At 74.1% G+C, this 56595-nt stretch carries 54 protein-coding genes and 1 riboswitch (1 of these 55 only partly in view); of the genes, 7 read left to right on the forward strand and 47 right to left on the reverse strand.

The window, feature by feature from the left end; translation table 11 throughout:
• Positions 1–69: 69 nt before the first annotated feature.
• The 7 genes from ribH to rpe form a co-directional block, all read right to left on the reverse strand.
• The gene (ribH, locus tag ACLQ2W_RS15130) at positions 70–567 is read right to left on the reverse strand and encodes a 6,7-dimethyl-8-ribityllumazine synthase (RefSeq protein ID WP_425786978.1); all 498 of its coding nucleotides are present in this window, start codon (positions 565–567) and stop codon (positions 70–72) included.
• Between the two features lie 5 nt (positions 568–572).
• Complete coding sequence (locus tag ACLQ2W_RS15135; RefSeq protein ID WP_405093632.1) at positions 573–1838, reverse strand: bifunctional 3,4-dihydroxy-2-butanone-4-phosphate synthase/GTP cyclohydrolase II; 1266 nt, start codon at positions 1836–1838, stop codon at positions 573–575.
• Entirely contained in the window at positions 1835–2527 is a 693-nt protein-coding gene (gene pnuC, locus ACLQ2W_RS15140) for a nicotinamide riboside transporter PnuC (RefSeq protein ID WP_425786979.1), read from the reverse strand. The genes ACLQ2W_RS15135 and pnuC overlap by 4 nt, the downstream gene beginning before the upstream one ends.
• The gene (locus tag ACLQ2W_RS15145; protein WP_396771146.1) at positions 2524–3120 is read right to left on the reverse strand and encodes a riboflavin synthase; all 597 of its coding nucleotides are present in this window, start codon (positions 3118–3120) and stop codon (positions 2524–2526) included. Before ACLQ2W_RS15145 ends, pnuC begins: the two co-directional genes overlap by 4 nt.
• A gap of 1 nt (position 3121) precedes the next feature.
• Complete coding sequence (ribD, locus tag ACLQ2W_RS15150; RefSeq protein ID WP_281939762.1) at positions 3122–4183, reverse strand: bifunctional diaminohydroxyphosphoribosylaminopyrimidine deaminase/5-amino-6-(5-phosphoribosylamino)uracil reductase RibD; 1062 nt, start codon at positions 4181–4183, stop codon at positions 3122–3124.
• 171 nt (positions 4184–4354) lie between these two features.
• Positions 4355–4528: riboswitch (FMN riboswitch) on the reverse strand.
• 79 nt (positions 4529–4607) lie between these two features.
• Complete coding sequence (locus ACLQ2W_RS15155; RefSeq protein WP_425786980.1) at positions 4608–5564, reverse strand: GGDEF domain-containing response regulator; 957 nt, start codon at positions 5562–5564, stop codon at positions 4608–4610.
• A gap of 1 nt (position 5565) precedes the next feature.
• Positions 5566–6246: a ribulose-phosphate 3-epimerase gene (gene rpe, locus ACLQ2W_RS15160; RefSeq protein ID WP_107160083.1), complete on the reverse strand. Its 681-nt coding sequence runs from the start codon at positions 6244–6246 to the stop codon at positions 5566–5568.
• Between the two features lie 261 nt (positions 6247–6507).
• Between rpe and ACLQ2W_RS15165 the strand changes: the two genes are divergently transcribed.
• Together ACLQ2W_RS15165 and ACLQ2W_RS15170 are read left to right on the forward strand one after the other, a co-directional pair.
• Positions 6508–7395, forward strand: a complete 888-nt coding sequence (locus ACLQ2W_RS15165) for a septum formation family protein (RefSeq protein ID WP_425786982.1) — start codon at positions 6508–6510, stop codon at positions 7393–7395.
• A gap of 121 nt (positions 7396–7516) precedes the next feature.
• The gene (locus ACLQ2W_RS15170) at positions 7517–8407 is read left to right on the forward strand and encodes a septum formation family protein (RefSeq protein ID WP_425786983.1); all 891 of its coding nucleotides are present in this window, start codon (positions 7517–7519) and stop codon (positions 8405–8407) included.
• 42 nt (positions 8408–8449) lie between these two features.
• Here the strand turns inward: ACLQ2W_RS15170 and ACLQ2W_RS15175 are convergent, their stop codons facing one another.
• The 20 genes from ACLQ2W_RS15175 to pyrR all read right to left on the reverse strand — a co-directional run bounded on the left by ACLQ2W_RS15175 (position 8450) and on the right by pyrR (position 33056).
• Positions 8450–10201, reverse strand: a complete 1752-nt coding sequence (locus tag ACLQ2W_RS15175; RefSeq protein ID WP_425786984.1) for a M28 family metallopeptidase — start codon at positions 10199–10201, stop codon at positions 8450–8452.
• 274 nt (positions 10202–10475) lie between these two features.
• On the reverse strand, positions 10476–11990 hold the full coding sequence (locus ACLQ2W_RS15180; protein WP_405093624.1) for an RsmB/NOP family class I SAM-dependent RNA methyltransferase: 1515 nt from the start codon (positions 11988–11990) through the stop codon (positions 10476–10478).
• 120 nt (positions 11991–12110) lie between these two features.
• Positions 12111–13037, reverse strand: a complete 927-nt coding sequence (gene fmt / locus ACLQ2W_RS15185) for a methionyl-tRNA formyltransferase (protein WP_425786985.1) — start codon at positions 13035–13037, stop codon at positions 12111–12113.
• Between the two features lie 5 nt (positions 13038–13042).
• On the reverse strand, positions 13043–13603 hold the full coding sequence (gene def / locus ACLQ2W_RS15190; RefSeq protein WP_425786986.1) for a peptide deformylase: 561 nt from the start codon (positions 13601–13603) through the stop codon (positions 13043–13045).
• Positions 13604–13645: 42 nt separating this feature from the next.
• Positions 13646–14890, reverse strand: coding sequence for a cytochrome P450 (locus tag ACLQ2W_RS15195; protein WP_425787421.1), 1245 nt, complete (start codon positions 14888–14890; stop codon positions 13646–13648).
• Between the two features lie 98 nt (positions 14891–14988).
• A complete protein-coding gene (locus ACLQ2W_RS15200; RefSeq protein ID WP_405093621.1) occupies positions 14989–15954 on the reverse strand; it encodes an AAA family ATPase in 966 nt (321 codons plus the stop codon).
• Positions 15955–16183: 229 nt separating this feature from the next.
• A complete protein-coding gene (locus ACLQ2W_RS15205; RefSeq protein WP_425786987.1) occupies positions 16184–18262 on the reverse strand; it encodes a primosomal protein N' in 2079 nt (692 codons plus the stop codon).
• A 59-nt stretch (positions 18263–18321) separates the two neighbouring features.
• Positions 18322–19512 (reverse strand): methionine adenosyltransferase, encoded by a 1191-nt coding sequence (gene metK, locus ACLQ2W_RS15210; protein WP_425786988.1) that lies wholly within the window; start codon positions 19510–19512, stop codon positions 18322–18324.
• Positions 19513–19607: 95 nt separating this feature from the next.
• A complete protein-coding gene (coaBC, locus tag ACLQ2W_RS15215) occupies positions 19608–20816 on the reverse strand; it encodes a bifunctional phosphopantothenoylcysteine decarboxylase/phosphopantothenate--cysteine ligase CoaBC (RefSeq protein WP_425786989.1) in 1209 nt (402 codons plus the stop codon).
• A 14-nt stretch (positions 20817–20830) separates the two neighbouring features.
• On the reverse strand, positions 20831–21097 hold the full coding sequence (rpoZ, locus tag ACLQ2W_RS15220; RefSeq protein WP_025617742.1) for a DNA-directed RNA polymerase subunit omega: 267 nt from the start codon (positions 21095–21097) through the stop codon (positions 20831–20833).
• A gap of 39 nt (positions 21098–21136) precedes the next feature.
• Positions 21137–21670 carry a guanylate kinase gene (locus tag ACLQ2W_RS15225; RefSeq protein WP_405093616.1) on the reverse strand — a complete coding sequence of 178 codons (534 nt, stop codon included), beginning with the start codon at positions 21668–21670 and terminating at the stop codon, positions 21137–21139.
• 25 nt (positions 21671–21695) lie between these two features.
• Complete coding sequence (gene mihF, locus ACLQ2W_RS15230; protein WP_018785079.1) at positions 21696–22013, reverse strand: integration host factor, actinobacterial type; 318 nt, start codon at positions 22011–22013, stop codon at positions 21696–21698.
• Between the two features lie 147 nt (positions 22014–22160).
• Positions 22161–23027: an orotidine-5'-phosphate decarboxylase gene (gene pyrF / locus ACLQ2W_RS15235; protein ID WP_425786990.1), complete on the reverse strand. Its 867-nt coding sequence runs from the start codon at positions 23025–23027 to the stop codon at positions 22161–22163.
• A 153-nt stretch (positions 23028–23180) separates the two neighbouring features.
• Complete coding sequence (locus ACLQ2W_RS15240) at positions 23181–24455, reverse strand: adenosylmethionine--8-amino-7-oxononanoate transaminase (protein ID WP_425786991.1); 1275 nt, start codon at positions 24453–24455, stop codon at positions 23181–23183.
• Between the two features lie 149 nt (positions 24456–24604).
• Positions 24605–25618 (reverse strand): quinone-dependent dihydroorotate dehydrogenase, encoded by a 1014-nt coding sequence (locus ACLQ2W_RS15245; protein WP_425786992.1) that lies wholly within the window; start codon positions 25616–25618, stop codon positions 24605–24607.
• Between the two features lie 94 nt (positions 25619–25712).
• Positions 25713–29060: a carbamoyl-phosphate synthase large subunit gene (carB, locus tag ACLQ2W_RS15250; RefSeq protein WP_425786993.1), complete on the reverse strand. Its 3348-nt coding sequence runs from the start codon at positions 29058–29060 to the stop codon at positions 25713–25715.
• The gene (gene carA, locus ACLQ2W_RS15255; protein WP_425786994.1) at positions 29053–30219 is read right to left on the reverse strand and encodes a glutamine-hydrolyzing carbamoyl-phosphate synthase small subunit; all 1167 of its coding nucleotides are present in this window, start codon (positions 30217–30219) and stop codon (positions 29053–29055) included. The genes carB and carA overlap by 8 nt, the downstream gene beginning before the upstream one ends.
• Before the next feature lie 55 nt (positions 30220–30274).
• Complete coding sequence (locus tag ACLQ2W_RS15260; protein ID WP_425786995.1) at positions 30275–31552, reverse strand: dihydroorotase; 1278 nt, start codon at positions 31550–31552, stop codon at positions 30275–30277.
• A complete protein-coding gene (locus ACLQ2W_RS15265) occupies positions 31549–32475 on the reverse strand; it encodes an aspartate carbamoyltransferase catalytic subunit (RefSeq protein WP_107160042.1) in 927 nt (308 codons plus the stop codon). The genes ACLQ2W_RS15260 and ACLQ2W_RS15265 overlap by 4 nt, the downstream gene beginning before the upstream one ends.
• Positions 32472–33056 carry a bifunctional pyr operon transcriptional regulator/uracil phosphoribosyltransferase PyrR gene (gene pyrR, locus ACLQ2W_RS15270; RefSeq protein WP_405093609.1) on the reverse strand — a complete coding sequence of 195 codons (585 nt, stop codon included), beginning with the start codon at positions 33054–33056 and terminating at the stop codon, positions 32472–32474. The genes ACLQ2W_RS15265 and pyrR overlap by 4 nt, the downstream gene beginning before the upstream one ends.
• A 286-nt stretch (positions 33057–33342) precedes the next feature.
• Here pyrR and ACLQ2W_RS15275 point away from each other — a divergent pair, with 286 nt between their 5' ends.
• A complete protein-coding gene (locus ACLQ2W_RS15275) occupies positions 33343–33831 on the forward strand; it encodes a transcriptional regulator BldD (protein WP_013285505.1) in 489 nt (162 codons plus the stop codon).
• A 65-nt stretch (positions 33832–33896) separates the two neighbouring features.
• Here ACLQ2W_RS15275 and nusB read toward each other — a convergent pair whose 3' ends face one another.
• From nusB to aroB, 4 genes are read right to left on the reverse strand one after another with little or no spacing between them, the layout of a single operon-like run.
• The gene (gene nusB, locus ACLQ2W_RS15280) at positions 33897–34307 is read right to left on the reverse strand and encodes a transcription antitermination factor NusB (RefSeq protein WP_405094207.1); all 411 of its coding nucleotides are present in this window, start codon (positions 34305–34307) and stop codon (positions 33897–33899) included.
• A gap of 23 nt (positions 34308–34330) precedes the next feature.
• The gene (efp, locus tag ACLQ2W_RS15285) at positions 34331–34888 is read right to left on the reverse strand and encodes an elongation factor P (RefSeq protein ID WP_107160036.1); all 558 of its coding nucleotides are present in this window, start codon (positions 34886–34888) and stop codon (positions 34331–34333) included.
• Between the two features lie 41 nt (positions 34889–34929).
• On the reverse strand, positions 34930–35379 hold the full coding sequence (aroQ, locus tag ACLQ2W_RS15290; protein ID WP_425786996.1) for a type II 3-dehydroquinate dehydratase: 450 nt from the start codon (positions 35377–35379) through the stop codon (positions 34930–34932).
• Entirely contained in the window at positions 35376–36452 is a 1077-nt protein-coding gene (gene aroB / locus ACLQ2W_RS15295; protein WP_425786997.1) for a 3-dehydroquinate synthase, read from the reverse strand. Before aroB ends, aroQ begins: the two co-directional genes overlap by 4 nt.
• A gap of 92 nt (positions 36453–36544) precedes the next feature.
• Between aroB and ACLQ2W_RS15300 the strand changes: the two genes are divergently transcribed.
• Both ACLQ2W_RS15300 and ACLQ2W_RS15305 read left to right on the forward strand, forming a co-directional pair.
• On the forward strand, positions 36545–37045 hold the full coding sequence (locus ACLQ2W_RS15300; RefSeq protein ID WP_425786998.1) for a DUF2243 domain-containing protein: 501 nt from the start codon (positions 36545–36547) through the stop codon (positions 37043–37045).
• Positions 37024–37827: a cytochrome c oxidase assembly protein gene (locus ACLQ2W_RS15305; protein ID WP_425786999.1), complete on the forward strand. Its 804-nt coding sequence runs from the start codon at positions 37024–37026 to the stop codon at positions 37825–37827. Before ACLQ2W_RS15300 ends, ACLQ2W_RS15305 begins: the two co-directional genes overlap by 22 nt.
• Here the strand turns inward: ACLQ2W_RS15305 and ACLQ2W_RS15310 are convergent.
• The 3 genes from ACLQ2W_RS15310 to ACLQ2W_RS15320 form a co-directional block, all read right to left on the reverse strand.
• The gene (locus tag ACLQ2W_RS15310; RefSeq protein ID WP_405093604.1) at positions 37817–38326 is read right to left on the reverse strand and encodes a shikimate kinase; all 510 of its coding nucleotides are present in this window, start codon (positions 38324–38326) and stop codon (positions 37817–37819) included. The genes ACLQ2W_RS15305 and ACLQ2W_RS15310 overlap by 11 nt on opposite strands.
• Positions 38323–39501: a chorismate synthase gene (gene aroC, locus ACLQ2W_RS15315; RefSeq protein ID WP_425787000.1), complete on the reverse strand. Its 1179-nt coding sequence runs from the start codon at positions 39499–39501 to the stop codon at positions 38323–38325. The genes ACLQ2W_RS15310 and aroC overlap by 4 nt, the downstream gene beginning before the upstream one ends.
• Before the next feature lie 132 nt (positions 39502–39633).
• Positions 39634–40509, reverse strand: coding sequence for a shikimate dehydrogenase (locus tag ACLQ2W_RS15320; protein ID WP_425787002.1), 876 nt, complete (start codon positions 40507–40509; stop codon positions 39634–39636).
• Positions 40510–40656: 147 nt separating this feature from the next.
• Between ACLQ2W_RS15320 and ACLQ2W_RS15325 the strand changes: the two genes are divergently transcribed.
• Complete coding sequence (locus ACLQ2W_RS15325) at positions 40657–41199, forward strand: RICIN domain-containing protein (protein ID WP_425787003.1); 543 nt, start codon at positions 40657–40659, stop codon at positions 41197–41199.
• Positions 41200–41275: 76 nt separating this feature from the next.
• Here the strand turns inward: ACLQ2W_RS15325 and mltG are convergent, their stop codons facing one another.
• From mltG to ACLQ2W_RS15370, 9 genes are all read right to left on the reverse strand, one after another.
• Positions 41276–42475, reverse strand: coding sequence for an endolytic transglycosylase MltG (gene mltG / locus ACLQ2W_RS15330; protein ID WP_425787004.1), 1200 nt, complete (start codon positions 42473–42475; stop codon positions 41276–41278).
• A complete protein-coding gene (gene ruvX / locus ACLQ2W_RS15335) occupies positions 42459–42932 on the reverse strand; it encodes a Holliday junction resolvase RuvX (RefSeq protein ID WP_425787005.1) in 474 nt (157 codons plus the stop codon). Before ruvX ends, mltG begins: the two co-directional genes overlap by 17 nt.
• A gap of 133 nt (positions 42933–43065) precedes the next feature.
• Positions 43066–45747, reverse strand: coding sequence for an alanine--tRNA ligase (gene alaS / locus ACLQ2W_RS15340; RefSeq protein ID WP_425787006.1), 2682 nt, complete (start codon positions 45745–45747; stop codon positions 43066–43068).
• The gene (locus tag ACLQ2W_RS15345) at positions 45744–46049 is read right to left on the reverse strand and encodes a hypothetical protein (protein WP_107160014.1); all 306 of its coding nucleotides are present in this window, start codon (positions 46047–46049) and stop codon (positions 45744–45746) included. The genes alaS and ACLQ2W_RS15345 overlap by 4 nt, the downstream gene beginning before the upstream one ends.
• A 31-nt stretch (positions 46050–46080) precedes the next feature.
• On the reverse strand, positions 46081–46542 hold the full coding sequence (locus tag ACLQ2W_RS15350) for a DUF948 domain-containing protein (protein ID WP_107160180.1): 462 nt from the start codon (positions 46540–46542) through the stop codon (positions 46081–46083).
• Between the two features lie 158 nt (positions 46543–46700).
• A complete protein-coding gene (locus ACLQ2W_RS15355; protein WP_425787007.1) occupies positions 46701–49040 on the reverse strand; it encodes a hypothetical protein in 2340 nt (779 codons plus the stop codon).
• Positions 49041–50095: 1055 nt separating this feature from the next.
• Positions 50096–51598 carry a replication-associated recombination protein A gene (locus tag ACLQ2W_RS15360; RefSeq protein ID WP_425787008.1) on the reverse strand — a complete coding sequence of 501 codons (1503 nt, stop codon included), beginning with the start codon at positions 51596–51598 and terminating at the stop codon, positions 50096–50098.
• A 74-nt stretch (positions 51599–51672) separates the two neighbouring features.
• Positions 51673–51885, reverse strand: a complete 213-nt coding sequence (locus tag ACLQ2W_RS15365) for a hypothetical protein (protein WP_018785054.1) — start codon at positions 51883–51885, stop codon at positions 51673–51675.
• Positions 51886–51948: 63 nt separating this feature from the next.
• Positions 51949–52518, reverse strand: a complete 570-nt coding sequence (locus ACLQ2W_RS15370) for a GNAT family N-acetyltransferase (protein WP_425787009.1) — start codon at positions 52516–52518, stop codon at positions 51949–51951.
• A gap of 26 nt (positions 52519–52544) precedes the next feature.
• Between ACLQ2W_RS15370 and ACLQ2W_RS15375 the strand changes: the two genes are divergently transcribed.
• The gene (locus ACLQ2W_RS15375; RefSeq protein ID WP_425787011.1) at positions 52545–53285 is read left to right on the forward strand and encodes a GNAT family N-acetyltransferase; all 741 of its coding nucleotides are present in this window, start codon (positions 52545–52547) and stop codon (positions 53283–53285) included.
• On the opposite strand, the gene ACLQ2W_RS15380 is transcribed toward ACLQ2W_RS15375, so the two are convergent.
• The 4 genes from ACLQ2W_RS15380 to aspS form a co-directional block, all read right to left on the reverse strand.
• The gene (locus ACLQ2W_RS15380; protein ID WP_425787012.1) at positions 53282–54655 is read right to left on the reverse strand and encodes an MFS transporter; all 1374 of its coding nucleotides are present in this window, start codon (positions 54653–54655) and stop codon (positions 53282–53284) included. The genes ACLQ2W_RS15375 and ACLQ2W_RS15380 overlap by 4 nt on opposite strands.
• On the reverse strand, positions 54652–55263 hold the full coding sequence (locus ACLQ2W_RS15385; RefSeq protein WP_425787013.1) for an ArsR/SmtB family transcription factor: 612 nt from the start codon (positions 55261–55263) through the stop codon (positions 54652–54654). Before ACLQ2W_RS15385 ends, ACLQ2W_RS15380 begins: the two co-directional genes overlap by 4 nt.
• Positions 55264–55336: 73 nt before the next feature.
• Complete coding sequence (locus ACLQ2W_RS15390) at positions 55337–56164, reverse strand: SDR family oxidoreductase (protein ID WP_425787015.1); 828 nt, start codon at positions 56162–56164, stop codon at positions 55337–55339.
• A 96-nt stretch (positions 56165–56260) separates the two neighbouring features.
• Positions 56261–56595, reverse strand: partial view of an aspartate--tRNA ligase gene (gene aspS / locus ACLQ2W_RS15395; RefSeq protein ID WP_425787016.1) — the end only. 1471 nt of this gene lie beyond the right edge of the window; the window shows 335 of its 1806 coding nt (coding positions 1472–1806); the start codon falls outside the window, past its right edge; the stop codon is at positions 56261–56263.

Here is a 56595-nt window from a genome sequence, read left to right on the forward strand (position 1 = left end):
CGAAGAGTCACACCCACTGCTGCCAGCTATCAGCTCACCACCGCTGAACCGACCCCGCCATGCTCACAGTCAGGCGAAGCCCACGCGGTGGGCGTTGGCGGTGTCCAGGGCGCGGATGGCCAGTGCGGCGTCCAGCGCGGCCACCGTGGCGGCCCAGCCCTTGTCCTCGGCCGAGCCGGGCAGCCCGGCCCGGTCCCGGGCCTGGTTGATGGTGTCCACCGTGAGCACCCCGTGTGCCACCGGCTTGCCCTCGTCCAGGGCCACCCGGGTCAGGCCCTCGGTGACGGACTGGCAGACGTAGTCGAAGTGGGCGGTCGCGCCGCGTACCACCACGCCGAGCGCGACCACCACGTCGTGGCGGCGGGCCATCGCCTGCGCCACCACCGGCAGCTCCACCGAACCGGCCACCCGGGCCACCACGGCCCGCGCGCCGCACGCCTGCGCGGCGGCCACCGCGCGCTCCACCATGTGATCGGTCAGCTCGCCGTGCCAGCGCGCGGCCACCACGCCGACGGTCAGCCCGGCGGCGTCCACCGCGGTGACACCCGGCTCCCCGAAACCCGCCATCGTCCCTACGCTCCGATCTCGTCACCGGCGACCGGGCGGCCCATCGGCGCCTCGGTCACCTCGTCCAGCCCGTCCAGCAGGTGGCCCATCCGGTCCCGCTTGGTGCGCAGGTAGCGCACGTTCTCCGGGTTCGACGACACGGGCAGCCCCTCCCGGCCGGTCACCGTCAGGCCGTACCCCTCCAGGCCGGCCCGCTTGGCCGGGTTGTTGGTCAGCAGCCGCATCGAGCGGACGCCGAGGTCGTACAGGATCTGCGCGCCGGTGCCGTAGTCCCGCGCGTCGGCCGGCAGCCCCAGGTCGAGGTTCGCGTCCACGGTGTCGCGCCCCTGGTCCTGCAACTGGTACGCCTGGAGTTTGTGCAGCAGGCCGATGCCGCGCCCCTCATGCCCGCGCACGTAGAGCACCACGCCACGGCCCTCCCGGGCGACCCGGGCCAGCGCGGCCTGCAACTGCGGGCCGCAGTCGCAGCGCAGCGAGCCGAACACGTCCCCGGTGAGGCACTCGGAGTGCACCCGGACCAGCACGTCCCGGCCGTCGCCGAGGTCGCCGAACACCAGCGCGACGTGCTCGGCCGGGTCGTGCTCGGCCCGGTAGCCGAGCGCCGTGAAGACCCCGTACGGCGTGGGCATCCGCGCCTCGGCGGCCAGCTCCACCTGCTTCTCGGTCCGCCGCCGGTACGCGATCAGGTCGGCGATGGTGATCAGCGTCAGCCCGTGCTCGGCGCAGAACTTCTCCAGGTCCGGCACGCGCATCATGGTGCCGTCGTCGTTGACCAGCTCGCAGAGCACCCCGGCCGGACGCAACCCGGCCAGCCGGGTCAGGTCCACCGCCGCCTCGGTGTGTCCGGGCCGGCGCAGCACCCCGCCGGCGCGGGCGCGCAGCGGCACCACGTGGCCGGGGCGGGCCAGGTCGGTCGGGTCGGTGCCGGCGTCGGCGAGCAGCCGGATGGTGTGCGACCGGTCGGCGGCCGAGATGCCGGTGCTGACGCCCTCGCGGGCGTCCACCGTCACCGTGTACGCGGTGCCGCGCCGGTCCTGGTTGGTGTGGTGCATCGGCGGCAGGTCCAGCCGGTCGCACTCGGCCTCGGTCAACGGCACGCAGATGTAGCCCGAGGTGTGGCGGACCATGAACGCGACCAGCTCCGGGGTGGCCAGCTCGGCCGCGAAGATCAGGTCACCCTCGTTCTCCCGGCCCTCGTCGTCGACCACGACCACCGGCCGGCCGGCGGCGACGTCCGCCACCGCCTGCTCGATCGAACCGAAGCTGCTCATGCCACGACCTCCGAGTACGTCGCCGGGATCCGGGTCCGCGTGACGGTCCGCGACGTGCGCCACCAGGCGTAGAAGCCGGCCGCGCAGAACGCGCCGTAGACCAGGTACATGGCGGCCGACGGGTAGAAGCCGCCGCCCAGCAGCAGCGGCACGCCGACCGCGTCGACGGCGATCCAGATCAGCCAGAACTCCACCCAGCCACGGGCCATGCCGTACGTGGCGAGCAGGCTGCCGACCAGGATCCAGGCGTCCGGCAGCGGCCCCCACGAGCCGAGCGCGGCCAGCACCGGATAGGCGGCGGCGGTGCCCACGGCGGCGGCGACGAGCAGGGCCAGCCGTTCCCGGCCGGTCGCCCAGCGCGGCACCACGGCCGGCTCCGCGCCGTCGCCGGACCGGCGGTTGCGCGACCAGCGCCACCAGCCGTAGACGCTCACCGCGAAGAAGAAGACCTGCCGGCCGGCCTGGCCGTAGAGGTCGTGCGCCTGCGGGGTGGCGAAGACGCCGCCGAGGAACACGGTGAACAGCAGCCCGTTGCCGATCATGCCGACCGGCCAGGCCCAGACCACCCGGCGCAGCCCGAGCAGCGCCGAGACGAGCCCGAAGACGTTGCCGACGATCTCCCGGACCAGCACCGGCGAGCCGACGACGTGCACCTGGGCGTCGAGCAGCCAGCCGAGCGGGCCGGTCACCGGGCACCGCCCAGCAGTCGCTCGACGTACTTGGCCAGCACGTCCACCTCCAGGTTGACCGGGTCGCCGACCTGTCTGCCGCCGAGCACGGTGAGTTTGAGCGTGGTGGGGATCAGGCCGACCGAGAACCAGTCGTCGCCCACCTCCGCGACGGTCAGCGACACGCCGTCGACGGTGATCGAGCCCTTCTCCACCACGTAGCGGGCCAGCTCGGCGGGCAGCCGGAACCGGACCGTCTCCCACTGCGCGGCCGGCTCCCGGCCGATGACCTCGCCGACGCCGTCGACGTGGCCCTGCACCAGGTGCCCGCCGAGCCGGCTGTTCAGCGCCGCGGCCCGTTCCAGGTTGACCGCGTCGCCGGGGCGCAGCGCCCCGAGCGCGGTGCGGCGCAGCGTCTCACCCATCACGTCGGCGGTGAAGACGCCGCCGTCGACGTCGACCACGGTCAGGCAGACCCCGTTGACCGCGATGGAGTCGCCGTGCCGGGCGTCCGAGGTGACGAGCGGGCCGCGGATGGCGACCAGCGCCGAGTCGTCGCCGGTCTCGGTGCTCCGGACGATCTCGCCCAGCTCCTCGACGATGCCGGTGAACATGTCAGGCCTCCCTCTTCCGGGGCAGCGCGGTGATCCGCAGGTCGGGACCGACCTGCGTGACGTCGGTGATCTCCAGGTCGACGGCGTCGGCGATGGACGTCACGCCGGCGTGGCCCAGCGCGGTCGGGCCGGCGCCGAGCAGCTTCGGCGCGACGTAGCCGACGATCTTGTCGATCAGGCCGGCGGCGAGGAACGCGCCGGCCAGCGTGGGACCGCCCTCCAGCAGCGCGGCCCGCACGCCGCGGTGGTGCAGCTCGGCCAGGAGCGCCGCCAGGTCGACCCGGCCGTCCGGGCCGGCCCCGACCTCCGCGGCGGTGGCCACCCAGGTCCGGGCCGCGCCGTCGCGGACCCGGGCGTCGACCGGGGTACGCCCCGAGCTGTCCACCACCACCCGCAGCGGCTGCCGGATGGCGAGCGTGCCGTCGCGCAGGTTGCGGGCGGTGAGCCGGGGGTCGTCGGTGAGCACGGTGCCCACCCCGGCGAGCACCGCGTCGACGGTGCCGCGCAGCGCGTGCACGTCGGTGCGGGCCGCCTCCGAGGTGATCCACATGCTGGTGCCGTCAGCGGCGGCGGAGCGCCCGTCGAGCGTGGCCGCGTACTTCCAGATCAGGTACGGCCAGCCGCGGCGCATCGAGGTGAGCCAGGCGACGTTGCCGGCCTCGGCCTCCTCGGCGCGTACCCCGAACGCGACCTGGACCCCGGCGGCCCGCAGCGTGGCCGCGCCGCCGGAGGCCACCGGGTTCGGGTCGGGCACGGCGATCACCACGCGGGTGACGCCGGCGGCGATGAGCGCGTGGCTACAGGGGCCGGTGCGACCGGTGTGGTCACACGGTTCCAGCGTGACCACCGCGGTGCCGCCACGGGCCCGGGTGCCGGCCTGCGCCAGCGCGACGATCTCGGCGTGCGGTCCGCCGGCGTACGCGTGGAAGCCCTCGCCGACGACCTCGCCGTCGGGATCGAGCAGCACGCAGCCGACGACCGGGTTGGGGCTGGTGGCGCCGAGGCCGCGGGCGGCCAGCGCGACGGCGCGACGCATCGCCTCGTCGACGGAGACGCTCGCCATGGCCCGCCCTGCCCTTCCGCTCGCCGGTCACGCGCGGGCGGGGTGGGGAGCGACGGCACGAGGGCCGCGGACACGCGGCGGCGGAGAGCCCGGGGACGGCGTCGGCCGACCCCGGGGAGCCCACGGGCGCGGCTGAGGGTGCTCAGCGGCCGGCAGGGCCTCCCCCGTTCCGCGCGCTGTCTCCCATCCGGACTTTCTGGGGAGCGGACGAGCCGCACCCCAACCGTCGGCCCCGGATTCTCACCAGGTCCACCGTCCGGCCGAAGCCGTCCGGGTCGCGGGCTTACCACGGTCGGACCGTGGATCACCGCCGGTTCGGAATTTCACCGAGCCCCGCCAGCGCGTGGTGGGTACTCCGGAAGTCTTACACGTTCCACGGCGGCGCGCGCCATCCAGGCGAGCTACCTCACAACAGACCGCACGATCACGTAACTCCGCGGCGGCGGTCGACCGCGACGTACGACCCGGGTTGGCTCTTGGCCACCGTCTTCATCTCCGAGGCCACGGCGATGGCCTCCAGCGGATCGGTGAACCGCTTGCCGCTGTCGGACAGCGACACCCCGATGGAGAGCGTGACCAGCGCGGCCCGGCGGATGTTGCCCCGCCGGTCCTTCAGCTCGACGAAGCCGCGTTCCCGGTCGGTGGGGTCGTAGAGCGTGTCGGCGGCGGTCTCGAAGTCGACCACCGCCCGGCTGGTCAGCGGCCGGACCTGGGTCGGGGCGCAGACGATGACGAAGTCGTCGCCGCCGACGTGGCCGAGGAAGGCCGGCGGCAGCCCGATCGACACCACCGCGCGGTGCAGGCTGCGGGCCAGCGCGGAGATGAACTCGTCGCCCCGGACGAAGCCGTACCGGTCGTTGACGCTCTTGAACCGGTCGATGTCGACGTAGCCGACGGCGTAGTCCACGCCGCTGCGCACCCGGTCGCTGATCTCCCGCCGGATGCGGCTGTTGCCGGGCAGGCCGGTCAGCGGGGAGACCTCCCGGAACTCCTTGTTGCGACGCAACGTGGAGCTGACCCGGGCGACCAGCTCGGCGGTGTCGAACGGCTTGACCAGGTAGTCGTCCGCGCCGGCGCTGAGGCCGTTGACCTTGTCGGAGGTCATCCCCTTGGCGGTCAGCATGATCACCGGCAGCGCCGAGGTCATCGGGTCGGCGCGCAGCCGGCGGGTCAGTTCCAGCCCGTCCACGCGGGGCATCATGAGGTCGACCACGGCCAGGTCCGGCCGTTGCCGCTCGATCACCTCCAGCGCCTCCTGGCCGTCGGCGGCGTGCAGCACCTCGAAGCCGTGCAGGCGCAGGTTGAACTCGACGAAGCGGGCGATGTCCTCGTCGTCGTCGACGACCAGGATGACGTCGGGTCGGTCGCCGGCCGGGTCCATCTCAGGCCCCGGTCATCGCACGTTCCGCCAGGCCCCGCAGGCGGCGTACCGCCTCGGCCGGGTCGTCGGCGCCGTAGACCGCGGTGCCGGCGACGAACGCGTCGGCGCCGGCGGCGGCAGCCTGCTCGATGGTGTCCGCGGCGATGCCGCCGTCGACCTCGATGCGTAGCTCCAGGTGGCCGCTGTCGACGTGGCGGCGGGCGGCGCGCACCTTGTCCAGCAGCGCCGGCAGGAACCGCTGGCCGCCGAAGCCGGCCTTGATCGTCATGATCAGCAGCGTGTCGAAGCTGGGCAGCAGGTCCAGGTACGGCTCGATCGGGGTGTCCCGGTCGATCGCCAGCCCCGCCTTGGCCCCGGCCGAGCGCAGGTCCTTGGCCAACGCCACCGGGTCGTCGCACGCCTCGGCGTGGAACGTCACGTTGTACGCGCCGGCGTCGGCGTACCCGGGGGCCCAGCGGCGCGGATCCTCGATCATGAGGTGCACGTCGAACGGGATCTCGGTGACGGCGCGCAGGCTCTGCACCACCGGCAGGCCGATGGTCAGGTTGGGCACGAAGTGGTTGTCCATGACGTCCACGTGCAGCCAGTCGGCGGCGGACTCCACGGCGCGGACCTCGTCGGCGAGGCGGGCGAAATCGGCGGCCAGGATGCTGGGCGCGACGACGGGCGGCGGTACGGTCACGGGGCCAGTGTACGAACGCGGTCATCCCCCGGCTGCGGCGCGGCACCACGAAGGACCTACGGTGACCCTCCCGTCACCTTCGGTGCAGAATTCCGCCGTCCGGGGCGGAAATCGACACTAATAGTCGCCGGCGACTGGCCGATCGATTGAAAGATGACGAAACTCCTACAGGGACGGTCACATATGCTGCACGCCCGGGCGCGGGGGACGCCGCACGGGCCGCGGCGACCGGTTGCCATCTCTCCGGCGAAGGAGCGGACGATGCGACGGTGGCTCCACGCCCTCACGCTGGCCGGCGCCGTGACGGCGGTGCTCGCCGGCTGCGCCCCGACGCACCGGGCCGACGGGGACCTCGTCGACGACTGGGCGGCGCTGCCGGCGCCCCAACTGTTCGTCCCGGCCACCGACGCCTGTCTGCCGCGGCTCACCGCCGTGGTGCAGGCGGCCACGTACGAGACGGTGGACTGCGCCGGCAGCCACCTGGCCGAGGCGGTGCACGTCGGCACGTTCACCGACTCGGCCGCCGAGGGCGCCCGCCCCGAACCCGGCTCGCCGGAGCTGCGCGGCGCCCGGGCCGAGTGCGACCAGCGGGCCCGGGAGATGATCGGCGGGGACTGGCACGCCGCCCGGCTCACCCTGAACATCGCGCTGCCACCGGCGACCGCCTGGATGGCCGGCGCGCGCTGGTTCCGCTGCGACCTGGCCGAGACCGACAGCATCGACAACACCCGGCCGGTCAACCGGGTGGGCAGCCTGCGCGGCGCGCTGGTCGGCGACACCCCGCTGGTGCACCGCTGCTTCGACCCGAAGCTGATCGGCGCGAACCTCAACTACATGGCCCCGGTGCTGTGCACCGAGCCGCACCGGGCCGAGTTCGTCGGCGTCTACTCCGAACGCGACATGAGCTGGGCGGAGTTCGCCCGGCGCGCGCCGGCCGCGCACCGGCGCTGCATGACGCTGATCGCCGCGTTCGCCAACGTGCCGGACAATGCCGAGCTGCCGTACCGGGCCGGGTCCATCTTCTACCCGCCGTCGCAGCGGGAGTGGGAGGAGGGCGACCGGGGGGTGCGCTGTTTCCTGTGGAGCGACGACCGCAAACTGACCCGTTCGATGCGGGGCGCCGGCCCGGAGGGACTGCCGGTCATCTGACCGCCGTTCCGCCGGGAGCCGGCCGCCTCGTGCGACCGGCCGCCGGCCCGGTTGCCGTATGCTGCGTCGCCGAGGCGTACCGGTCGGCCGGGCGGCTCCGGACGGCGGGAGGTCGGGCGCGATGCGGCGATGGTGGGCGGCGGTCGCCGCGGGCGCGGTGGCGGTGCTGGCGGTCGGCGGGTGCAGCGCGCCGGCCGGGGTGGACCGCGACCTCACCGACGAGTGGCCGGCCTTCGCCGCCCCGGTCGGCTTCGTGCCCGCGGCCGACGTCTGCCACCCGACCGTCGCCGACGTCGGCTACCTCAGCGGCTACCAGCCGGTCGACTGCGCCGCCTCGCACCGCGCCGAGACGCTGCACGTGGGCACGCTGGGCGGCCCGGACGCCGGTCGCTCCGCGCCGCCGCGCGCCGGCTCGGCCGGCATCCGCTCCGCGCACGCCGAGTGCGCCCGGCAGGTCACCCGGGCCGTCGGCGCGGACTGGCGGTCCGGGCGGTTGCAGCTCTCCGTGGTCTTCCCGTCCGCGCTGGCCTGGTCCGGCGGCGCCCGCTGGTACCGCTGCGACGTCGCCGAGGTGACCGACCTGGACGAGGGCAACGTGGCCGCCCGCACCGGCAGCCTGCGCGGCGCGCTCAAGCCCGGCTCACCGCTGGCGCTGGGCTGCTTCAACCCCAAGCTGAGCAAGGACGAGGTGCAGGCCATGCGGCCGGTGGCCTGCACCGCGAAGCACCACGCCGAGTTCGTCGGGATCTACCAGGCGCCCGACATCAGCTACGCCGAGTTCCAGCGCACCTCGCTGCGGGCGCACAAGGCGTGCCGGGGGCTGATCGCGAAGTACGCCAAGGTGCCGAACGACGGGAAGATGCAGTACCGGGCCGGCACCATCGTCTACCACCCGTACGAGCAGCAGTGGCGTGACGGCGACCGGGGTGTGCAGTGCTTCCTCTGGGTCTCCGACCGGACGCTGACCCGTTCGGTGCGGGGCGCCGGCGGTTCGGCGCTGCCGATCACCTGAGCCGCGGGCGGGGCGGGCGTCGGCCCACCCCGCCCCACGCGCTCAGCCGACCTGGAGCGTCACGTCGTCGACGACGAAGCTGGTCTGGAGCGAGGCGTCCTCGACGCCGGTCCACTTGAGCGTCACCGTCTGGCCGGCGTACCCGGCGAGGTTGAAGCTGCGCTGGGTGTAGCCGGTGGCCTTGTTCAGGTTCGAGTAGGTCGCCAGCGTGGTGGAGCCGACCTGCACGGTCAGCTTGTCGTACGCGGTCGAGGTGGTGGTCTCGGCCGAGTCGATGTGCAGCCAGAACGCCAGCGTGTAGCTGGTGCAGCCGGTCGGCAGCGTCACCGACTGGGAGAGCGTGTCGGTGCGCGAGGAGCCGTACCCGTTCAGCCACGCCTTGTACGACCCGGTCCGGGCCGCCTGGCCGGAGTCGTTGGTGATCACGCCGGAACTGGTCGTCCACGGCGTGGTGCCGGACTCGAAGCTGCTGTTGCCGATGAGCTGCCCGGCGGTGCAGCCGCCGCTGCCGCCGGTCACCGTGATCGTGTAGCTGGCGGTGCGGGTGGCCGAGCCGGTGCCGGTGACGGTGAGCGTGAACGTGCCGGTGGTCGCCGTGGACGAGGCGCTGACCGTCATGGTGGCGGAGCCGCCGGAGGTGACCGACGACGGGCTGAAGCCGACCGTGACGCCGCTCGGGGCGCCGCTGGCCGACAACGTCACCGTCTGGGCGCTGCCGCTGGTGGTGGCGGTGCTGACGGTGGCGGTGGTGGAGCCGCCCCGGGCGACGCTGCCGGAGGTGGGGCTGACCGCGACGGAGAAGTCGTTGGCCGGGGTGCCGCCGCCGACCGCGAGGGCCCAGATCGCGTACGCCACGCCGTCGGCGCTGCGGTTGAGCACCGTCGTGTTGATGTTGCTGGTGGTGTCGCAGGAGCGGTGGTAGCAGCCGTCGTACGCCGCGCCGGAGGTGCCGCCCCACTTGGCGGCCTGGGCGGCGGTCTTGGTGTAGCTGGCGCCGGCCGCGTAGCCGGAGGTCTGGATGCCGGCGTTGGCGAACGAGTAGTCGTCCGAGCGGCCCTGCCCCTCGGTGTTCTCCTCCGGCTGGATGCCGAACGAGTCCCAGTACGCCTTCAGCGGCGCCGCGGTGGCCGAGGTGATCCGGTTGATGAAGTAGCCGCCGTTGGGCGAGCCCACCATGTCGAAGTTGTAGTAGCCCTTGATGTAGCCCCGCTGGGTGGTGCTGAGCTGGTTGACGTAGTGCTTCGAGCCCTGGAGGCCCTGCTCCTCGCCGTTCCACCAGGCGAACCGGACCCGCTTGGTCATGGTCGGGTTCTGCGCGGCCAGCACCAGCGCGTTCTCCAGCAGCGTGGCCGAGCCGGAGCCGTTGTCGTTGATGCCCGGGCCGGCGGAGACGCTGTCCAGGTGCGCGCCGAACATGACGACCTGGTCGGTCGGGCCCTGCGGCCACTCGGCGATCAGGTTGCTGCCCGGGTACGTGCAGGTGGTGCAGTTCTGCTCGGTGACCGTGTAGCCGGCGGCCTGGAGCTTGCCCTTGACGTAGCTGACCGAGGCGGCGTAGCCGGCCGAGCCGGCCCGGCGGTTGCCGCCGTTGCTGCTGGCGATGGAGTTGAGCTGGGTGAGGTGGGCCTGGACGTTGGTCAGCGAGACGTCCGGTGCGGCGAGCGCGGCGACGGCCGGGGCGGGGGCGGCCGGAGCGGGCGCGGCGGAGGCGGAGGCGGTGCCGGCCAGGCTCGCTGTCGTCAGGGTGGCGACGAGGGCGAGCGCGAGGCTCGTGGTCGGCGTACTGCGTCTCATGGAGACTCCTCGTGGGGGTCGTGCGGGCGGGGGTGACGGCCGAGGACCGGTGATCGGAACAGTTACATGCATCGATCACTTAGTCAACGGCCCGTCACATCCCACCACCCCCCTCCCCCGCCCGAGATGCACCCGACGCGGGGTCTCCCCACCCTCACCCCCCACCATCTCCCCCCGCTGATTCACGGAAAGAGTGGGCATGGCGCGCGAAATGCCACCACTTTCCGTGAATCAGCACCGGGAAACGGGGTGAGGGGTGGGGGTGGGCGCGGGGTCAGCCGCGGCGGAGCACCGCCAGGAACATGGCGTCGGTGCCGTGCCGGTGCGGCCAGAGCTGCACCGTCGGGCCGTCACCCAGGCCGGGCATGCCGGCCGGCAGCAGCGGGCGGGCGTCCACGAAGTCGACCGGGAAACCGCACCGCCGGGACGCCTCGGTCACCGTCACGTGCGTCTCCACCACGTGCGGCGAACAGGTCACGTACGCCACCACGCCACCCGGACGGACCGCGCGCAGCGCGGCGGTGAGCAGCTCGCGCTGCAACCGGGTCAGCGGCGGCAGGTCCGCCGGCTGCCTGCGCCAGCGGGACTCCGGCCGGCGACGCAACGCCCCCAGGCCGGTGCACGGCGCATCCACCAGCACCCGGTCGAAGTGCCCCTCCGGCAGCTTCGGGTCACCGCCGACGTCCCGCCCGTCGAGGTGCAGCACCGTGACCGGCAGGCCCCGGGTCGCCTGCTCGACCAGCCGGGCCCGGTGCTCCGCCACCTCGACCGCGGTCAGCCGCGCCCCACGCTGCGCGGCCAGCGCGCCGAGCAGGCCGGACTTGCCGCCCGGACCGGCGCACAGGTCCAGCCAGCGGCCGTCCGGGCCGTCCACCGGCGCGTTCGCCAGGGCGTCCGCCACCAGTTGGGAGCCCTCGTCCTGCACGTGGGCCCGCCCGTCGACCACCGCCGCCAGGTCACCCGGCGCGCCGCCGGGCAGGTAGACCGCGTACGGCGAGAACGCGCCGGGCGCGCCGCCGACCTCGTCGGCCAGCGCCACCGCGTCGGCCCGCCCCGGCCGGGCGCACAGGTGCACCGGCGGGCGCTCGTTGTCCTCGATCAGCAGCCGGGTGGTCTCCCCCAGATCACCGCCGAGCGCCTCGGCGAACGACCGCACGATCCACTGCGGATGGCTGTACGCCAGCGCGAGATGGCCGATCGGATCGACGCCCTCGGCCGGGGCGAGCTTCGCCACCCAGGCGTCGGCGTCCCGGCCGGCGATCTCCCGCAGCACCGCGTTGGCGAACCCGGTCGCGCCCGGCCCCACCATGCGGACCAGGTCCACCGTGGACGACACCGCGGCGTGCGCCGGCACCCGGGTGTGCAGCAACTGGTACGCCCCGAGCCGCAGCGCGTCCCGCACCGGCGGGTCGATCCGCTGCACGTCCCGGCCGGCCGCGTCGGTGACGATCGCGTCCAACGTGCCGATGTGCCGCAGCGTGCCGTAGGTCAGCTCGGTGGCGAACGCGGCGTCCCGCCCGCTCAGCCCCGCCTCGCGCAGCATCGCCGGGAGCACCAGGTTGGCGTACGCGTCGTCGCGGTGCACGGCCGCCAGCGCCTCGTACGCGACGTGCCGGGGCAGGTCCACGGTCGGCCGGACCGGACGCTGCCCGCCCCGCCGGTCGGCGCCGCCCCGGTACGGCCGGTCACCGCCGCGACCCGGGCCACGCGGCCGGTCGCCGGCGCCGCGGTCGTACCCCCGCGGGCGCTCACCCTCGACGGGCCGCTCCGGGCCCGAGGGCCCCGTCACGCTGAGCCACCCTTCGTTCGCGACTGCGGGGCTCGCAACACCGGCTCACTCCTCGCGCTCACGCGGAGCCACCCTTCGTTCGCGACTGCGGGGCTCGCAACACCGGCTCACTCCTCGCGCTCACGCGAACACCTCACCCGTGGGGACCCGGGCGCCGCGCGCCCAGTCGCCGGCCGACATGGCCTTCTTGCCGGCCGCGCGCACCTCGCCGAGCCGCACCGGCCCGGTCGCGGTGCCCACCAGCACCTGGGACTTCTCCACCAGCAGCTCGCCCGGCTTCAGCTCGGGGCCGTTCGCCAGCGGGGTGACCGGACCGAGCTTGACCCGGTCGTCGCGGAACGTGGTCCACGGGCCGGGCGCCGGCGTGCAGGCGCGCACCCGCCGATCCACCGCGAACGCCGGGTCGGTCCAGCGGACCCGGGCGTCCTCCACGGTCAGCTTCGGTGCCAGCGAGACGCCGTCGGCCGGCTGCGGCTCGGCCCGGGCGGTGCCGGCGCCGATCGCGTCCAGCACCGCGACCAGCAGCCCCGCGCCGGACCGGGCCAGCCGCTCCAGCAGGTCGCCGGACGTGTCGACGGGCCGGATCTCGTCGGTGACCGTGCCGAAGACCGGCCCGGTGTCCAGCCCCGCCTCCAGTTGGAACACGCTGGCCCCGGTCAGCTCGTCGCCGTGCAGCACGGCGTGCTGCACCGGAGCCGCGCCCCGCCAGGCGGGCAGCAGCGAGAAGTGCAGGTTGATCCAGCCGTGCCGGGGGATCTCCAGGGCCACCGGCGGCACCAACGCGCCGTAGGCGACCACGGGCACGCAGTCCGGCGCGAGCGCGCGCAGCCGGTCGAGGAACTCCGGCTCGCGCGGCCGGGCCGGGGTGAGCACCTCCACGCCGTGCGCGTCGGCCCACGCGCCGACCGGCGAGCGGTGCAGCCCCCGACCCCGGCCGGCCGGGGCGTCGGGGCGGGTGACCACGGCGAGCAACTCGTGGCCGGAGGCGGCGATCGCGTCCAGGGCCGGTACGGCGACCGCCGGCGTGCCGGCGAAGACCAGGCGCATCCCGGTCACCGTCCCAGGCCGAACGGGTTGCTGACGGGGTGCGGGCTGAGCTTGACCGTGGGCGGGGCGCCCTGGTCGTACCAGTCGGCCTGACGGATCGCCTTCATGGCCTCCTTGCGGCCGGCCGCGTCGAGCCGGTCGACGAAGAGCACCCCGTCGAGGTGGTCGGTCTCGTGCTGCACGCAGCGGGCCATCAGGCCGGTGCCGACGATCTGCATCGGGTCGCCGTGGGCGCTGAAGCCCTTGGCGATCACGTTCTGCCGGCGCTTCGTGTCGAAGTAGAGCCCGGGGATGGAGAGGCAGCCCTCCGGGCCGTCCTGCTCCTCCTCGTCGGGGAACTCCAGCGCCGGATTGACCAGGTGGCCGAGCATGTCGTCGACGTCGAAGGTGAACACCCGCAGGCTCACTCCGAGCTGCGGCGCGGCCAGGCCGGCGCCGTTCTGCTCACGCATCGTGTCGGTCAGGTCGGCGACCAGCTTGCGCAGCTCGGCGTCGAAGTCGACCACCGGGTCGGCCGGCGTGCGCAGCACCGGATCGCCGAACAGACGGATGGGCTGAACGGTCACGCGGCGGGGCTCCTTGTCTGGGACGGGTGGTGCGCCCCCAGTCTACGGAGTCGGCCCGGCCGCCCCCGGCGGCGGACCGGCAACGGTGACCGGCGCCGCCTCCCGCCCCGGCGCGACCGGCAGCGTGGCGAAGCCACGCAGGGTGAGCCGGACCCGCCGTTCGGGCCGGCCGGCCAGGGCCAGCTCGGGCAGCCGGCGCAGCAGCAGCGGGAACGCCACCTGCGCCTCCAGCCGGGCCAGCGCCGCGCCGAGGCAGTAGTGCGGCCCGGCGCCGAAGGACAGCGGATGGACCTGCGGGCGCCAGGGGTCGAAGCGGGCCGGCTCGGGGAACCGGCCGGGGTCCCGGTTCGCCGCGCCGAGCATCACGATGATCCAGCTCTCCGGCGGCAGGTCGACGCCGCCGTGCCGGGACGGCGCGGTGCTCATCCGGGAGGTGAGCTGCACCGGCGAGTCGTAGCGCAGCAGCTCGTCGACGTAACCGGGGGCGAACTCCGGGTGCTCGCGCAGCGCCGCCGCCGCGGCCGGGTGGCCCAGCAGCGCCACCAGGCCGTTGCCGAGCAGGTTGGTGGTGGTCTCGAAGCCGGCCACCAGCAGCACGATCAGGTTGGCCAGCAGCTCGTCGCCCGACAGCCGCTCGCCGTCGGCGTCGTGCGCCTGCACCAGCGCGGTGGTCAGGTCGTCGGCGGGGACCCGGCGGCGGGCCGCGACCAGCTCGGAGAAGTAGGCGCGCAGCTCCGCCGCGCCCCGGTCGGCGACGGCCAGCTCGTCCGGGGTGATCTCCGGCTCCAGCACGCCGGTCAGGTCGGTGGCCCAGCGCCGGAACAGCGGCCGGTCCGCCGCCGGCACGCCGAGCAGCGCGCAGATCACCCCCACCGGCAACGGGTACGCGAACGCGGCCATGAAGTCGACGGGCGCCCCGCCCCGCCCGGCGGCCAGCATGGCGTCGATCAGCGCGTCGGCCTGCGCCTCGACCACACCGCGCATGGCGGCGATCCGGCGCGGGGTGAACGCGCCGGCGGCCAGCCGCCGCATCCGGCTGTGGTCGGGCGGGTTGGTGCGCAGCATCGACCGGGAGATCGACAGCACCGCCGGGCTCTCCCGCCAGCCGGGCATGAACTGGTCCCGGAGGGCGTCGTCCATCACCCCGAACCGGGCGTCCCGCAGGATCGCGTCGGCCTCCGCGTACCCGGTCACCACGTAGAAGACCGGGCCGGCCTGGACCACCGGGCCGTGCGCCCGCAGCCGTTCGTACGTCGGGTAGGGATCGACCCGGCCCGCGGGGGACATCAGCAGCGCGAGGGCGTCGGCAGGATCCACGGGCGGCCTCCCAGGCATCGAAGGACCCCATCATCCCCCGGTTCGCCCGGTTCGGGCGACCCCGCCGGTCAGGCGCCGGCGCCCGGCTCCCCGGCCAGCACCGGGCCGCCGCCCAGCAGCGCGTGCTCGGGCAGCGGAAGCGCGATGCCGTGCGCGTCCTCCCAGTCGTGGATCAGGGCCGGCCGGGCCTGGGCGGCGAAGAAGTCGACGGCGCTCAGCCCGCCGACCACCGGCTCGTCGACCTCGGCGACCAGCCGGGCCGGGACCATCGGGAGGCCGCCGCGCACCGCGGCGCTGAGCCGCCGGTGCCCGTCGACCACGAAGAAGTACTCACCGGTGTAGCCGATGCTCAGCGGTTCCACCGCCTCGTCGCCGGCCGGCTCCGCGTCCCAGAGACCGCGCAGCGTGGCGACGTCCTCGGTCGGGTAGACCCGGGTCGGGTCGAGCAGCAGCAGCGGCTGGCCGGCGCGCAGCACGTCGGCGCCGAGCCGGCCCTCGTACACGTCGACGACGTGCGCGATCACCTGCTCCGGCGTGGCCCGGGTGGTGTCGCAGACCAGGTCGTAGTTGCGCAGCCGGGCCTTGTCGACGCCGTACCGGACGATGAAGCGGTTGCGCTCGCTCTCGCTGCGTTCCCGCAGCTTGGCCCGGGCCTCCTCCAGCGAGGTGTAGCTCTCCGCCGGGCCGGACGGGCGGGCCAGCACCCGCCGGGCCGCCTCGGTCGGCTCGGTGATCATGTGCACCTTGAGCGCGTCGGTGAAGAAGTGCCAGGCCAGGCGGGAGTCCATGACCAGCGACTCGCCGGAGGCGGCGATGTCCCGCTGGAGCTGGTCGACGTAGCCGTCGACCGCCTGGTCCAGCTCGGCGTGCAGGTTGAGCTGGAGCGCGGTCATCTGCCGCTCCTGCGCCATCTGCCGGTAGAGGTCGCCGACGCTGACCCGGCGCAGCCCCAGCCGCTTGGCGATCTCGACGGAAACGGTGCTCTTGCCGCTGCCGAGATCACCGTTGAAGACGATCGACTGACGAACGGTCACGACTGGTCCACCCCTGCTCACCGGCTGACTGACGACATCGAATCCGTGTGGCCCGACGTGCTCGGAGCAGCCGCCGCGCCGCGTACCGCGCGGAAATCCCGCGCGCCTGGGCATGACGGGCGATGCTATCACCGCCCGCTATCCAATTGCCGGACCAGGTGTGCGACAAACCCCAGGTCACGACCGTACGCGAGGGGCCGGGTGCGTTCCGTCACGCCCGGCGGCCCGCTCAGAACAGGCTCAGCGGGTCGACCTGGAGCCGGACCGGTTCGGCGGCCTTGCGGGCGCTGCGCTGCCCGGCCGCGGCGTGCAACGCGCCGGCCAGCGCGCCCGCCCGGGACCGCGGGACACGGACCAGCATCCGCTCCCGGCCCTCCTCGGCCGGCACCGGGCCGAGCACCTCGGCGTCGTCCGGCAGCCGGGCGCCGGCCAGCAGGTCGGCCACCGCCTCGGCCACGCCGGTGACGCTGGCCATCCGTACCGCCGGCGGGAAGCCCAACTCCCGGCGCTCGGCCAGCTCCCGGGCGGCGAACCAGGCCGCGTCCCACCGCAGCAACGCCTGCACCGGCGCCAGCGCGCCGTCCGCGACCACCACCACCCGGCCGCCCGCCGCGCCGGCCCGGGCCAGCGCGGCGCCGGCCAGCCAGCGCCGCAGCGCCTCCTCCCCGGCCCGCAGGTCGGCCCGGGTGAGCAGCGCCCACGAGTCCAGCAGCAGCACCGCGCCGTAGCCGCCCTCGGCGACCGGCTCGGCGCCCGGTGTGGCGATCACCAGGCCGGCGCCGCCGGGCACCGTGGCCAACACCTCCTCCCGCCCCGAGGTCCGCACCGGCACGCCCGGGAACGCCCGGCCCAGCTCCTCGGCGGTCCGCCGGGCGCCGGTGACCGAGGCGCGCAGCCGCCGCCCACCGCACTCCGGGCAGGCGTACGCGGCGGCGACCCGGCCGCACCAGCGACAGGCGGGCGTGCCCTGCGCCGACGGCAGGGCGAGCGGACCGGCGCAGTGCGGGCAGCGGGCCGGGGCCCGGCACTCGGCGCAGGCGACCGAGGGCAGGTAACCGCGTCGGGGCACCTGCACCAGCACCGGCAGGTCGGCGCGGAGCGCGTCCCGGGCGGTGGTCCAGGCCAGGCTGGGCAGCCGGGCGGAGGCCGCGCCCGGGTCCCGGGCCAACTGCGGGTCGTCGCCGGTGGGCGCCATCGCCGGCATCCGCGCCCGCACCGTGGCCCGGTCGGCGACCACCTCCCGGGCCCAGCCGGTCTCCACCAGCAACTGCGCCTCGGCGGTCCGCGCGTACCCGCCGACCAGCGCGGCGGCGTCGGTGAGCTGCGCCCGGGTGAGCAGCACCTCGCGGGCGTGCGGATAGGGCGCCCGGGGCTCGGCGTGCAGGTCGTCGCCGTCGTCCCAGACCGCCACCAGGCCGAGCCGTTCCACCGGGGCGAACATGGCCGCGCGGGTGCCGATCACCACCGGCGCCTCACCCCGGCGGGCGGCCAGGAACGCGCGGTAGCGACGGGCCGGCCCGTCGGCGGCGGTGAGGCGGACGTGCCGGCCCGGGCCCAGCACGGCGGTCAGGGCGGCGTCGAGCCGGTCCAGGTCCCGGCCGTCCGCGACCACCACCACGGCGCCCCGGCCGCCGGCCACGGTGGCGGCCACCGCGTCCGCGTACCGGTCGGCCCAGTCCTCCCCCGGCAGCGCCGACCAGACCGCGCGGGCCGGCCGGCCCTCGGCGAGCGCGCGCAGCAGCGCCGGTCCGGCCGGGTAGTCCCGCCAGCCGCGCGGGTCGACCGACACGCCGGCGCCGCCGGCGACGCCCACATCGGCGCCCTCGCCGACGCTCACGTCGACGGCGGCGACCGGGGGTCCGCTCACGGGCCCGGCGGCGGGCTCAGGCGCGGAGCCGGTCGCCGGCTCTGCGGCGGCCTCGGCGGCGGTCGCGGGCTCTGCGGCGGCCTCGGAGCCGGTCGCCGGCTCTGCGGCGGCCTCGGCGGCGGTCGCGGTCTTCTCGGCGCGGGCGTGCCGGGGCGGCACGGCGAGCCGGAGCACGTCGGCCAGGCTGCCGGCGTACCGGTCGGCGACCGCCCGCGCCAGCCGGGCCACCTCCGGGGAGAGCACCGGCACCGGGGAGACGACCTTCTCCAGGTACGCCAGCTTCGGGTGGTCGGACTCGGCGACGCGCTCCAGCAGCCAGCCGTCGACGAGCTGGCCGGCGAAGCGGACCTTCACCCGCACCCCGGGCCGGGCGTCGGCGTCCAGCGCCGCCGGGACCAGGTAGTCGAACGGGCGGTCGAGGTGCGGCAGCGGCACGTCCACGCAGACGCGAGCGACCGGCGACCCCGCAGCGGGTCGCCGGTCGCGGCGCGTGTCGGCGGTCAGGCTCCCGCGGCCGACTTGAGGTCGGCGGCCCGGTCGGTGCCCTCCCAGGTCAGGTCCGCCAGATCCCGGCCGAAGTGGCCGTACGCGGCGGTCTGCCGGTAGATCGGACGCAGCAGGTTCAGGTCCCGGATGATGGCGGCCGGGCGCAGGTCGAACACCTCGGCGACGGCCTTCTCGATCGCGGCCACCGGCACGGTCTCGGTGCCGAAGGTCTCGACGAACAGGCTCACCGGGTGCGCCTTGCCGATCGCGTACGCGACCTGCGCCTCGCACCGCTCGGCCAGCCCGGCGGCGACCACGTTCTTGGCCACCCACCGCATCGCGTACGCGGCCGACCGGTCGACCTTCGACGGGTCCTTGCCGGAGAACGCGCCGCCACCGTGGCGGGCGTACCCGCCGTAGGTGTCCACGATGATCTTCCGGCCGGTCAGCCCGGCGTCGCCCATCGGGCCACCGATCTCGAACCGCCCGGTCGGGTTCACCAGGAGGCGGTACCCCTCGGTGTCCAGCTCCAGGCCCTCCAGCTCCGGGGTGATCACGTGCTCGCGCACGTCCGGGGTGAGCAGCGACTCCAGCGAGATGTCCGCCGCGTGCTGGCTGGACACCACCACCGTGTTCAGGCGGACCGGTCGCAGCCCGTCGTACTCGATGGTCACCTGGGTCTTGCCGTCCGGGCGCAGGTAGGGGATCGTGCCGTCCTTGCGGACCTGCGCCAGCCGGCGGGCCAGCCGGTGCGCCAGCGCGATCGGCAGCGGCATCAGCTCGGGCGTCTCGGAGCAGGCGAAGCCGAACATCATGCCCTGGTCGCCCGCGCCCTGCGCGTCGAGCGCGCTCTCCGACCCGCCGGTACGCAGCTCGAACGCGTTGTCCACGCCCTGGGCGATGTCCGGCGACTGGGCGCCGATGGAGACGCTCACGCCGCAGGACGCGCCGTCGAAGCCCTTCTTCGACGAGTCGTAGCCGATGCTGAGGATGGTTTCCCGCACGATGGTCGGGATGTCGGCGTACGCCTTGGTGGTCACCTCGCCGGCGACGTGCACCTGGCCCGTGGTGATCAGCGTCTCCACCGCGACCCGGCTGTGCGGGTCCTGTGCGAGCAACGCGTCGAGGATGCCGTCGCTGATCTGGTCGGCGATCTTGTCCGGGTGGCCTTCCGTGACCGATTCGGACGTGAAGAGACGTGTCACGGCACTCCTAAGCATGTAAAAACGTTTGAAGGTCGCTCGCGACAGTTTAGTCGCCGGGTGTCCGGCGTCATTCGCAAACGTGCGGAGACCAAGGGTCAGGACGGCCCGTCCAGGCGTACCGCCACGAGGTCCCAGACGGCGTCGGCCAGGGCCTCCTTGAGCTGCTCGGGGAACCGGTGCACGGCCCCGTCGGCGCCGATCACGACGGCGGCGTTGGTCTCCGCGCCGAACACCTTGTCGACGCCGACCTCATTGACCACGATCAGGTCGGCACGTTTGCGGGCCAGCTTGGCCCGGCCGTTGGCCTCCGCGTCGTGGGTCTCCGCGGCGAACACCACGAGCACCTGGCCGGGTCGACGGTTCCGGCCCAGCTCGGCGGCGATGTCCGGATTGGTGACCAACTCGATGGTCGGCGCGGGGCCGCCCTCGGATTTCTTGATCTTGCCGGTGGCGTAATTGGCCGGGCGGAAGTCGGCCGGCGCGGCGGCCATCACCACGGCGTCCGCGTCGGCGGCGGCGGCCAGCGTCGCCGCGCGCAGCTCCTCGGTGGTGCCGACCCGCACCAGGTCCACGCCGGCCGGATCGGCGAGCGCCACGTTGGCCGAGACCAGCGTCACCCGGGCGCCCCGGGCGACCGCGGCGCGGGCGAACGCGTACCCCTGCTTGCCGGAGGACCGGTTGCCCAGGAACCGGACCGGGTCGAGCGGCTCGCGGGTGCCGCCGGCGGTGACCACCACGTGCCGGCCGGCCAGGTCGGCCGGGGCGGCGACGCCGCGGGCCAGCGCCCGGCGGGCGACCGCGAAGATCTCCGCCGGGTCGGGCAGCCGGCCCTTGCCGGTGTCCCGACCGGTGAGCCGGCCGACCGCCGGCTCGATCACCCGGACACCCCGGGACCGCAGCGTGGCCACGTTGGCCACGGTGGCCGGGTGCTCCCACATCTCGGTGTGCATGGCCGGTGCCAGCAGCACCGGACACCGCGCGGTCAGCAGCGTGTTGGTGAGCAGGTCGTCGGCGAGGCCGTGGGCGGCCTTGGCGAGCAGGTCGGCGGTGGCGGGCGCGACCACGACCAGGTCGGCGCGCTGCCCGAGGCGCACGTGCGGCACCTCGTGCACGTCGGACCAGACGTCGTCGGCGACCGGCTGACCGGAGAGCGCCGCCCAGGTCGGCGCCCCGACGAAGCGGAGCGCCGACGCGGTCGGCACGACCCGGACCCGGTGACCCGACTCGGTGAAGAGCCGGAGCAGCTCACACGCCTTGTAGGCGGCGATGCCGCCGCCGACCCCGAGGACGATCTCGGCGGGCATCGGCGCGGGCGGAGTTACGGCTGGTCGGTCGGCTCGGCGGTGAGCAGGCCCGAGTTGATCTCACGCATGGCGATGGAGAGCGGCTTCTCCTGCGGAGTGGTCTCCACCAGCGGGCCGACGTACTCCAGGAGGCCCTCACCGAGCTGGCTGTAGTAGGCGTTGACCTGACGCGCGCGCTTGGCGGCGAAGATCACCAGCGCGTACTTCGAGGTGGTCTTCTCGAGCAGCTCGTCGATCGGCGGGTTGGTGATGCCCTCGGGGTTGGTGGCGATGGATCCCACGAATTTGACCTCTGCGTCTCGCTCGGCGGCGGCCGTCGCTCAACCGCGCGGTGGCGGTCGGGCCGGTGCCAGGAATGACGAACCGAGCAATCCTACCAGCTCGGCCGCGGCACGCTCGGTCCGGTCGTGCGCCACGGCATGTGCGAACGCGGCCGCCACGAGCGGGTCGGCCCGGTACGCCGGCGGCGTGAGCAGCACCAGCCGGGCCTCCGGCACGACGGCGCGGACGGCGAGCGCGCCGGCCAGGTCCAGCGGCAGCAGCACCGGCCGGCCCTGCGCCAGGGGGGACCGCACGTGCGCCCGGGGCACCCCCCGGCGGTACGGCCCGATCCGGCACCACTCCAGCAGCTCGTCGGCGGCGATCAGCCGGTCGAAGCCGACCGGGTCGAGGAAGAGCCGGTCCACGCCGTCCCGCTCCCCCGGTCGCGGCGGCCGGGTGGTGGCGACCACCGGCACCCGCACGGACGCAAGGCGCGCCCGGACCTGCTCGACGACACTGCCCCGACCGGCCCCGGAAGGACCGGACAGGACAGTGAGCCGAGCCGCCGAGCGCGCCTCGTCATCCGTGCTCACCGCTTGTTTCTACACGGTGGTCCGCTCAGTTGGCGGCGAACTCTCCCAGCAGCGCCTTGCGCTGCTGCTCGCCGAGGCCGCGAAGGCGACGGCTGTCGGCGATCTTGAGCTTCTCCATGATCTGGGTGGCCCGGATCTTGCCGATGCCCGGCATCGCCTGGAGCACTGCCGAAACCTTCAGCTTGCCCACGACGTCGTCGGACTCGGCCCGCGCGAGGACGGTGGCGAGGGTGGTCTTGCCCTGCTTGAGCTGCTCCTTCAGCTCAGCGCGGGCCTTGCGGATCTCCGCAGCCTTCTCCAGCGCGGCAGCGCGCTGCTCGGGGGTCAGTGACGGGAGCGGCACCAGTTCTCCTCAGGTCCCTAGTACGGCGGGCGGAGCCCCACCGCAGCTGTGAAACGTGGTGTCGCTGGCAACCAAAGGGGTCCGTGGTTCCCAGCGCGGGGAAAACTAGCGGTCAACGGAGCTTTCGGCAACGTGGACGCGCGATGATCAACGTAAAGTGACCGAGCCGTCAGTCAGTCCGGCGGTGGTCAGGGCGGCCCGGCACTCGGCCAGCGCCCGCTCCGCGGCGGCCCGCAGGGCGGTCGGGTCCGGCCCCGCGCCCAACACCTCCCGGGAGTACGACGGCAGCACCGACGGCAGCGCGGCGCCGAAGACGGCACGCAACCCGGCGGGGGTGCCGCCCTGCGCGCCCAGCCCCGGCGCGAGCAGCGGACCGTTCAGCCCGCCGAAGTCGTGGCCGGTCTCGCCGATCGTCGCGCCGACCACCAGACCGAAGCTGCCGAGCGGCTCCGCACCCCGGTTGAGCTGGGAAATCTCGTCGATGACGGCCTGCGCGACGGTGCGTCCGTCGGGCCCCACCGCGCGCTGCACGGCGGCCCCCTCCGGATTGGAGGTGAGCGCCAGGACGAAGACCCCGCCCCCGTGCGCGGCGGCCGTCTCGACCATCGGCGCGAGCGAACCTACTCCCAGGTAGGGGCTCGCGGTGATCGCGTCGACATACAGCGGGCTGGATGGATCGAGGTACGCCGAGGCGTACGCGCGGACCGTCGAGCCGATGTCTCCGCGCTTGACGTCGAGGAGAACGAGCGCACCCACATTACGCAACTGTCGGATAGTTGACTCAAGCACCGCCACGCCGCGCGAGCCGAAGCGCTCGAAGAACGCCGACTGCGGCTTGACCACCGCGACCCGGTCGCCGATGGCCTCCACCACGGTCCGGCTGAACCGCTCCAGCCCGTCGACGTCGTCGGGCAGCCCCCAGTCGGCCAGCAGACCCGGGTGCGGGTCGATTCCCACGCAGAGCGGTCCCCGCTCCGTCACGGCCCGGTGCAGGCGCGCGCCGAACGTCTCCATCGCGTCTCTCCCTCTCCCGACGGCTCCGGGCCGCCTCCGATGTCGCGCGACGGCCCTTCCGTCGCGTCAGCTCGCTCCGGCCGCCCCAGCCGGCCGGTCGGCCCCGAACCCGCCCCTGTCGGGCTCAACCGGCCCGGTCAGCCCCGATCGGGCTCAACCGGCCTTGACCGCCGCCGCCACGCCGGCGGCGATCCGTGCCACGTCCGCGGCGTCGCAGACGTACGGCGGCATGGTGTAGACGAGGTCGCGGAACGGGCGCAGCCACACCCCCTCGGCGACCGCCGCGGCGGTGGCCCGGGGCAGGTCCACCTCGTGGTCCAGTTGCACCACCCCGATCGCGCCGAGCACCCGCACGTCGGCCACCCCGGGCGTGCCGCGCAACGGCGCCAGGCCGTCCCGCAGCCCGGCGGCGATCTCCGCCACCCGCCCGGCCCAGTCCCCGGCGCGCAGCAGGCCCAGCGAGGCGTTCGCGACCGCGCAGGCGAGCGGGTTGCCCATGAACGTCGGCCCGTGCGCCAGCACGCCGCCGGCCGAGATCGCGCCGGCCACCGCCGGGGTGCAGAGCGCCGCCGCCAGCGTCAGGTAGCCGCCGGTGAGCGCCTTGCCGACGCAGAGCACGTCCGGCGTGACGCCGGCGTGCTCGGCGGCGAACATCCGCCCGGTCCGGCCGAAGCCGGTGGCGATCTCGTCGAAGATCAGCAGAACGCCGTGTGCCCGGGTCACCTCGCGCAGCACCCGCAGGTAGTGCGGATGGTGGAACCGCATCCCGCCGGCGCCCTGGACCACCGGCTCCACGATCACCGCGGCCAGCTCGGCGGCGTGCCGCTCGACGGCGTCCACCAGCGCCGCCTCGTACGCCGGGTCGGGCGGGGCGTCGAAGCCGGCCGGCGGCAGCGGCGCGAACACCTGCCGGGGCAGCACGTCGCCCCAGAGGTGGTGCATGCCGCCCTCCGGGTCGCAGACGCTCATCGGATGGAACGTGTCGCCGTGGTAGCCGCCCCGCCAGGTGCCCAGCCGGCGGCGCTCCGGGCGCCCCACGGCGCGCTGGTACTGGAGGGCCATCTTCACCGCGACCTCGACGCTCACCGAGCCGGAGTCGGCCAGGAAGACGTGTTCCAGGCCGTCCGGGGCCAGCTCGACCAGGGTGCGCGCCAGGCGTGCCGCGGGCTCGTGGGTGAGCCCGCCGAACATCACGTGGCTCATCCGGCCGAGCTGGTCGGTCACGGCCGCGTCCAGCACCGGGTGGCGGTAGCCGTGGATCGCCGCCCACCACGACGACATCCCGTCGACCAGCTCCCGGCCGTCGGCCAGCCGCAGCCGCACCCCCGACGCGCTCTCCACCACGAGCGGCGGGCCGGCCGGCGGCAACGCCGCGTACGGGTGCCACACGTGCCGCCGGTCCAGGGCGAGGATCTCCTCGGGCGTCACAGCTCCTCCTTCGCTCTCTCGCACGATCTTGCACTTTCGGCCCGCGTTGCGCCCGAAATGTTCGGTTTGCTGGGGCGGGAACTGCAAGATCGCGCGGGAGATCGGGGGTCAGGGCGCGGGGGTGGGGGGGGTGGGGGGTGGGGTGCGGGTCAGGGGAGGGTGCGGGTGGTGATGGCTCGGGTGAGGGCGGGGCCGCGGTAGATGAAGCCGGTGTAGAGCTGCACCAGGGCGGCGCCGGCGTCGAACATGCGGGTCGCGTCGTCCGGGTCGAGGATGCCGCCGACGCCGATCACCGGCAGTCGTCCGCCGGTCTCCCGGTGCACGAAGGCGACCACCTCGCGGGCGCGGGCGGTCAGCGGGCGGCCGGACAGGCCGCCGGTCTCGGCGCCGCGCGCCCGGTCGGCCGGGGCCAGCCCGTCCCGGCCGAGCGTGGTGTTGGTGGCGATGAGGCCGGCCGCGCCCCGGTCGAGGCACACCTCCAGCAGCTCCGCCACGGCCGGCTCGGTCAGGTCCGGGGCGATCTTCACCAGCACCGGTTTCTCGCCGACCAGCGCGGCGAGCAGCGCGTCCAGGTGGGACCGGTCCTGCAACGACCGTAGGCCCGGGGTGTTCGGCGAGGACACGTTGACCGCGAAGTAGTCGCCGTGGTCCTTGAGCGCCCGGTAGGAGGCGAGGTAGTCCTCGACCGCCCCGTCCAGCGGGGTCACCTTGGACTTGCCCAGCGAGATGCCCAGCGGGACGCCGAGCGGGCGCGGCAACGCCGCCAGCCGGGCGGCGAGCGCCTCGGCGCCGGCGTTGTTGAAGCCCATCCGGTTGACCACGGCCTCGCTGTCGCGCAGCCGGAACAGTCGCGGCCGGGGGTTGCCCGGTTGGGCGTGCGCGGTCACGGTGCCGACCTCGACGAAGCCGAAGCCCAGCGCCGGCCAGGCCGGCAACGCGACGCCGTTCTTGTCCATCCCGGCCGCCAGCCCGACCGGGTTCGGGAACCGCACCCCGAACACGGTGCGCGGCGCCGCCCGGAAATACGCCCGACGCAGCGCCCCCAGCACGGCCGGCCGCCGCGACAGCGCACCGAGCCGCGCCAGCGTCCACTCGTGCGCCGCCTCCGCGTCCCCGCCCCCGAGCGCGAACAGCCGGGGCCGCACCACCTTCTCGAAGATCACCGTTCGCCCTCCGGATCGGTGACCATGAGGTTGGCGGCGATGTGGATCTCCTCCACCGCCGCCAACCTCATGATCGACGCGGGTGTCGGGGTGGTCACTCGTTGGCCCGGAGCGCGGCGTGCAGGTCCTGGAGCGGGCGGACCTGGAGGTCGCCGTTGATGCGCGCCTCGATGCCCATCACCGCCGCCGCCGCGCCCGGAACCGTGGTGACGCACGGGATGTCCGCCGTCACGGCGGCGCTGCGGATCTCGTAGCCGTCCGAGCGGGCGCTCGCGCCCGAGCCCTGCGGCGTGTTCACCACCAGCGCGACGTCGCCGCCGAGGATCAGCGAGACCGCGTCCGCGCCCTCGCCCGACTCGTAGTGCTTGCGGATCTGCTCGCAGGCGATGCCGTGCCGGCGCAGCACCTCGGCCGTCCCGGTGGTGGCGACGATCTCGAAGCCCAGGTCGGCCAGGCGCTTGATCGGGAAGATCATGCCGCGCTTGTCCCGGTTGGCCACCGAGACGAAGATCTTCCCGGCGGTGGGCAGCGACCCGTACGCGGCGGCCTGCGACTTGGCGAACGCCTGGCCGAAGCCGGTGTCGATGCCCATCACCTCGCCGGTGGAGCGCATCTCCGGGCCGAGCAGCACGTCGATGCCCTTGCCGGACGGCGTGCGGAACCGCTTGAACGGCAGCACCGCCTCCTTCACCGCGATCGGCGCGTTCGGCGGCATGGTGCCGCCGTCCCCGGTCGGCGGCAGCATCCCCTCGGCCCGCAACTGCGCGATCGTGGCGCCCAGCGCGATCCGGGCCGCCGCCTTGGCCAGCGGCACCGCCGTCGCCTTCGACACGAACGGCACGGTCCGGGAGGCGCGCGGGTTGGCCTCCAGCACGTAGAGCGTGTCGCCCTGCAACGCGTACTGGACGTTGAGCAGGCCGCGCACCCCCACGCCGCGGGCGATCTCCTCGGTGTAGCGGCGCACCTGGGTCAGGTGCGAGCCGGCCAGCGTGATCGGCGGCAGCGCGCAGGACGAGTCGCCGGAGTGGATGCCGGCCTCCTCGATGTGCTCCATCACGCCGCCGAGGTAGACGTCGCCGTCCGCGTCGACGAGCGCGTCCACGTCGATCTCGATGGCGTCGTCGAGGAAACGGTCCACCAGCACCGGGTGGTCCGGTGAGATGTCGGTGGCCCGGCCGATGTAGTCGCGCAGCGTGGCGTCGTCGTAGACGATCTCCATGCCCCGGCCGCCGAGCACGTACGACGGGCGGACCAGCACCGGGTACCCGATCTCGTCCGCGATCGCCTTCGCCTCGTCGTACGAGGTGGCCATGCCGTGCGCGGGCGCGCGCAGCCCGGCCCGGTCCAGCACCGCGCCGAACGCGCCCCGCTCCTCGGCGAGGTGGATCGACTCCGGCGAGGTGCCCACGATCGGCACGCCGGCGTCCTTGAGCCGCTGGGCGAGGCCGAGCGGGGTCTGACCGCCGAGCTGCACGATCACCCCGACCACGCCGGGGCCGCCGGCCGCCTTGCCGGACGAGTCCTCGGCGTGCCACGCCTCCAGCACGTCCTCGAACGTCAGCGGCTCGAAGTAGAGCCGGTCGGCGGTGTCGTAGTCGGTGGACACGGTCTCCGGGTTGCAGTTGACCATGACCGTCTCGTAGTCCACCCCCCTGAGCGCCTGGACGGCGTGCACGCACGAGTAGTCGAACTCGATGCCCTGCCCGATCCGGTTCGGCCCGGAGCCGAGGATGAGCACCTTCGGCCGGGCCGAGGGCGTCACCTCGGTCTCCGAGTCGTACGTCGAGTAGTGGTAGGGCGTGGTCGCCTCGAACTCGGCCGCGCAGGTGTCCACCGTCTTGTAGACCGGCCGGATCCCGAGCCGGTGGCGCAGCGTCCGGACGCCGTCCTCGGCGGCCAGCTCGGGGCGGAGCGCGGCGAGCTGCCGGTCGGACAGGCCGGCGCGCTTGGCGCGACGCAGCAGCGCGGCGTCGAGCACCGGGGCGTCGACGATCTCGGCGCGCAGCTCGACCAGCGCGGCGATCTGGTCCAGGAACCACGGGTCCATGCCGCCGGACGCCTCGGCCACCTCGGCGATCGACGCGCCGAGGCGCAGCGCCCGCTCGACGGTGTAGAGCCGGCCGTCGTGCGGCATCCGCAGCGCCGTGAGGGTGTTCTCCTTCGTGGCGCCCGCCGGGTCGGGGACGGTCCAGAAGCCGGCCGCCCTGGTTTCCATCGAGCGCATCGCCTTGTTCAGCGCCTCGGTGAAGTTGCGGCCCAGGCTCATCGCCTCGCCCACCGACTTCATGGTGGTGGTCAGCTCCGGGTCGGCGCCGGGGAACTTCTCGAACGCGAACCGGGGGATCTTCACCACCACGTAGTCGAGCGTCGGCTCGAACGCGGCCGGCGTCTTGAGCGTGATGTCGTTGGGGATCTCGTCGAGCGTGTAGCCGATGGCGAGCTTCGCGGCGATCTTCGCGATCGGGAAGCCGGTCGCCTTGGACGCCAGCGCCGAGGAGCGGGACACCCGCGGGTTCATCTCGATCACGACGATCCGGCCGTCGGCCGGGTTCACCGCGAACTGGATGTTGCAGCCGCCGGTGTCCACCCCGACCTCGCGCAGCACCGCGATGCCGAGGTCGCGCAGTCGCTGGTACTCCCGGTCGGTGAGCGTCATCGACGGGGCGACGGTGACGCTGTCGCCGGTGTGCACGCCCATCGGGTCGACGTTCTCGATCGAGCAGACCACCACCACGTTGTCGTGGCGGTCCCGCATCAGTTCGAGCTCGTACTCCTTCCAGCCGAGCACGCTCTCCTCGATGAGCACCTCGTGCACCGGGCTGGCCGCCAGGCCCGCCCCGGCGATGCGCTCCAGGTCCTCGTCGGTGTGCGCCATCCCGGAGCCGAGACCGCCCATGGTGAACGACGGCCGGATGACCACCGGCAGGCCCAGGTCGGCGACGGTGTCGCGGACCTCGTCCATGGAGTGGCAGACCCGCGAGCGCGGGGTCAGCGTGGACGGGTCGTCCAGACCCAGGCGTACGCCGGCCTTGGCCACGATGTCCTTGAAGAGCTGGCGGTCCTCGCCCCGGTTGATGGCGTCGATGTTGGCGCCGATCAGCTCGACGCCGTACTTCTCCAGCACGCCCGCCTCGTGCAGCGCGACCGCGGTGTTCAGCGCGGTCTGCCCGCCCAGCGTGGGCAGCAGCGCGTCCGGGCGTTCCTTGGCGATGACCAGCTCGACGAACTCCGGGGTGATCGGCTCGACGTACGTGGCGTCGGCGAACTCCGGGTCGGTCATGATCGTCGCCGGGTTGGAGTTGACCAGGCTGACCCGGATGCCCTCGCTGCGCAGCACCCGGCAGGCCTGGGTGCCGGAGTAGTCGAACTCGCAGGCCTGTCCGATCACGATCGGCCCGGAGCCGATGACCAGGATGTGCTTGAGATCGGTCCGCTTAGGCATTCGTACGCCCCTCGCTGTGGGTCCGGCCTTCGATGAGCTCGGCGAAGCGGTCGAAGAGGTAGTCCGCGTCGTGCGGGCCGGCCGCCGCCTCCGGGTGGTACTGGACGGTGAAGGCGGGCACGTCCTCGGCCCGCAGCCCCTCGACCACGTTGTCATTGAGGCAGACATGGGAGACCCGGACGCCACCGAACGCGGTGTCGACCACCTGGTCGGGGACGACCGCGCCGGAGGAGACCCCGGGCACCTGGACCGCGAAGCCGTGGTTGTGGCTGGTCACCTCGACCTTGCCGGTGGCCCGGTCGAGCACCGGCTGGTTGATGCCGCGGTGGCCGTACCCCAGCTTGTAGGTGCCGAAGCCGAGCGCCCGGCCGAGGATCTGGCTGCCGAAGCAGATGCCGAACAGCGGGATCCGGCGGGTGAGCACCTCGCGGGCCAGCGCCACCGGCCCGTCGGCGGTCGCCGGGTCACCCGGGCCGGGTGAGAGGAACACCGCGTCCGCGCCGGTGGCGAGCAGGTCCTCGACCGTCGAGCCGGCCGGCAACACGTGGGTGGTGACGCCGCGGGCGGCGAGCCGGCGCGGCACGTTGCGCTTGATGCCCAGGTCCAGCGCGGCCACCGTGAACCGGTGCTCGCCGACGGCCTCCACCACGTACGGCTTGGCGGTGGTCACCTCGGCGGACAGGTCCGCGCCGACCATCGACGGCGCGCGGCGGACCCGATCGAGCAGGGCGGCCGGGTCGTCGTCGACGCTGGAGACACCGACCCGCATCGCGCCGCGTTCCCGCAGGTGCCGGGTGAGCGCCCGGGTGTCGATCCCGCTGATGCCGACCACGCCCTCGGCGGCGAGCCGGTCCTCCAGCCCGCCGGTGGCGCGCCAGTTCGAGCCGATCCGGGCCGGGTCGCGCACCACGTACCCGGCCACCCAGATCCGGCCGGACTCGTCGTCGGAGCCGTTGACGCCGGTGTTGCCGATGTGCGGCGCGGTCTGCACCACCACCTGACGGTGGTAGGAGGGGTCGGTGAGCGTCTCCTGGTAGCCGGTCATGCCGGTGTTGAAGACCGCCTCGCCGAAGGTCTCCCCGACGCTGCCGTACGCCTCGCCGTGGAACGTGCGCCCGTCCTCCAGGACGAGGATCGCGCTTCTCCGCCTACTGCTCACTGCGCCCGCCTTCCGTTCGCGACTGCGGGACTCCGCTGCGCTGCGTTCCTCGCGCTCACTTGACAGCCTTTCCGTCCAGGACCGTCGGCTCGCCGCGCAGGAAGGTCGCCACGATGCGACCCGGCAGCGTCATGCGGGCGTACGGGGTGTTGCGACTGCGACTGGCCAGCTCGGCCGGCTCGATCACGCGCCGGGCCGCCGGGTCGACCACTGTCAGGTTGGCCGGCACGCCGGGGGCCGGGTCGAGGCCGTGTCCGGCCAGCCCGGCGATCCGGGCCGGGACCCGCGACATGCGCTCGGCGATCAGGTCCCACCGCGGGCCGAGCACGTCGAGCGCGATGGAGAGCGCGGTCTCCAGGCCGAGCATGCCCGGCCTGGCGTACGCCCACTCGCACTCCTTGTCCTCCACGGCGTGCGGCGCGTGGTCGGTGGCGATGATGTCGATCACGCCCTCGGCCAGCGCGGTACGCAGCGCGGCGACGTCGGCGGCGGTGCGCAGCGGCGGGTTGACCTTGAAGACCGGGTCGTAGCTCTCCGCGCGCTCGTCGGTGAGCAGCAGGTGGTGCGGGGTCACCTCGGCGGTCACCCGCACGCCGCGCGCCTTGGCCTGGCGCAGCACCTCGACGCTGCCGGCGGTGGAGACGTGGCAGACGTGCAGCCGGCTGCCCACGTGCTCGGCGAGCAGCACGTCCCGGGCGATGATCGCCTCCTCGGCCACGGCCGGCCACCCGGTCAGGCCGAGGCGGGTGGAGACCTCACCCTCGTGCATCTGCGCGCCCTCGGTGAGGCGTGGCTCCTCGGCGTGCTGGGCGATCACCCCGTCGAACGCCTTGACGTACTCCAGCGCGCGGCGCATCAGCCGCGGGTCGGCGACGCAGTGCCCGTCGTCGGAGAAGATCCGCACCCGGGCCGCGGAGTCGGCCATCGCGCCCAGCTCGGCCAGCCGCTCGCCGGCCAGCCCGACGGTGACCGCGCCGATCGGCTGCACGTCGACCAGGCCGGCCTCCCGGCCCAGCCGCCAGACCTGCTCGACCACGCCGGCGGTGTCCGCGACCGGCGAGGTGTTCGCCATCGCGCAGACCGCCGTGTAGCCGCCGAGCGCCGCCGCCCGGGAGCCGGACTCGACCGTCTCGGCGTCCTCCCGGCCGGGTTCGCGCAGGTGGGTGTGCAGGTCGACCAGGCCGGGCAGCGCGACCAGGCCGGTCGCGTCGATGACGGTGGCGTCGTCCGCGGCGAGCCCGCGGCCCGTCTCGGCCACCACGCCGTCGCGGATGAGCAGGTCGGTCGGCTCGCCGCCGACGACGCTGACGTTGGTGATGAGGTACGCGGTCACCGGTTGTTCCCTCCGAGCAGCAGGTAGAGGACGGCCATCCGCACGGAGACCCCGTTGGCGACCTGTTCGACGATGGTGGAGCGGGGTGAGTCGGCGACCTCGGGCGTGATCTCCATCCCCCGGTTCATCGGGCCGGGGTGCATGACGATCGCGTGCTCGGGCAGCCGGCGCATGCGCGGCCCGTCCAGCCCGTAGCGCCGGGCGTACTCGCGGGCCGACGGGAAGTAGGAGTCGCTCATCCGCTCCCGCTGCACCCGCAGCATCATCACCACGTCCACACCGGGTGCAACGGTGTCGAGGTCGTAGGAGACGTCGATGCCGGGGGCGAGCGCGGTCGCGATGTCGACCGGGATGAGCGTCGGCGGGCCGACCAGCGTGACCTTGGCGCCGAGCGTGGTGAGCAGCAGCACGTTGGAGCGGGCCACCCGGGAGTGCAGCACGTCGCCGACGATCGCCACGTGCAGGCCGGCGAGCCGGCCCAGCCGGGACCGCATCGTGTACGCGTCCAGCAGCGCCTGGGTGGGGTGCTCGTGGGTGCCGTCGCCGGCGTTGACCACCGACCCGTCCACCCAGTCGGCCAGCCGGTGCGGCGCGCCGGAGGCGGGGTGCCGGACCACCACCGCGTCGGCGCCCATCGCCTGGAGCGTGAGCGCGGTGTCCTTCAGGCTCTCGCCCTTGGCCACGCTGGACCCCTTGGCGGAAAAGTTGATCACGTCGGCGCTGAGCCGCTTGGCGGCGGCCTCGAACGAGATCCGGGTCCGGGTGGAGTCCTCGTAGAACAGGTTCACCACGGTGCGCCCGCGCAGCGCGGGCAGCTTCTTGACCTCCCGGCCGGCCACGGTCGCCATCTCGGCGGCGGTGTCCAGGACCAGGGTGGCGGTGTCGGCGTCCAGGTCGGCGCCGGAGAGCAGGTGCCGGATCATGCGGGATTCCCCCCGTACAACTTGACCTCGTCGGCGCCGTCGGTCTCGGCGAGGGTGACCTTGACGTTCTCGGCCAGCGCGGTGGGGATGTTCTTGCCCACGTAGTCGGCGCGGATCGGCAGTTGGCGGTGGCCGCGGTCGACCAGGACGGCGAGTTGCACGGAGGCCGGGCGGCCGACGTCGCTGAGCGCGTCCAGCGCGGCCCGCACGGTGCGGCCGGAGAAGAGCACGTCGTCGACGAGCACGACCCGCCGGCCGTCGATCCCGCCCGGCGGCAGGTCGGTCGGGCCGACCGCGCGGGTGGCGTGCCGGCGCAGGTCGTCGCGGTAGAGCGTGATGTCGAGCACGCCCACCGGAACGGTCACGTCCTCGAACGTGCTGATCCGGGCCGCGAGGCGGCGGGCCAGGGGCACACCCCGGGTGGGGATGCCGAGCAGCACGGTGTCGGCGGCGCCCTGGGTCTTCTCCAGGATCTGGTGGGCGATGCGGTCGACCACCCGCGAGACGTCCGCTGCGGCGAGGATCACCTTCACCGAGGGTTGTCGCGGCGGCGACGAATGGGCAGCCGATGGGTAGGCCACGGCGGACCTCCTTCCCCGCCTCACGGGACGGGTCGTTAAAGGACGTCTATCGACTCCGGCGGGCCCGCGCGGGGCCCGGACCGGGGCTCCACGCCACGTTACCAGCGGTCACCGGCCCCGCTGCCGCCGGTCCTGACCTGCCGGTCAGCCCGGCGAAATGCGGACAAGCCACACCGGCCTGTCGAACCTCCCCGACACCACCACTTGACCAGTTGTCGCAATCCCCGTACCGTCACGCTCCGTAGCGATAGCTGGGAGAACCCCGAGCAGCACTGGGAGTGTCCGAATGCCCTCTGAATACGCCAAGTCGCTGGGCGCCCGCCTGCGCTCCATCCGCCAGCAGCAGGGCCTGTCCCTGCAGGGGGTGGAGGAGAAGTCGAACGGGCGGTGGAAGGCCGTGGTGGTCGGCTCGTACGAGCGCGGCGACCGCGCCGTCACCGTGTCCCGCCTGGCGGAGCTGGCCGACTTCTACCGCGTTCCCGTCTCGGAGCTGCTGCCCGACGGCAGCGGGGTGCGTCACGAGCCCACCAGCAAGATCGTGCTGGACCTGGAGCGGCTCTACGACGAGGCCTCCGAGGACCTGGCCTACGTCGCCCGGTACGCCCGCGCCATCCAGCAGCAGCGCGGCGACTACAACGGCCGGGTGCTCTCCATCCGCGCCGACGACCTGCGGGCCCTCGCGATCGTCTACGACGCCTCACCGTCGGGCCTGATCGAGCGGCTCACCGAGCACGGTGTGCTGGTCGCCGACCCGCGGGCGTTCTTCGCCTCCTGAGCCACGCACCACGAAGGGCCCGTGCCGGACGGCACGGGCCCTTCGTCGTCACCAGGTGCGGAGCCTCAGCGGCTGGCGTACTCGGCGATCCGGCCGAGAATGCCGTTGAGGAAGCGGGGCGAGTCGTCGGTCGACATCTGCCGGGCCAGCTCGACGGCCTCGCTGATCGCCACCGCGTCGTCGATCTCGTCGACGTAGAGCAACTCGTACACGGCGATCCGGGCCAGGTTGCGGTCGACCACCGGCATCCGCTCCAGCGTCCACCCCTCGGCGTAGCTGGCGATGATCTCGTCGATCCGGTCGAGGTGCGCCGCGACACCCTCGACCAGCCCGACCGCGTAGCCGAGGTGGTCGGGGCGGGGCTGCTCGATCCGCTCCAGGTAGCCGGCGAGCACCTCGACCGGCGGCCGGTCCCGCAGGTCGGCCTCGAAGAGCACGTCCAGCGCCCGCTTGCGCGCCTTGCGGCGCGCCGGCATCTGCTGCTTCGGACCCTCGGCCATCAGGCTCGGCCGAGGTAACGGCCGTCGCGGGTGTCGACCTTGATCTTCTCGCCGGTGGTGATGAACAGCGGCACCTGGACGGTGGCGCCGGTCTCGACCGTGGCCGGCTTGTTGCCGCCGGTGGACCGGTCGCCCTGGAGGCCCGGCTCGGTGTAGGTGACCTCGAGCACGACCGAGGTCGGCAGCTCGATGTAGAGCGGGACGCCCTCGTGGGTGGCGACGGTCGCCTCGGCCTCCGGGAGGAGGTAGTTGGCGGCCTCGCCGACGGTGCCGCCCATCACGGTGATCTGGTCGAACGTCTCCAGATCCATGAAGACGTAGTCTTCGCCGTCGGCGTACAGGTACTGCATGGTGCGCTTGTCGACGGTGGCGGTCTCGACCTTGGTGCCCGCGTTGAAGGTCTTGTCGACCACCTTGCCGGACAGCACGTTCTTCAGCGTGGTACGCACGAACGCACCACCCTTACCGGGCTTGACGTGCTGGAACTCGACGACGGCCCACAGCTCGCCGTCCAGGTTGAGTACCAGGCCGTTCTTCAGGTCGTTGGTGGAGGCCATTTCCTGCCTTGATCATCAATTGGCGGACAGACCTGCAAAGTCTACTCGCTGTGTCGAATCGGACTCGCACGCTGCGCCAGATGGTGCAGCGCCAGCCGGTAGCCGTCCACCCCGAGCCCGCAGATCACGCCGGTGGCCACCGCCGAGACCACCGAGTGGTGCCGGAACTCCTCCCGGGCGTGGATGTTGGAGATGTGCACCTCGACCAGCGGGCCACGCAGCAGGGCGCAGGCGTCCCGGACCGCTATCGAGTAGTGCGACCAGGCGGCCGGGTTCAACACCACCGCCGCCTCCTCGTCCGCCGCCTGGTGCAGCCACCCCAGCAGCTCGTGCTCGGCGTCGGTCTGCCGGACCACCACGTCCAGCCCCAGCTCCCGCCCGGTCCGCTCGCACATGGCGACCAGGTCGGCGTAGCTGGTCACGCCGTACACGTCGACCTGGCGGGTGCCGAGCCGGCCCAGGTTCGGCCCGTTGAGCACGTACACCCTCACGAGCTGATCTCCCGGTAGGCCGCGGCCAGCAGCTCGTCCGGCGGGGCCTCCAGGATGGCCGGGCGGGCCAGGCCGTCCAGCACCACGAACCGCAGCCGGCTCCCCCGGGCCTTCTTGTCCACCCGCATCGCGGCGAGCAGCTCCGGCCAGGCGTCCGCGCGGTAGCCGGTGGGCAGGCCGAGCGCGGTCAGCACGTCCCGGTGCCGGCGCGCGGTGGCGTCGTCGAGCCGGCCGGCGAGCCGCGCGAGGGTGGCGGCGTAGACCAGCCCGACGGCGACCGCGTGACCGTGCCGCCAGCGGTACCCCTCCGCCTTCTCGATCGCGTGGGCGAGCGTGTGCCCGTAGTTGAGCACCTCGCGGACCCCGGACTCGCGCAGGTCACCGCCGACCACGTCGGCCTTGACCCGCACCGCACGCTCGACCAGCTCACGGACCACCGGGCCGGTCGGGTCCAACGCGGCCGTCGGGTCCCGCTCGACCAGGTCGAGGATCACCGGGTCGGCGATGAAGCCGCACTTGACCACCTCGGCCATCCCGGCGGCCAGGTCGGCCGGGGGCAGCGCGTCCAGCGTCGCGAGGTCGCAGAGCACCCCGGCCGGCGGGTGGAACGCGCCGACCAGGTTCTTGCCGGCGGCCGTGTTGATCCCGGTCTTGCCGCCGACCGCCGCGTCGACCATGCCGAGCAGCGAGGTCGCCACCGGCACCCAGCGGACCCCGCGCAGCCAACTGGCCGCGACGAAGCCGGCCAGGTCGGTCACCGCGCCGCCGCCCACCCCGACCACCGCGTCGGTCCGGGTGAAACCGGCCGCGCCGAGCCGGTCCCAGCAGGCCGCGGCCACGTCGACGTGCTTGCCCGCCTCGGCGTCCGGCACCTCCACCAGCAGCGGCGTGACGCCGTCGGCGCGGGCCCGCTCGGCGAGCCGCTCGGCCAGCGCCTTGAGCGGCGGAGCGTACAGGTAGGCCACCCGCTCCGCGCCGGGCAGCAGCTCGGGCGGCGGGTCGAGCAGGTCGCGTCCCACCAGCACGTCGTACGGCCGTTCGCCGCCGACCGGGATCCGGGTCACCTCGTCCATCGCCGGCAGCCTAGTCCAGCGCCCGCCCCCGGCGCGGCGACTGTCCACTCCGTGGGGCGTTTGTCCGGCCCCGCCCCGGGTAGGGCGGCGGGATGAGCATCCGTCTTCCCGCCACGATCCTCGGCGTCGGCCTCGGTGGCTTCGTCGACGGCATCGCGTTGCACCAGGTCCTCCAGTGGCACCACATGCTCAGCAGCACCGCGACCGACCGGGTCGGGATCCGGGACTACCCGGTCGACACCGTGCCCGGCCTCCAGATGAACACGCTGTGGGACGGCCTGTTCCACGTCGTCACCTGGGTGGCGGTGCTGACCGGGCTGGCCCTGCTCTACGCCCGGGTGACCCGGTCCCGGGGCCGGCTCTGGCGCTCCCCCATGCTCTGGGGCTGGGTGCTCGTCGGCTGGGGCCTGTTCAACCTGGTGGAGGGCGTCGTCGACCACCACCTGCTCGGCATCCACCACGTCCGTGGCGGCCCGTACCAGACCTGGTGGGATCTCGGTTTCCTGGCGCTCGGCGTACTCCTGGTCGCGGGCGGCTGGGCGATCCAGCGGCGAGCCGCCGCGATCGACCTGTGCGCGCCGCGGACGCGGTGAGCCACGCCGGGCACGCCGGCGGCTTCCCGGCGACCGCGCTGCTCCCGGCGGTCATGTTCTGGGCCTACCTGGCCGCCGCGCTGCGGCTGCGCGACCCGGGCGGCCCCGGCTGGGCGCACCGGCGGACCGTCAGCTTCGGGCTGGGCACGCTGCTCGTGGCGGCGGGGCTGCTCGCGCCCGGCGACGACTTCGTCGGGCACATGTGGCAGCACCTGCTGATCGGCATGCTGGCGCCGCTGGCGCTGGTGCTCGGCGCGCCGGTCACCCTGCTGCTGCGCACCCTGGACCGGCGCACCGCACGACGGCTGGTCCACCTGCTGCGGCACCCGGCCGCGCGGGTGCTCGGTCACCCGGTGACCGGCCTGCTGCTCACCGCCGGCGGCCTGTGGCTGCTCCACCTCACCCCGCTGTACCGGGCGACGCTGGAGAACCCGCTGCTGCACACGCTGGTGCAGGCGCACTTCCTGCTCAGCGGCTTCCTGTTCACCTGGTCCGTCGCCGGGCCCGACCCCGGCCCGCACCGCCCCCGGGTGCCGGTACGCCTCGTGGTGCTCGGCGCCGGCGTCGCCGCCCACGCCACGATCGCCCAACTGCTCTACGCCGGCGTGCTCGTCGACGTGCCGGCCACCGGCGCCGAGCTGCGGGCCGGCGCCACGCTCATGTACTACCTCGGTGACCTGGCCGAGATCGCCCTCGCGCTCGCGTTGCTCGCCACCTGGCGGCCGGAGCGCCCCGCCGGCCGCCCGGCCACCCGGCCCGCCGCCGCGACGGTCAGGGCTTGAGCAGGGCGGCGATCTCGGCGGCCAGGTCCTCCGGCGCGCGGCCGTCGGTCACCACGGTCGCGGTCGCCACCTCGGCGTACAGCGGGCGGCGCTGGTCCAGCAGGTGCTTGAGGGTGGCCCGGGGGTTCAACGCCAACAGCGGCCGGCCGGCGCCCAGCCCGACCCGCCGGATCGCGTCCGGCAGCTCCACCGACAGGTGCACCACCGTGTGGCCGATCAGCGCGGCCCGGTTCTCCTCGGCCAGGACCGCGCCGCCGCCGAGCGCGAGCACACCGGCGTGCGAGGCCAGCGCCGCCGCCACGGCGGCCCGCTCCAGCGTACGGAAATGGTCCTCGCCCTCGTCGACGAAGATCTCCGGGATCGGCTTGCCGGCCAGCCGCTCGATGTCCGTGTCGGTGTCCCGGAAGTCGACGCCGAGCGCGGCGGCGAGCGCCGTGCCCACCGTGGTCTTGCCGGAGCCGGGCGCCCCGACCAGCACGCAGACCGGCCGGGTGCTCATTTGACGACCAGGCTGTCGAGGTAGCTCGCCAGGTTGCGGCGCATCTCGGCGACCGAGTCGCCGCCGAACTTCTCCACCGCGGCCTCGGCCAGCACGAGCGCCACCATGGCCTCGGCGACCACCGCCGCCGCCGGCACCGCGCACACGTCGGAGCGCTGGTTGATCGCGGTGGCCGGCTCACCGGTGGTCACGTCGATCGTCGCGAGCGCGCGGTTCAGCGACGAGATCGGCTTCATCGCCGCCTTCACCCGCAGCGGCTCGCCGGTGGTGATGCCGCCCTCCAGGCCACCGGCCCGGTCGGTGACCCGACGCACGCCGGTGGCGGTGGGGATGATCTCGTCGTGCGCCTCCGAGCCACGGGAACGCGCCTGCTGCCAGCCGTCGCCGATCTCGACGCCCTTGATCGCCTGGATCGACATCAGCGCGGTGGCCAGCCGGGCGTCGAGCTTACGGTCCCACTGCACGTGACTGCCCAGGCCCGGCGGCACGCCGTACGCGAGCACCTCGACCACGCCGCCGAGCGTGTCGGCGTCCTTCTTCGCGGCGTCGACCTCGGCGACCATCCGGGCGCTCGCCTCGGCGTCGAGACAGCGCAGCGGATCCGCGTCGATCCGCGCGGCGTCGGACGGGGTGGGCCGCAGGCCCGGCTTCGCCGCCACCGGCCCCAACTCCACCACGTGCGACACGATCTCGACGCCGAGCGCCTGCCGGACCAGGGCCTTGGCGACCGTGCCCACGGCGACCCGAGCCGCGGTCTCCCGGGCGCTGGCCCGCTCCAGGATCGGCCGGGCGTCGGTGTGCCCGTACTTCTGCATGCCGGCCAGGTCGGCGTGGCCCGGGCGGGGGCGGGTCAGCGGCGCGTTGCGGGCCTGCGCGGCCAGCTCCTCCGGGTCGACCGGGTCGGCGGCCATCACGGTCTGCCACTTCGGCCACTCCGAGTTGCCCACCCGGATCGCCACCGGGCTGCCCAGCGTCACGCCGTGCCGCAGCCCACCGATGACCTCGATCTCATCCTGCTCGAACGCCATCCGGGCGCCCCGGCCGTAGCCGAGCCGGCGGCGGGCCAGCTCGCCGGAGATCTCCCCGATGGTCACCTCGATGCCGGCGGGCACCCCCTCCATCAACGCGACGAGGGCGGGTCCGTGCGATTCACCTGCAGTCAGCCAGCGCAACACAGCGGACAGTCTGTCACGCCCCCGGTTCGGCCCCGCGCGGTGCCGCCGGTGTCCCGCCTTGCGGACTCGCCGCCCACTCGCTCCGCCCGCTCGGCCCACGGTTAGGCGGGGGCCCCGCTTAACCGCGCGGTGTTAAGCGGGGCCCCCGCCTATACCGAAAGCGTTAAGCGGGGCCCCCGCCTTACCCTCCAGCGCGGCGCGCATCGCGGCACGCGGCGCGGAGACGCCGGTGAAGTGCTCGAACTGGCCGACCGCCTGGGCCAGCAGCAGGTCGAGGCCGGAGATCACCCGGCAGCCGGCGGCCAGCGCGCCCGCCGCGAGCGGGGTCGGCCACGGGTCGTACAACGCGTCGAACAGCACCGTCTCCGGCCGCCAGTCGAAGTTGTCGGCGAGCGGGTCGGCGACGCCCTTCGGCACCGTGGAGATCACCAGGTCGGCGCGGGCGTGCGCGGGCGCGCCGCCCCACTCCGCGCCGGCCAGCGGCACCCCGACCGCCGCCGCCACCGGGCGCAGCTCGTCGACCGCCTCGGGTCGGCGGGCCACCACGGTCACCTCGGCGGCCCCGATCCGCGCCGCCGCCGCGATCGCCGCCCGGGCGGTGCCGCCGGCGCCGAGCACGGTCACCACCGCACCGGTCACGCAGCCGGCGCCGGTGAGCACCTCGACCATGCCGGTCACGTCGGTGTTGTCCGCGTACCAGGTGCCGTCGGGTCGGCGTACCAGCGTGTTGGCGGCGCCGACCGCGGCGGCGACCGGCGAGACCTCGTCGGCCAGCGCGAGCGCCGCCTCCTTGCCGGGCATGGTCACCGACAGCCCGGCCCACTCCGGGCCGAGGCCCGCGACCAGGTCGGGCAGCTCGTCCGCGCCGGCCTCGATCGTCGTGTACGACCAGCCGGTCAACCCGGCCGCCGCATATCCGGCGTGGTGGATCGCCGGGGAGAGCGAGTGGGCGATCGGCTTGCCGACCACCCCGGCACGACTCGTCGGGCCCTTTCCAGGGTTATGCACAGCACGCAGCCCAGCAGCCGACATGAGATAACACGACTATACCACTCTGAGTAACTACATAGATCATCCTGGCGATCATGACAACCCCTTGTACTCGCGTGCATGCACATGGTTACATTGCCAAACTTCCCTACATTGAGGAGTCGCGTGAAGCTCCACCATGCCCTTGCCGCAGTCACTCTTGGTGCCGCCCTTCCAACACTGACCCTAGCTGCAAGTCCCGCCGCCGCAGCCGATGCCGGACCCTTCTGGTGGGCTTCAGCGAACAGCGGATCAACTCGGTCGGTGATCGATGTACAAGGTCCCACCACTGCAGAGTACGCAAAGGTCCACCTATGGGAGTTCTACGGCGGGAACAGCCAGTACTGGTACCTCGCCGACGGCATCCCGGGCGCATCGAGCAATACCCGCCTTCTGCGTAACAAGTACAGCGGAAAATGCATCGGCCTGCAGGGCACTGGCACCACAAACGGAACCGCTGTCAACCAACAGACCTGTGAATACGGCGACACTCGGCAACAGTGGCGACAGGAACGGCGCTTCGAAGGTAACGGAAACACATATTATCGCTTCGTGAACGTCGCTACCGGCAGGTGCTTGGACAACGCCACCGGCTCCACGGCCGATGGCAACAAAATCCAGATCTGGGGTTGCGCCGGCGACAACAACTACAACCAACTCTGGTACTGATGCGCCACGGCTAGGCCGCAGCCATCTCGCAAGCGCCCAGCGCCAATTACAGCACGCTGGGCGCTTGCTTGTGTAGTCAGATGATACCGGCCTCCCTGGCCTTGGCCTCGTTGCGCTGGTGCTGCTCGAACGTGTCTGCGAAGGCAGAGTGTCCCTTGTCGTCGATCGCCACGAAGTAGAGCCACTTGCCCGGCGGCGGATCCATCGCCCCTTCCAGGGCCTGCTTTCCCGGGTTGTTGATCGGCGTAGGCACGAGACCGCGCAGCTTGCGGTTGTACGGGTTCTTCGGGTTGTCCAGCTCCGCCGCGGTCATCTGCTTGGACGTCTTGGTCTTCTGCCCGGTCAGCTCCAGGTAGTAGTTGACCGTGACGTCCATCTCCAGGCAGTTGCAGGGGAACTCGCCGTAGACCCGGTTGTAGGCGACCCGGGCGACCTTGCCCAGGTCGTCCTTGTTGCCGGCTTCGGCCTGCGCCAGCGACGCGACGACAAGCGCCTCGTACGGGCTGACCCCGCCGCGTTCCGCCTGCACCCGGTCGGCGAACTTCATCTCGCCGGTGACGCTGAGGAAGTTCTCCACCATCAGCTTGAGCACCGTCTCGGCGGTGGCCTTCGGTGGGATCTCGTAGGTGTCGGGGAAGAGGAAACCCTCGATCGAGGGCTTGATCTTCTTGCCGTCGGAGCGCTTGAACCACCAGTCCGGTACGCCCAGCGCCTCCGGGTCCTTCGCCGCGGTCTCGAACTCCTTGACCGGGATGTCGGTCTTCTCGGAGAGCAGCTTGTAGACGTTCTTCGCGGTGCGCCCCTCGGGGATGGTGAGCCCGTTGACGATCTTGTTCTTCAGGTCCAGCATGGCCGTGACCGCGGCGTCGCCGCTCATCTGCTTGCGCAGCTTGTACGTGCCGGGCTGGATGTTCTTGCTGCGCGCGTTCTCCTCGGCGGCCTCGATGAACGCCTTGGTGCTCTTCACCACGTCGGCGGCCACCAGCGCGTCCGCCATGTCGGCGATCAGCGCGCCCTGCTTGATCTGGACGATCGCCTCGCCGGTGCCGGAGCCGTCGTAGTCGGGGGTGACGAAGTAGTTCTGGATGCGGTCGAAGCCGTAGTAGGCCCCACCGCCGATGCCGCCAAGCAGCACCAGGGCGAGCGCGAGCGCGAGGAAGGTCTTGCCCCGGCTGCCGCCGGACTTGCCCTGGCGGCGACGCACCGCGCCGCGCCGGTGCCGGCCCTTCTCCCCCCTGTCCTGCTCGTCGAACCCCAGATCAAGATCGTCGATCATCCGTCCGCCTCCGCTGTGCGTCCAACCAGCTCTGCAGAATCTCCACCGCGGCGGCCTGGTCGACCACCGCTCGTTGACGCTTTCCCCGGACGCCCCGCTCGGCCAGCCTACGACTCGCGACGACGGTCGACATCCTCTCGTCCGTCAGCGTCACCGGAATCGGCCCCATTACATCAGCCAAACGGGTGGCATAGGCCGATACGTTCACCGCCGCCGGCCCGTGCTTTCCGGCGAGGTTGACCGGGAGACCGACGACGATCCCGACCGCCTCGTGCTCGGCCGCCAACCGGACCAGCTCGGCCATGTCGGCGGGCACCGTGTCCGGTTCGGCGGTCAGGTCCCGGGCCAGCGTGACAAGCGGGGTGGCGAGGATGCCGTGCGGGTCGGACCGGGACACCCCGACCCGGACCTGGCCGACATCCACCCCCAACCGGACACCACGGTCGAATTCAGCCATCTGCCGAGCACCTCCTTCAGCCGGTACGGGCCAGGGCGGACCATCCGGTCCGCCCTGGCATCGATCGGTGCGTTCGCTCATGCCGCACGGTCGGGCATGCGCTCACGGCCCTCGCTTCGCTCGGTGCGTTCGCTCATGCCGTATCGGCGATCGCCTTCTCCACGGTGGCCAGCAGGCTCGGCGCCTCCGTGGCGGGCAGGCCGCCGCCCTGGGCCAGGTCGTCGCTGCCGCCGCCCCGACCGGAGAACGCGGCCTTGACCAGGTCCTTCGCGCTCAGGCCCCGGCTCCGGGCGGCGGCGTTGACGGCCACCACCAGGGACGCCTTGCCGTTCGCCCGGGCCGCCACCGCGACCACCGCCGGGCGGGCCGCGTCGATCCGGCCCCGGATCTCCTGCGCGAGGGTCCGCACGTCGTTGGCCGCCGCGCCCTCGGGCGCCTCGGTGCCCACGTACGCGACGCCGCGCACGTCCTTCGCCTGCGCCGCGAGCGCGCCCGCCCCGCCGAGCACGAGCTGGGCGCGGAGCTTCTCCAGCTCCTTCTCCGCGTCCCGCAACTGGGTGACCGTCTGCTCCACCCGGTCGGCGACCTGCTCGCCCGGCACCCGGAACAGCTCGGCCAGCCGGGACACCAGCAGGTGCTCGCGGGCCAGGAAGCCGAACGCGTCCATGCCGACAAGCGCCTCGATCCGGCGCACACCGGAGCCGACCGACGCCTCGGAGAGGATCTTGACCAGGCCGAGCTGGGCCGAGCGGGCCACGTGCGTGCCACCGCACAGCTCCCGGGCGTAGTCACCGACCTCGACCACCCGGACCCGCTCGCCGTACTTCTCGCCGAACAACGCCATCGCGCCGATCCGGCGGGCCTCCTCCTGGCTGGTGACGAACGCGTGCACCTCCAGGTCGGCCAGGAGCACCTCGTTGACCTGCTGCTCCACGTCGTGCAGCACGCTCGGCGCCACCCCGGTCGGGGTGTTGAAGTCGAACCGCAGCCGGCCCGGCGCGTTCAGTGAACCCGCCTGGGTCGCCGACTCGCCGAGGAAGTTCCGCATGGTCTGGTGCACCAGGTGCGTCGCGGTGTGCGAACGGGAGATGGCCCGCCGGCGGGACGCGTCGATCTCCGCGTACCCGGTCTCCCCGGCGCGGACCTCGCCGCGCACCACCCGGGCCCGGTGCACGATCAGGCCGGGCACCGGCTGCTGCACGTCGAAGACCTCGACCTGCCCGCCACCGACCGTGATCAGACCCTGGTCGGGCTGCTGCCCGCCGCCCTCGGCGTAGAACGGGGTGGTGTCGAGCACCAGCTCGATCGTGTCCCCCTCGGCCGCGGCGGCCACCGAGGCGCCGCCGGCCAGCAGCGCGCGCACCCGGGACTCCCGGTTCAGCTCGGTGTAGCCGGTGAACTCCACCGGCCCGCCGCCGTCGAGCACCGACCGGTACGCCGACACGTCGGTGTGCCCGGTCTTGCGGGCCTGCGCGTCCGCCTTGGCGCGGCTGCGCTGGTCGGCCATCAGCCGGCGGAAGCCGTCGGCGTCCACCTGGAGGCCCTGTTCCGCGGCGATCTCCAGGGTCAGGTCGATCGGGAAGCCGTACGTGTCGTGCAACTGGAACGCCTTGTCACCGGAGAGCGCCGGCTTGCCGGCCGACTTCGTCTCCGCGATCGCGGTGTCCAGGATGGTGGTGCCGGCGCGCAGCGTGGCGAGGAACGCGTCCTCCTCGGCGTACGCGTACTGGGAGATCCGGCCGAACTCCTCGGCCAGCTCCGGGTACGACGGGGCCATGCAGTCCCGGGCCACCGGCAGCAGCTCCGGCAGCGCCCGGTCCTGGTAGCCCAGCAGCCGCACCGAGCGGATCGCCCGGCGCATGATCCGGCGCAGCACGTAGCCGCGGCCCTCGTTCGACGGGGTGACGCCGTCGCCGATCAGCATCAGCGCGGTGCGCACGTGGTCGGCGATCACCCGCAGCCGCACGTCGTCCGGGTGCGACTGGTGGGCCGCGTGCCCGGAGTGCGCGCCGTACCGCTTGCCGGTCAGCTCGGCCGCCCGGTCCAGGATCGGCTTGACCTCGTCGATCTCGTAGAGGTTGTCCACGCCCTGCAACAGCGAGGCCATCCGCTCCAGGCCCATGCCGGTGTCGATGTTCTTCGCCGGCAGGTCGCCGAGGATCGGGAAGTCCTCCTTGCCGACGCCCGGACCGCGCTCGAACTGCATGAAGACGAGGTTCCAGAACTCCAGGTAGCGGTCCTCGTCGACCTCCGGACCACCCTCGCGGCCGTACTCCGGACCGCGGTCGTAGTACAGCTCCGAACACGGGCCGCACGGCCCGGGGATGCCCATCGACCAGAAGTTGTCGGCCTTGCCGCGGCGCACGATCCGCTCGGCCGGCACGCCGGTGGCGCGCCAGATGTCGTACGCCTCGTCGTCGTCGAGGTAGACCGTCGCCCAGATCCGCTCCGGGTCCAGCCCGAAGCCGCCCGCCTCGACCGACTTGGTGGCCAGGTCCCAGGCGAGCGGGATCGCCCCGTCCTTGAAGTAGTCACCGAACGAGAAGTTGCCGTTCATCTGGAAGAACGTGCCGTGCCGGCTGGTCTTGCCGACCTCGTCGATGTCCGGCGTCCGGATGCACTTCTGCACACTGGCCGCCCGGTCGAACGGTGGGGACTGCTGCCCGAGGAAGTAGGGCACGAACTGCACCATGCCCGCGTTGATGAACAGCAGGTTCGGGTCGCTGATGGCGGGCAGCGGAGCGGACGGCACCACGGCGTGCCCGTTCGCCTCGAAGTGGGCGAGGAACCGCCGCTTGATCTCCGCCGTCTTCATCGCTGGTGCTCCTCCGGGAAAATCTGCCGGTCGCCGATCCGCGGGTCCTCCCGCAGCTCGGCGAACTCGTCGTCGTACGCCTCGCCGCGGGCGAAGGCCTCGTGGATCTCCTGCTCGCGCTCGGCCATCGAGACCCGGACGTCGTCCACGAAGGCGCGCACCGACTCGACCAGCCCACCGGCGGACTCGGACAGCCCGTTGGCGATGCCCGCCGGGGTGTACGCCTGCGCGGTCCGGGTGGCCTTACGCACCACCAGGACGCCCACGGCCAGCCCGATGCCCAGCCAGAACAACCGCCTCATGCTCTCATCCTTCCCGCGTACGCCGGTCGGGTCAGCGGTTGCCGCGCTTGGCGGCCCGACGCTGCTGCTTGATGGTGTCGCGCACCTCGCGCTCGGTCTCGGCGTGCCGGCGGGCGGAGGCGGCCTTGCGCACGCCGTAACCGAACGCGGCCACCTTCACCAGCGGGTTGGCCGCCGCGGCGGAGACCACGGTGGCCAGGTTCGCCACGTTCGCGGTGACGTTCTGCGCGTGGCTCGTCATGGTGTCCACCTTGGCGAGCTGGAGGTTCACCCCGTCCAGCGAGGTCTGCACCTGCTCCAGCGCCACGTTGACGTTCTTCACCGTGGTGTTCACGTCCCCCAGCAGCGGCCCGGTGCGCTCGTTCAGGTCGCCGATCATGCGGGTCGTCGCGTCGACGGTGTGCCGCAGCCGCAGGATCGGCACCGCCAGCACGAGCACCAGCATCAGGAACGCACCGGCCGCGATCAGCGCAGCGATCTCTCCACCACTCACGCGCATGTCCTCCTCAAGCATTGCCCCGGGACCCGACGCCCCGGAACGCGCGACCGTACCTGCCCAACCTGCCCACGTCGCACCCCGCCGGCCCGGTGGTCACCGGGCGCGGGCGGGCGCGCCAGCCCCAGACCCTACCGTCCGTGAGGGAAGTCGGCTCACGACGGTGAGGGGGTCGGCTCGCCGAGCGGGTCGTCGGTGAGGGTGGGGAACGGATCCTCACCGGTGAGTGACGGATCGGTGGTCGGCGTCGGCCCGGTGCGCTCGTCGTCGATCGCGTTGCGCACCTTCACCGACACCAACGAGCCGGTGCACGTCGCCGCTGCGGGCGCGGGCGGCGCGGACGGCGCCGGCTCCCCGTCCACCGGCGGTGGCGTGCAGGCGGGGTCGCGGACCCACAGGTCGAGCGTGAGCTCGTCCCGCCGCCAGCAGGTGTAGCTGCCCTCGACCTGCTCCTCCGGGCAGCGGTCGACCTTCCACCGCCGCCAACCGTCCTTGGCCAGGGCCTGCTCGTAGACGGCGACGGTCTGCTTCCACCCCTGGTCGGACTCGACCGCGCGTTCCCGCAACCGGCAGTCCTGGAGGCACCAGCGGCTGCCGCTGACGTTGTCGACCGTCTTCGTCGCCGCCCAGGACGGCACGTCGAGGGCGTCGAGCGTGTCGAAGACCGGGTCCCGGCTGAGCGTCCGCATCCCGAAGTAGAGCGGGACCGCGCCCAGCAGCACGAGACTGACAAGCGCGAGGAGGCCCATCCGTAGCCGGCGCCGTTCGCGCATCTGCCGACGCAGTTCGGAGCGGGCGCCGCGCAGGCCACCGGCCTCCGCCCCGTCCGCACCGGGGCCGGCCGGTCGCGGCATGGGCTCGTCGCCCGCGCCGGGCCGCGGCCCCGCGGCCTCCCCCGGCGGTACGACCGCAGCCGCCCGCGCCACCGCCGGCGCCCCCGGCACCCCGCCGACGGGCGCGGCGGCCGCGGCCCGGACCGGTTCCGGGGTGGGCGGGACAGCCCGCCCGGCGGTCCGGTCAGCGGTCCGCTCGGCCGGCCCGGTCGGTCGGGCCACCCCGGCGGCGGCCCGGGCCACCGTCGGTCCGCCGGCCGGTCGTGGCTCGGGCGCTCCCGCCGGACGGGGCGCGCCGCCCGGCGCGACGGAGTCGTCGGGACGGACCGGACCGCGCCCGTCCGGACGGCCTCCCCGCGCCGTCAGGCCACCGGTGCGCTCGGGGTCGCCCTGCGGGCCGGGACCGCCCGGCCCCGTCGGCGGCACGCCCGCGCGGGCCGGACCGGCCGCGCCGCGGTCTCCGGCCACCGGCGATACCCCGGCTCGGGCCGCGCCCCGGGCCGGGCCGGGCGGCTCGGACCGGACCGGATGCTCGGGTCGAACGGGTGCCCCGGGCGGCTGGGATCGGCCAGCCGGCTCGGGTCGGACGGGATGCTCGCGAGCCGGCGGCCCCGGCGGCTGGGATCGGCCGGCCGGCTCGGGTCGAACGGGCGGCCCGGCCACGGCGCGGCCGGTCGGTGCGCGGTCCGGGCCGCCGGCCGGTTCGTCGACCGGCGGGCCGGCCGGCCGACGGGCGGCCGGCATGGCGGGGTCGGTGTGCGACGCACGGCCGGCCTGGCGCAGCCAGTCGGCGGGCCGCTCCGGGCGCTGCGCGCGTGGCTCACCCGCCTCGTCGGCCGCCGGGCGCGGCGCCCGGGCCGGCGGAGCGGCGGCACCTGCGGGACCGGGAGCGTTGGCGGCACCGGGAGCGTCGGGAGCGGCCCGCCGGCCACGGGCGGGGGCGCGGCGGGAAGCGGGCGGGCCCGCCCCCTCCGCCGGGGCGCCGGAGACGGGCGCGGTGGCACCGGGAAGCTCCGGGGCGTTCCCGCTGCGGGGCACGGCGGTCGGCCGGTCCGGCTCGGCGGCGGCCCGCCGGCCGGCACCCGAGACCGGTCGGGCGGCGGGGTCGACCGCACCCTCCGGCGAGCGGTGGCCACCGGCGGGCGGGGTCGCCTCGTGGCGGGAGCGTCGTCCACCGCCGGGGGCCGGCGTCGCGCCGGTCGGCTCGTCGTCGGGTCGCGCCCGGCGGCCCGCGCCGGAGACCGGCCGGACCGCGCCCGGGTCGTCGGGCGACGCGCGGCGACCGGTGGCGGCGGGCCGGGTTCCGGTGTCCAGGCCCGCGGCGTGGGAGCCGGGCGTCTCGACGCCGTGCCGGCCGAGCGGGGTGGGAGGCGTCGCCGTCCGGGAGGCGCCGCCGTCCCCGGGGGACGGCCATGCCGGACCCTGCTCGGCTGCGGCGCGGTCGGGTCCGGTTCGTCCGGTGGGCGGGCCGGTCGGGGGTGCGACCGCAGGACCGGCCGACCGGCCGGCGATCGCCGGCTGCCGACCGGTGGGGCCGTCCGTGCCGCGACGGTGCGGCGGGCCGTCCGGCCGGGGCGCCTCGGGCACACCGGGCCAGGGCCCCTCCACGGGACGGCGCGGCGTGACCGGCTCGGGGCCGGCGGGACGGGCCGGCGGCGCCACCGGCCCGGACCCGGTCGGGTCGGGACCACGCCGGGCCGCCTGCGGACGGGGACCGGGGCCGCCGGGGGGCGCTGCCGGGCCGGGACGAACGGCGCCCGGAGGCAGGTCCGGACCGGGACGGCCGGCGCCCGGAGGCAGGTCCGGACCGGAGCGGCCGGCGCCCGAAGGACGGTCCGGGCCGGAGCGGCCGGGTACCGGCGGCGCCGGGGCGGGACCACCGGTGCCCGGGGGCGCCGCCGCGCCGGAGCGACTCGTCACCGGCGCCATCGTCGCGTCGGTTCGATCGGCTGCACCGGCGCCGGTCGGGTGGGGTCCACCGGTTGCCTGCGGGGCGCGACCCGGCTGGCCGGCGGCCGACGCCGGGCCGGGCCGACCGGACGTCGGGGGCGGCAGGCCGGGCCGACCGGGCGTCGGGGGCTGCGGGCCGGGACGACCGGGCGTCGGGGGCTGCGGGCCGGGGCGACCGGGCTCGGGAGCCGGCGCGGCGGCACGACCGGGGGCCGTCGGCGGGCCGCCAGGACGGCCGGGCATCGAGGGCTGCGGGCCGGGTCCACCGGTGCCCGACGGCGGTGCGGCCGGACCACCGGGTCCCGGGGCGTACCCGCCCGGTCGTCCCGGTGCGGGAGGCGGCGGGGCCGCCCGACCGGGGGCCGGAGGCGGCGGAGCCGATCGGCCGGCTGGCGGAGTTGGTGGAGTCGCCCGGCCGGGGGCCGGAGGTTGCGGGGCCGCTCCGCCGGGCGCCGACGGCGCACCGGGGCCGGGGCCGCCGGGACCGGGTGGGGGCGCCGCGCCCGGGCGGGGCGGCCGATCCGGCTCGGGGACGCGGGCGGCACCGGGTCGCGGACCCGGGCCCGGTGGCGTCTCCCCCTCCGGGCCGAGTTCGCCGCGCTGCTGCTTGGCGCTACGCAGGTCGTCGATCCAGCCGAACTCCTCGCCGGCGACCGCCTGGTCCGGCTCGGCCTCGGCGGACCGGCCGCGCCCCCACCGGCGGCCCTTGGCCTTCGGATCGCGCCGCTCGTCAGGGCCGTCCGCCGGCCGATCCGGACCACGCGCCATCACTGTTGACCCCCCTCGGTGGCGTCGCCGCCACCCTCACTCGCCCCGCCGACCTGCTCGGTGCCGCTTGCCCGGACCCCGGACGCGGCGACCGGCGTACCGGCCTCCCCCCGCGTCACCGGTGCGGGCAACCCGCGGACGATCCGACGCAGCACCGGCAGCCGGGTGGCCAACGCCCGCTCCGCGCCGTGCCCGCTGGGTCGGTAGTAGTCGGTCCCGACGAGGTCGTCCGGAGCGTACTGCTGGGTGACCACCCCCCGGTGGTCGTCGTGCGGGTACCGGTAGCCGGCCCCGTGGCCGAGCCCGCGCGCCCCGGAGTAGTGGGCGTCCCGCAGCCCGCGCGGAACCGACCCGCCGCGACCGGCGCGCACGTCGGCGACGGCGGCCCCGATGGCGGTCGTGGCCGAGTTCGACTTCGGGGCGGTGGCGAGGTGGATGACCGCCTGCGCGAGGTTGAGCTGGGCCTCGGGCAGGCCGACGTACTCCACGGCGTGCGCCGCGGCGGTGGCCACGGTCAGCGCGGTGGGATCGGCCATGCCGACGTCCTCGCTGGCGAAGATGACCATCCGGCGGGCGATGAACCGGGCGTCCTCGCCGGCCACCAGCATCCGGGCCAGCCAGTGCAGTGCCGCGTCCACGTCCGAGCCCCGCATGCTCTTGATGAAGGCGCTTGTCACGTCGTAGTGCGCGTCGCCGTCCCGGTCGTAGCGCACGGCCGCCACGTCGACCGCCTGCTCGGCGACGGCGAGGTCGATCCGCGCCGCGCCGGTGGCGGTCGCGGTGGCCGCCGCCGCCTCCAGCGCGGTGAGCGCCTTGCGCACGTCGCCGCCGGCGAGCCGGACCAGATGGTCCTCCGCGTCCTCGGCCAGGACCAGCGCGCCGCCGAGCCCGCGCTCGTCGGCCACCGCGCGGCGCAGCAGCCCGCGCACGGCGTCGTCGTCGAGCGCCTGGAGGGTGAGCAGCACGCAGCGGGACAGCAGCGGCGAGATGACTGAGAAGTACGGATTCTCCGTGGTCGCCGCGAGCAGCGTGACCGTGCGGTCCTCGACGGCGGCGAGCAGCGAATCCTGCTGGGTCTTGCTGAACCGGTGCACCTCGTCGATGAAGAGCACGGTCGGCGGGCCACCGGAGCGGCGTTGCCGGCGGGCGGTCTCGATGACCGCGCGGACGTCCTTCACGCCGGCGGTCAGCGCGGACATCGCCACGAAGCGCCGGTCGGTGGTGCGGGCCACCAGGTGGGCGATCGTGGTCTTGCCGCTGCCGGGGGGACCCCAGAGGATGACCGACATCGGCGCGGCCCCCTCGACCAGCTGGCGCAGCGGTGCGCCGGGGGCGAGCAGATGGTCCTGGCCGATCAGCTCGTCCAGGCCGGCCGGCCGCATCCGGACCGGCAGCGGTGAATCCGCGCGGGTGTCGGTGAAACTGTCGACGCCGCCGGAGGCCGCGGGTGCGCCGGGCGCTCCGGCGGGCTCGCCGAGGGTGAAGAGGGCGTCGGATTCCATCACGAGAACAGTACCGGGCCGGGCCGACGGCGCCGGAATCGCGCCGCCGACCCGACCCCTGTGGTCTTTTCCGGTCAGCCGCGACCCGGCCGCCGGCCCCGGTACCACCGGCCGCCCCCGCCACCGCGCGGGCCGGAGCCGACCCCGGCCAGGTAGAGCGAGAGCAGCAGGAAGCCGATCAGCATGAGCGTCGAGGTGCTGAACAGGTCGGGGGCGCCGAGGTCGGTGTTCATGAAGTCGAGAAGCAGCGCGAAGCCGAACACGATGGCCGCGAGAATGGCGAGCATGTCGTTTCCTCCGGTGGGGGTTCCCAGTAGGTCGGCGACGGATGTACCCGATCGGTCTGTTCGTCAATCTCCACCGTGGAGATGGTCGGTGGCGAGCACCGCGTACCGCGCGGAGTCCCGCCAGACGCCGCGGACGAGCAGGTGGTCGCGGCTCACCCCCTCCGCGTGCAGGCCGGCCTTCTCCAGGACGCGGCGGGACGCGACATGGTCCGGCTGGACGGTCGCCTCCACCCGGTGCAGCCCCACCCGCGCGAACGCGAGGTCCAGCAGCAACCGGGTGATCTCGGTGCCGATCCCGGTGCCCCGGTGCGCGGTCCGCACCGCGTAGCCGACCTCTCCGCGCCGGTGCGCCACCGACGTCACCGTGAGCACTCCCAGCCCGAGCAGGAGGTCACCGTCGACCGCCGCGAGCCGGTACTCCGGGCGCGGCTCCCCGCCAGCGGTCTCCCGCCAGGCCGGTATTGCCTCGCGCACCACCTCCGGGGTCGGGATCTCCTCGTCCAGCACGCCGTCGACCACGGTGGGCTCGGTCAGGAACTCGTGCAGGACCGGGGCGTCCGCGTCGGTCCACTCGCGCAGCGTGCAGCGTGCACCGGGCAGGCGGACCGTACGGACGGAGCGGATGGGGGTCACGGCTGGTCCTCTCGTAGGCTGGCGACATGATCACGGTCGACGAGGTGCTGACCGGGCGGGCGGCGGTGCTCGCCGCGACCGGCCACCACCCGTACGCCCGGCACGCGTTGCGCCGCGACCAGCCCGCGCGGGGGTGGCGACGCGGGGACACGGTCGGGTGGCTGCTGCCGCCGGGCGAGTGGTCGGCCGGCGGCGCGATCGGCGCGCCCGGCCCGGCGCTGGAGGTGCTCGCCGCCCAGCGGGCGGACGGGACGCTCCGGGCCGGCCAGTCGGTGAACCTGTCCCGGGTCGCGCCGGACGCGCTGGGCGCGTGCCTGCCGGTGGCCCGCTCCAGCGACTGGGACTTCCTCTGGACCACCGGGCCGCCACCGCACCAGCCGGAGCAGGAGCGGGTGGTACGGCTCACCGAGGCCGACCACCCCGCGCTGGCGGCGCTCGTCGACGAGGCCTTTCCGAGCACCACGTCCCGGCCGGGCGACCCGGGCGTCGTCGACTGGTACGGCATCCGGGACGGGGACCGCCTGATCGCCTGCGGCGCCGACCGCAGCCGGGGCGACATCGGTTTCCTGGCCGGGCTGACCGTGGCGCCCGGGCATCGCGGTCGAGGGCTGGGCGGGGCGTTGACCGCCGGCATGACGTGCGCCCTGTTCACCCGGTACGACCAGGTGGCGCTCGGGGTCTACACCGTCAACGTCGGCGCGCTCCGGCTCTACCGCCGGCTGGGCTTCACCGGCACCGCGCCGCGTACCACGGTCCACCTGGGCTAGGAGCGGTCCACGGTCGCGGCCCCGACCGATGGTGCCGACACCGGCACGGCCGCCGGCCCGGGGCCGGCGGGACTTCCGTCGGGGCCGGTCGCCGGGACCGGGCCCACCAGGGGCTGCGCGGCCCCGGACCGCGCGGCGGCCCGGTTGGCGCGCCAGGCCGGCAGGTAGAGCGGGGCGGCCACGGCCAGCACCACGGCGCCGACAAGCATCGCGACGCGGACGCTGGTGGCGTCCGCCAGCGCGGTCAGCACCACCGCGCCGAGCGCGCCGGCCGGTTGGGCCATCATGGAGTTCAGCGACAGCACACTGGTCCGGTACGGCCCGTCGACCTGCCGGTGCAGCAGCCCCATGTGCAGCGGGTTCGACGCGCCGTGCACGGTGTAGCAGGCCAGGTAGGCGATCAGCACGCCGACCGGGCCGGCGAGCAGGCCCATGCCGACCACGGTCCCGCCCTGGAGCACCCGCATCAGCGCGGCGGCCGGCGCGGCGCCGAGGCGACGCAGCAGGACCGGGGTGAGCGCGGCGCCTGCCGCGTTGGCCAGCCAGGCGGCCGAGCCGGCGGGGCCGAGCAGCGCCGCCGCCCGGTCGGCGCCACCGACCACCTCGGACAGCCGGATCGGCAACAGCGACTCGAACGTGACCATGCCGAAGCCCCAGAACAGCTCGACGGAGACCAGGGCCAGCAGCACCCGGTTGCGACGCAGCAGGCCGACGGCCTGCCCGACCATCCGGGGCGCCTGCGCCACCGAGGCCCGCACCGTGGCCGGGCCGCCCGTGGGGCGCTGCTCCCTCATCAGCGTCAGCAACGCCACGATCGAGACGGCCTGGAGCGCGGCGGCGACCAGCACCGGGCCGGTCAACGCGCTGACCGGACCGAACGGGCCGAGCGCGACCAGGCCGCCGCCGAGCAGCGCGCCGGCGCCGATGGCGACGCCGATGACGGTGCCGGCCCAGCCGAGGCCGCGTTCGTACTCGGCGTCCGGGTCGGCGGCCAGCGTGGCGTCGACGTACCAGGATTCCAGCGGGCCGCTGTCGAGCGCCCGGTAGACGCCCTGCAACGCCCAGACCAGGAAGAACATCCAGAACGAGTCGGCCACCGCCATCAGCGCCAGGGAGGCCAGCGCGACCACCCAGGCGACCAGCAGCACCGGTCTGCGGCCGAGCGCGTCGGCGAACCCGCCGGTGGGCAGCTCCAGCGCCAGCACCACCAGGCCCTGCGCGGTGGCCACCAGGCCGATCTGGGACAGCGACAGCCCGCGCTCCTGCATCAGCAGGATCATCACGGTCATCAGCAGGCCGCTGGGCAGCCAGCGCAGCCCGTGAAGCGTGAGGTAGCGGAACCGGATCTGGCGTACGGACAGGGCGCTCACGGCTTCTCCTCGGCGGGCGGCAGGACCGGGCTGAGCGGGAACGCGGCGAGGTAGAGCTGCACCAGCTCGCCGTCGGGGTCGTCGGGGTCGGTCTCGTCCCGGTGCCGTTCGAGGACGGCGAACACCTCCGCCTTGATCGCCTCGAGGCGGGCGGCCGGGATCCGCATGAAGAAGTCGCCCATGCCGAACGCGTCGCGCCAGGCCGGCGACCACTCGTGACGCTGGGCGGCCCACCGTTCGGCGTGCTCGGTGAAGAAGCGGATGTAGTCCGCCTCGATCCACTCGATGGCGGCGCGGGCGTCCGGGTCGTCGTCGTAGTCGCTGGCCTCCCACTGGGTGACGTCGTGCGCGGCCCGCCAGAACCGCTGCCTCCCGGTGCCCAGCTCCGGGTCCTCGACCACCATGCCCACCTCGGCGAGCTGCCGCAGGTGGTAGCTGGTCGCGCCGGTGTTGGTGCCGAGCAGCTCGGCGAGCCGGGTGGCGGTGGCCGGCCCGTTCACCCGCAGCGCGCCGACCAGGCGCATCCGCAGCGGGTGGGCCAGCACACGCACCTGCTGGTGGTCCAGCCGGACCCGGCGCGGCTCCGGACGGGTCTGTTCGCTCTCCATGCGATGCACAATATCTGTGCACACTTTCTGTGCACAAGACTCATGCAAAGAAAGTGTGCATCCGTGCGGACGGTCAGGCGAACAGCTCGGCGACGCCGCGCAGGCGGGTCCGGAGCAGGCCGGTGGCGCGGGCGGAGTCGAGGCGTACCTCGATCGGGCGGTGCAGACCGGCGGCGGCCGTGGTGGTGGTCCGCAGCCCGGCCGGGTCGACGCCGAGCCGGCGGGCCAGCAGCCGTCCGACGTCGGCGCGGCTCACCTGGTCCGGGCCGGCCACGTTCAGCGGGCCGGCCAGGTCGGTCGGGAGCAGCTCCAGCACCGCCGCGGCGAGGTCGGTGACGTCGATCGGGCAGCGGATCTCGTCGCTGAACAACGTGGCCCGGCCGGCGAGCGCGTCCCGGCAGCGCTGGAGCTGCTTGCTCCCCTCCCCCAGGATCAGCGAGGTCCGCACCAGCAACGCCCCCGGGTCCACCGCCCGCACCGCCGTCTCGGCCGCCGCCTTGGCCGCCCCGTACGGATACACCGGCGTGGGCGGCTCGTCATCGGCGTACGGCGCGGGACGCCCGGCGTGCAGCGCGTCGCTGGACAGGTGCACCAGCCGCGCGCCCACCTCGGCGGCGGCGGACGCCACGTGGGCCGCCCCGTCGGCGGTGACCGCCCAGTCGTCGACGCGGTACGGGGTGCCGACCACGGCGTCCGGGCGTACCTCGGTCAGCAGCGCGCGCACCGCGGCCCGGTCGGTGACGTCGAGCCGGCGGACCGTGACGCCCGGCACCCGGACGCCGCCCGCGTGGCAGGTCGCGACCACCCGCCAGCCGGCGGCGACCGCCTGCCGGCACACCTCGCCGCCCAGAAATCCGCTGCCGCCGACCACCAGCAGCCTCGTCCCGCCCCGTCGCGCCACGATCACGAGGTTAGCGGGGCGACCCGCCGCGACGGCGTCCCGCCAACCTCGTGATCAACAGCTCGGACGCCGGGCCGGCGACCGGAAGGGCAGGGCTCAGGTGGGGTCGGCGACCGGGGCGGCGGGACCGGCGGTGCCGGCGTGCGGCGCGGCGGGCGCCTTCGGCTTGGCGTCGATGCCGGCCTCGGTGCGCTGCTGCCCGGTGATCGGCGTCGGCGCGCCGGTCAGCGGGTCGAAGCCGCCGCGCGTCTTCGGGAACGCGATCACCTCACGGATCGAGTCCGCGCCGGCCAGCAGCATGCAGACCCGGTCCCAGCCGAACGCGATGCCACCGTGCGGCGGGGCGCCGTACTTGAACGCCTCCAGCAGGAAGCCGAACTTGTCCTGCGCCTCCTCGGCGGTGATGCCGAGCAGGTCGAACACGCGCTGCT

The organism is Micromonospora sp. DT227 (assembly GCF_049841835.1).
In the GTDB taxonomy this organism is placed as follows: Bacteria; Actinomycetota; Actinomycetes; order Mycobacteriales; family Micromonosporaceae; genus Micromonospora.

What these genes read in the sequence shown, in the direction of transcription:
- ACLQ2W_RS15375 (WP_425787011.1), top strand. Translation starts at nt 52,545, where the DNA reads ATGATCACGGTCGACGAGGTGCTGACCGGGCGGGCGGCGGTGCTCGCC.
- aroB (WP_425786997.1), bottom strand. Translation starts at nt 36,452, where the DNA reads ATGGACGAGGTGACCCGGATCCCGGTCGGCGGCGAACGGCCGTACGAC.
- coaBC (WP_425786989.1), bottom strand. Translation starts at nt 20,816, where the DNA reads ATGCCCGCCGAGATCGTCCTCGGGGTCGGCGGCGGCATCGCCGCCTAC.
- ACLQ2W_RS15170 (WP_425786983.1), top strand. Translation starts at nt 7,517, where the DNA reads ATGCGGCGATGGTGGGCGGCGGTCGCCGCGGGCGCGGTGGCGGTGCTG.
- ACLQ2W_RS15365 (WP_018785054.1), bottom strand. Translation starts at nt 51,885, where the DNA reads ATGCTCGCCATTCTCGCGGCCATCGTGTTCGGCTTCGCGCTGCTTCTC.
- ACLQ2W_RS15300 (WP_425786998.1), top strand. Translation starts at nt 36,545, where the DNA reads ATGAGCATCCGTCTTCCCGCCACGATCCTCGGCGTCGGCCTCGGTGGC.
- carB (WP_425786993.1), bottom strand. Translation starts at nt 29,060, where the DNA reads ATGCCTAAGCGGACCGATCTCAAGCACATCCTGGTCATCGGCTCCGGG.
- fmt (WP_425786985.1), bottom strand. Translation starts at nt 13,037, where the DNA reads ATGCGCCTGGTCTTCGCCGGCACGCCGGCGGTCGCCGTACCGGCCCTG.
- nusB (WP_405094207.1), bottom strand. Translation starts at nt 34,307, where the DNA reads ATGCCGGCGCGCCGCAAGGCGCGCAAGCGGGCGCTGGACGTGCTCTTC.
- mltG (WP_425787004.1), bottom strand. Translation starts at nt 42,475, where the DNA reads ATGATCGACGATCTTGATCTGGGGTTCGACGAGCAGGACAGGGGGGAG.
- ACLQ2W_RS15145 (WP_396771146.1), bottom strand. Translation starts at nt 3,120, where the DNA reads ATGTTCACCGGCATCGTCGAGGAGCTGGGCGAGATCGTCCGGAGCACC.
- ruvX (WP_425787005.1), bottom strand. Translation starts at nt 42,932, where the DNA reads ATGGCTGAATTCGACCGTGGTGTCCGGTTGGGGGTGGATGTCGGCCAG.
- ACLQ2W_RS15135 (WP_405093632.1), bottom strand. Translation starts at nt 1,838, where the DNA reads ATGAGCAGCTTCGGTTCGATCGAGCAGGCGGTGGCGGACGTCGCCGCC.
- ACLQ2W_RS15165 (WP_425786982.1), top strand. Translation starts at nt 6,508, where the DNA reads ATGCGACGGTGGCTCCACGCCCTCACGCTGGCCGGCGCCGTGACGGCG.
- alaS (WP_425787006.1), bottom strand. Translation starts at nt 45,747, where the DNA reads ATGAAGACGGCGGAGATCAAGCGGCGGTTCCTCGCCCACTTCGAGGCG.
- efp (WP_107160036.1), bottom strand. Translation starts at nt 34,888, where the DNA reads ATGGCCTCCACCAACGACCTGAAGAACGGCCTGGTACTCAACCTGGAC.
- ACLQ2W_RS15265 (WP_107160042.1), bottom strand. Translation starts at nt 32,475, where the DNA reads ATGATCCGGCACCTGCTCTCCGGCGCCGACCTGGACGCCGACACCGCC.
- ACLQ2W_RS15155 (WP_425786980.1), bottom strand. Translation starts at nt 5,564, where the DNA reads ATGGACCCGGCCGGCGACCGACCCGACGTCATCCTGGTCGTCGACGAC.
- ACLQ2W_RS15175 (WP_425786984.1), bottom strand. Translation starts at nt 10,201, where the DNA reads ATGAGACGCAGTACGCCGACCACGAGCCTCGCGCTCGCCCTCGTCGCC.
- ribH (WP_425786978.1), bottom strand. Translation starts at nt 567, where the DNA reads ATGGCGGGTTTCGGGGAGCCGGGTGTCACCGCGGTGGACGCCGCCGGG.
- ACLQ2W_RS15345 (WP_107160014.1), bottom strand. Translation starts at nt 46,049, where the DNA reads ATGAGGCGGTTGTTCTGGCTGGGCATCGGGCTGGCCGTGGGCGTCCTG.
- ribD (WP_281939762.1), bottom strand. Translation starts at nt 4,183, where the DNA reads ATGGCGAGCGTCTCCGTCGACGAGGCGATGCGTCGCGCCGTCGCGCTG.
- pyrF (WP_425786990.1), bottom strand. Translation starts at nt 23,027, where the DNA reads ATGGAGACGTTCGGCGCGCGCCTGCACCGGGCCGTGACGGAGCGGGGA.
- ACLQ2W_RS15310 (WP_405093604.1), bottom strand. Translation starts at nt 38,326, where the DNA reads ATGAGCACCCGGCCGGTCTGCGTGCTGGTCGGGGCGCCCGGCTCCGGC.
- ACLQ2W_RS15275 (WP_013285505.1), top strand. Translation starts at nt 33,343, where the DNA reads ATGCCCTCTGAATACGCCAAGTCGCTGGGCGCCCGCCTGCGCTCCATC.
- ACLQ2W_RS15360 (WP_425787008.1), bottom strand. Translation starts at nt 51,598, where the DNA reads ATGGAATCCGACGCCCTCTTCACCCTCGGCGAGCCCGCCGGAGCGCCC.
- ACLQ2W_RS15195 (WP_425787421.1), bottom strand. Translation starts at nt 14,890, where the DNA reads ATGTCCCCCGCGGGCCGGGTCGATCCCTACCCGACGTACGAACGGCTG.
- ACLQ2W_RS15385 (WP_425787013.1), bottom strand. Translation starts at nt 55,263, where the DNA reads ATGGAGAGCGAACAGACCCGTCCGGAGCCGCGCCGGGTCCGGCTGGAC.